This is a genomic window from Methanomassiliicoccales archaeon LGM-DZ1 (assembly GCA_030168595.1).
Classification (GTDB): Archaea; Thermoplasmatota; Thermoplasmata; order Methanomassiliicoccales; family Methanomethylophilaceae; genus Methanomethylophilus.
In genome coordinates, this window is record CP115556.1 from 57,672 (window position 1) to 115,342 (window position 57,671).

The following is a 57,671-nucleotide window of genomic DNA, read 5'->3' on the forward strand; positions in this document are numbered from 1 at the left end:
ATTGCGCATACAGATTGGCCCTGCTGCCTGCATCTATGCGGTCTCCCGCGTTGAAGAGCTGCCCGGAGCCGTCAGCAGCGGTATTCCAGGAAGCGAACAGCCTGACCCCGTCAGTGAACATGTTGGCTGATACCGTATCGCCGCGGAGCACATAGGTATCCGAACCGTCGGCGGTCAGCCCGCCGTTTCCATGATAGACCACGGTTCTTTCGGCCGCATCATCGGAGCTGTCATCGCTGAATGAGGAGTATGCCCCTGCCGCGAGAACGATGGCGGCTATCGCTATGATCAATGACGATGCCTTTTCGGGGTTCATGCATATTAATTGACACAATGTGTTTTATTATTTCCGTTCCTCTGGACACGGTCCCATTGAAACCCTCTTCGCTTTTTCCTCGATCCTGCGGGGCAGATCCTTTCGCAATCATGGGCTGCGGGCATGCCGGGCACGCGTATTCCGTCTGCCGGACCTCTGTTCCGCTTGGAATTCTATTATTTCTTTTTTTCGATAGACATAAATATATAATATTTGAACGGCATGTTGTGCAAGGCGAAGAGCCAGACATCGGAAAAGAGAGGAACGCCCCCCTGTGCGTAGGAAACATGCGGGGGCGGCCACCCGGAAGCGATTCGGATGACATGCCAAGATAGCGCTGACAGCATAGTTAAGGGTATTGCGGGGCCCCGCGGGAACCGCGGGGCGAACAGAGGCAAATCGTACTCGAGGATGCCGGCGGACGGCGGCGCCTCGGGGCGGTTCGCCGAGGCGCTGACGGCGGCCATGGACGCCGCCGGGGTGCCGCAGTGTTTCTCGAAGTTCAGCAACTGCATCTACACGGACCGCCAGAAGCTGGCGGTGCTGGTCCTCATGGCCCGGCACGGCATCAGCTACGGGGCCGTCCGCAGGGACCTGGGCATGTACAGGGGCTTCACCGACGCGATCGGCCTGAAGCGCATCCCGGACGGCTCGACCCTGTGCAAGTTCCTGAAGCGGATCGGGACGGACGTCCTGGAGAGGGTGGTGATGGCCTTCGCGGCCGCCGCGGACGGCGGCGCGACGGTGGCCGTCGACAGCACCGGCCTGTCCGACTTCGACAGGTCCGCCCATTACGAGAAGCGCCTGGACGACTTCGGTGCCGGGCGCAGCAGGTCGTTCACCAAGCTGTCGCTGGCGGTCGATACCGGCACCAGGATCGTCCTGAGCGCGTCGGCCTCCGCCGACGGGCACAGGAACGACACGACGTTCATGCCGGGGCACATCTCGGACCTCGCAGGGTCCGGGCTGAAGATTGACTGGCTCATCGCGGACAGGGCCTACGACTCGTCGCTCAACCACCGGCTCGCCAGGGACGTCCTGGGGGCCAGGGCGGCGATCCCGGTCCGCCGCGGCCGGGGGAACCGCGGGACCGTCATCCACGGGCCGTACAGGCGCATGATGGACGAGGCCCTGTCCGACCCGGACAGCGCCGAGAGCAGGGCGTACAGGCGCAGAGCTGTCATCGAATCGACGAACTTCATGATCAAGAAGGCGGCCGGCCCGTCGGTATCGGCCAGGATACCGGCCTGCAGGGAAAGGCAGGCCCTCCTCAAGGCGATCGCCTTCAACGCGCTGAGGGTCATCAGGCTGGGACGTATCGATAGGCTGCGGGGAGGGTTTCAATGAGACCTCTGGACACATCCTGTTTATATGGACCTGCACCGATTGCCGGGCATGCGCATCGCCGTTTCGACCGAGAACGGGCTCGTCTTCAGGCATTTCGGGACATCCCCCGAGTTCACCATCTTCGATTTCGACGGCAGCGGTAGTTCTGAGGTCAGCACAGTGGAGAGGACATGCAGGCCGGGGCATAATCCTGCCATAGATCTGCTTTCTCCGCTGTCGATCGATGCCCTCATCGGCGGGGAGGTCTGCCTCGCCGGGATATCCCGTCTCGAGAAGATGGGTGTGACCGTCTATTCCGGTCACGGCGGGGAAGATGCGGCGGAGATCGCCGGGAAGGTCTTCCGCGGAGAGGTCGAATCCGACGCCGACAAGAAGTCGCGCAGCGATATCTCGATGGTCGCAGTCCCCCGGAAAGGGAACCGCGGCGGCCCCCGGCAGTGACCTTCCGCCCCGCGCAGAAAAACCTGCAGATTGAAGAACTGCGCAGCAGAAAACAGAGAATCATCAAATGATCGGCAAGGAGATAGATTCTCTGCAGTGCGAAAGGTGAGCCTGGAAAGCTATTTCCTGTTCGCTTTTCTGATGATCGTCATCTACTTCTGCATCTCAGCGGGTTATAGGCGTTATCCCGCTGCCTGCCCTGGAAGACTGCCATGGTCTGCACATGGGCAGCATCTTTCGCCGTTATGGCGGTTCTGGCCGTCATTTACACGGCCATAAGCCAAGATTCTCAGAGCAGGCCGGTCTGATAATCGCGCTGTCTGCATTGATCGCGCATATGATATTGCTGCTGTATATTCTCGCGAAGGTGCCTCGGAACTCGCGTCGGAACAGCGCGGAATGAACAAGGCACCGGGAGGATCGCTCTCTCCCGGCACCTTTCCGCCGTCGGCCCGGATGACGATGCAGCGTTTCAGTCGGATCTGCCGGAGGCCTTCTCCGCTCCGGGGCCGTCTTCCTCAGGCACCGTTGCCTTCACGAACGGGGCCCTGTCGGCGCCCATCGGGAGGGTCGCGTCGAACCCGACCTTCCAGGTGGTCTTCCCGGCCGAGGGGTCGAGGGACGAGCCTGCCGCGCCGGGGATCTTTATGATCTTATCGGCCTGCATCCTGGTGGCCACCGCCCACTCGACCTCCCTGTCATCGAAGATGTCGATGTCGTCGTCGACAACGATGACGTTCTTCATCGAAGTGTGGCCGGTGAAGGCGGCCATGATGGCATTGACCCCGTCGCCCTCCTTGTTCTTGGCGATGGAGACCACGCCGTCCAGCCAGCAGCAGCCCCCTTCTGTGAGCCTCACGTTCTTCACCCTCGGCACCGCCTGGCGGACGGTGCGGAAGATGACAGGCTCCCTGGGGACTCCCATGAGCAGGAAGTGCTCCCAGCCTCCGGGCAGGAGGAGCTGGAACACCGGGTCCTTCTTGGCCCAGATCCTCTCGATCTTCACGATCGGCTGCTCCCTGACGGAGTCGTAGGTGCCGGCGATGTCTACGAAGGGCCCCTCGGGCGCCGTCTGCGAGGTGATCCTTCCTTCAAGGACATACTCGCAGTCGGCCGGTACCTCGATGCCGTTGGAGCATAGCGCGGTCCTGAGCCTCGTTCTGTGGCCCTTCAGGTGCATGGCGGAGGCGATGGTGAGCTCATCGACTCCGTAGTCCACAGAAAGCGCGGCGGCGACCATCGCCTCGGCGGGCGCCCCGATGCATATGGATATCTTCAGGTCCTGCCCTGCGGCCTTGGCCTCATTGTAAAGCGTGAAGGTGTGCCTGGGGACCAGCCTGATCCCGATCTCGTCCTTCCCGCGGATGAGCATCCTGTGGTAGGATACGTTCCTCTTCCCGCCGAACTGCGATACGACGATGCCGGCGGAGATGTACCTGCCGGCGTCCTTCGGGAAGTATTTCACGATCGGGAGCTTGGTGAGGTCCAGCGGAAGCTCTTGGTATTTGAAGGCGGGAGAATCGGTATTCTCGGTCGCCTCGGGCTTGGCCATGGCGCCCATGATATGGAACACGAGCCTGTCCTTGGGGATCCCCATGGCCTTGGCGATCTTCTCCCTGGTGGAGTAGACGTTCCCGGCGGCCATTCCCCCGTTGAGGTTCTCGAACAGGAAGGTGGCGCTCTGGTCTGCCTGCATGTGCCTCGTGGCGCCGTACCCGTCCGGGTCGATCTTCTCGGAGACCTTCACCGCGCCCTCTAGGTCGATTGTCATGCTCAGGCTATCGGGGGCGGCGTTTAATCGGTTTTCGGTAGGCCGCTTATGATCTCGGAGATCTTGCGCCCGCCCAGGTACACATCCCCGGATTCGACGATGTCCGCGATCCTGTCGACCAGCTCGGTGATGTTGAACACCGGGATCTCCACGGTGGAACTGGCGACCCTTACCATGGTGTTGAGGACATCGCGGTACTCCCCGTCGTACCCGTGCGCGTACTGGGCGCATACGTTCCCGACGGCGCCTATAATCGCGGATATCCTCACTCTGAATATCTGCGGGTTCCTGGTCCCGCTCATCATGTCCTTGAAGACGTCGCTGAACCATTTCTCATAAACATCGACGTATTCGCATACGGCCGCCCAGGAGCGGTGGGCGTTGTAGATGATATCGGCCAATCTCGGGGAGGAGCTCGCGAGATAAAGTTCTATGGCGGCCGGGAGAATTATGGCGCTCATCGGGTCGTCAAGCCTGCTGAAGACGCTCTTCGAGTCCTCAAGGAAGTCATGGAGGGCGTCGGTGACCGCGCTGAGCAATATGTCCTCCTTGCTTTTGAAGCGGTTGTAGAGGCTGCCGTTGAGTATACCGGTCTTCAGGACGATGTCGCGGGTGGTGGTGTTCTCATATCCTTTAAGATAGAACAGCTCCACCGCTGCCATCTTGATCTTATCGCGCGCCTCCTCGCGTTTTTCTTCTGCGGATTTCTTGGCAGTCTTGCCTTCCGCCGTCTCCTGCATATCGGAATTCCCCATGCTCAGACCCTATTTAAATTTGAGCAGGCTCAAAACATTTTTATCAAAATTTCCGTTCTAATCCAGTCTCGATATTTCTAGTATATAAATTTACTAACGAAAACGAACCGCAGGCAGGGCAGCGGTGAATTATTATCAATCGTTTATCCAATTTGTTTTTTGACTATGTTCAAAATATATTTATAGCGTTAAAAAATAACCTCGCCCCATTGGTGAAACCATGTTCTCCAAACTTGCGGACACAGTCATGAAACACTCCAAGGCGATAATCGCGCTTTGGGTCGTGGTTCTCTGCTGTGCCCTGCCCTTCGGGCTCAAGAGCAACGACGTTCTCGTTTACGACATGAACGAGCTGCCGGGCTCAAGCAATGAGGCGTCCGAAGGCCAGGACATTATCAATGAATACTTCACGAACACAATCGATCTCTCAGAGATCCTTGTCATCTCATACGATAACGCCGAGGAGGCAGCGCTTACCAGCGCCGTCTATTCTGAGTTTGCCTCCCGCATGAGCGCCGAGCTCGGGGACAAGGGCTTCACTGTCTCCGATTACGGATCTTATTCCAAAGGCTCGTCCGGATATCCGGGAATCGAGTTGATAGCCATCGGCTGCACCGACAAGGATTATGATGTGGTCGATGAGACAGAAAACATCAGGGACATCGTCAAAGATTCTGTCGATGCTGTTTCGGGAGCCGGCGCTCTCAAGACCTATGTCACCGGGAACGATGCGCTCACTCATGACACCATGACCTCATCCACCGAAGATGTCTCCAAGATCGACCCCATGTCCATCGTGCTCATCTTCGTGCTGCTGGGTCTCTTCTTCTATGCCATCGTCACGGCCATCATCCCGCCGGCGGTCGTCGGTATGTCCTACGGGATCGTCCTGCTCCTCCTGTACGTTATCGGGAACATGGTCGGTATCTTCTACATCACCCAGATCCTCATCCTAGTCGTCATGCTCGGAGCGGGCTGCGACTATGCGATTTTCATCATGACCCGCTACCGCGACGAGAGGAAGATCGGAAAGGACCATCAGACCGCCCTCAGGGAGGCAGTCATGTGGGGCGGGGAGTCCGTCTTCACGTCCGGTGTCTCAGTTGTCATCGGTTTCGCCTGCCTGGCTATCTGCGACTACTCTCTCGTCAGGACCATGGGAATCATACTGGCGCTCTCCATCGTCGTGGCACTGTTCGCCGCTCTGACCTTCATCCCCTCGCTCGTCAACCTGCTCGGGGAGAAGATCTTCTGGCCCAACGCCATCAAGAAGTACCAGGACAACGAGGCCAACGTCAAGAAGGGCAAAATTAGGGGGCTCCACGCCCACCTCTCCTCCATGTCCAAGAGGTACTTCACCTGGCTGTCCAGGAACACCCACAAGTACGCGGCGCCCATCGTCGCCGTGCTCCTCGTCGTCGCCGTTCCCAGTGTCTGGTACTTCTTCGAATCCGAGGACTCAGCCGACCTCATCAGCGTTGAGCCTGACTCTGAATCCATGGACGGACTGAATGCCATCATGGACGTTGCCGACGGCGGCATGATCATGCCTACCTATGTGGTCCTCGATCTCAATCAGAGCGCTGTCCAGAGCATAAGCACGTCCTCGGACGATTATGCGTACGCGGTGCTCGATACAGCCGGACATCTTGCGACAGATGCATATGGAAATCCGATCAGGCTTCCGTATCTGGTCTGGTCCTCCGCCGGGCTCACAGTCGATTCGGCGACCATGTCCGCATCCGGGACCGTCGTTGACATAATGACGATGACCAACCAGATCCAGAGCAAGTACAGCAGCATAATCGGATCCGCGTCCGGGCTCAACTCCTGGACCGTTCTGTATGCGACTGCCGCATCCCAGATCGCGGCTGCAGGCGAGACTCCTACCCCCGCTCTTGTTAATGCCACGCTCGTCGGAATGATGCCGTCCGCAGTTCATGATCCCATTGCCAGATTGGTCGGGGCCGGATCGTCCTACAATACGATGGATTCCACGCAGACTGTCGCGGTCACCATGTCTGGTACGACCGTTACCGGAACGATCACCGTCTCCAATATCATCGACTACATACTGAACTATGCCACCGGCATACTGTCCGCCGACGGGTCGCACGTCAGCATCATGATCGTCACCAACGAGAAGCCCATGTCAGCCAACACCATGGACTTCGTCAACGATCTGCTGGGCGACATGCACAGCGGCGACAGCAGCTACGATTCCGTATACGCCTCCGACTGGAGCGCATCTTATGTATCCGGCACCTCTGCCTCGATGCAGTTCATCATGGATGATGTCGAGGAGCAGTTTGACTTCATCAGGGTCGTCGTCGCGGTCCTGCTGATCTGCCTGCTGTTCTTCATCCTGGGCAGCTACCTGACCCCTATCAGGGCCATACTGACCATCTTGCTGAGCGTCATCATCACCGTCGTCCTGACAAGGATAGTCTTCAGCGACATCCTCGATACGCCGGTCATTTGGTTAGTCCCGATCGTCCTGTTCGTCGTCCTGCTCGGACTCGGCATGGACTATGAGATCTTCATGACCACCAAGATCAGGGAGAACAAGATCCGCGGAATGTCCAACGATGCGGCCATCGACAGTGCAATCAGGACCACCGGGCCCGTCATCAGCCTGTGCGCCCTCATCATGGGAGGCACCTTCCTGACCCTGCTGATCGCCAACTCGTCCATGCTCAGGGAGTTCGGGTTCGCGCTCGGGTTCGGCATCATCATCGACGGCCTGCTCATGGTCGGCTATGTCAGCCCTGCCCTCATGCACCTCATGGGCCGCTGGAGCTGGAAGGGCCCTGGGTTCCTCACCAGGAAGCACGGCATCAACCCTGACGGGACCAACCTCAACCCCGTCCCCTCCGGGACCGTGGACCCCCAGACCGGCGACGTCATCACTTCCGATGAGGATGTGAAGAACTTCAAGGAGGAGACCGTCCGCGGAGTCGCCGAGAGGGAGCAGAAGCTCGATGCGCTCAAGGCCGAGATCAAGCCCCTCAGGGACGATGCTAGGATCGGAAGACTTGACGAAGAGGGACAGGCCCTCCTCTCCCAGAAGGAGAAGGAGCTCAGCGAGGCGAAGAGGGAGTTCAAGGCCTACTGGAAGGGACGCCGCGAAGAGCGTTACAAGATGCTCGGCATCCAGTGAGGCTGTTCCGATCTCGGAAACCGTTTCCCAAACACTTTCGGCCCCTCCTCCGGGAGGGGCCGGCCCTTTCTTTCTCTGTTCTTCTCGGAAAACGGCATGAATCCCATCGGCGATATGAGTGCCATGGATTCCGAGACATACAAGGCGATGCTTCCGAAGCTCTCGGAGGCGTCGCAGGCATTCTATTCGGGCAAGATGTCCGTCAAGGAGTACAAGGGCATCTCCGGCGGGTTCGGCACCTATGCGCAGCGCGGAGCGAAAGAGGGCATGGTCCGCCTCAGACTGGCCGGCGGGCGCATAACGAAGGACAAGATGGCGTTCATCGCCGGCTGCATCAGGGAGTACAGCCCGTCGCTCGTGCACTTAACGACCTGCCAGTCTGTCCAGCTTCACGGCCTGTCGGGGCCGGCGGCGGTGGAGATCATCGGCAGCGCGGCCGACCACGGGATACTCACCTACGGCGGCGGAGGCGATTATCCCAGGAATGTGACCGCGACCCCGCTCTCCGGCGTCATAGAGGCACCGTTCGATGTGCAGCCGTACGCGGAATGCGCTTCGAGATACCTTCTCAACTACGTCGAGGGGAAGAAGCTCCCCAGGAAGCTGAAGGTGGGATTCTCCAACACCCTCGAGAACATCACCGACGCCACCGCCAGGGACCTCGGATTCGTGGCCAGGGCCGACGGGATGTTCGACGTCTACAGCGGAGGCGGCCTGGGGGCGAACCCGAAGCTGGGTCTCCTCGTATCCGAGGGAGCGGACCCGGAGGACCTCTGCGACTACCTGGCCGCCATGGTCCGCATGTTCATGAAATACGGCAACTACCAGGACCGCTCCAAGGCCAGGGTGCGCTACATGCGCGATACGCTCGGCGATGACGGTTACATCGAGAAATTCAAAGAGTGCCTCGCCGAGGCGGAGAAGGACGAGACCGTTCCCAAGGTCTTCCCCGACCACATCCTCTGGTTCAAGAGGGGAGACGGCACCGTCCCCAAGGACCCGAGGGCCCGCCCGCAGGCGAGGAACGGGCTCTATTATGTGGTGTACCACCCGATAGGCGGAAGGATCGCGCCTTCGAAGTTCGTCGAGATCAGCGAAGCTGTCTCTCCCATCGACGAGGCGGAGGTCCGCGTCGGCCCGAACGAGACGCTGTACGTCATCAACCTCACCGGCGCCGAGGCCGACAGGATCGCCGCTGTCACCTCAGACGGGTCCCGCACCCTCTTCGAGTCGTCCATGTCCTGCATCGGGAACACGGTGTGCCAGATCGGCCTCCGCGATTCCTACGGGCTCCTGACCAGGCTCATAGAGATGGAGAGGGCCGAGGGCTTCGCCGACGGCGTTCTCCCGATGGTGAGAATCTCCGGATGCATTTCGTCATGCACAGCGCAGCAGCTCGGCGCGATAGGCCTGAAGGGCTGCGCGCCGGTGGACGGGGAGCCTGCGTTCGAGGTCTCCGTGAACGGCTCCCATGTCCGCGGGAAGGAGCGCCTCGGGGACGTTCTCGGTGCCGTGAAGGAGTCCCAGATCCCCGATTTCTTCAGGGACCTCGGCAGGGCGGTGCAGGCATCCGGGAAGTCCTTCCGCGAATGGTACGGCGGGGACGCCTCCAAGCTGAAGGCCGTCGGCGCGCCCTATCTGCACTGAAGTCCGCGCCTTCCGGCCCCGGCCTCCAGCCGGGGCCCGCGGACGGTTCCGCGGAACTGTATTAATAGGCGCGCGCGATTCGAAGGCCATCATGTCAGAGCCCATAGAGGACACCATCAGGAAGCTCGCGCTGCAGAACGCGGTCAATTTCAAGGGCAAGGCCAACCCCAAGGCCATCGCAGGGAAGATCCTCGGCTCGCACCCCGAGCTGCGCGGGGACGTCGCCGGGCTCAACGAGACCATCGGCGGCATCGTCGCCGATGTCAACGCCATGGCTCCGGAGGCCCAGAGGAAGGAGCTGGAGGAGACCGCTCCCGAGATGCTCGTGAAGGAGAAGAAGGTCAGGACCTACGAGCTTCCCGACCTGGAGAACGCCGAGAAGGGCAAGACGGTCATGAGGATCGCCCCCGGGCCCTCCGGCCCGCTGCACATCGGGCACACTAGGGTCTCCGTCCTCAACGACGAGTACACCAAGAGGTACGGCGGCAAGCTCATCCTCAGGTTCGAGGACACCAACCCCGAGAAGATCGACCCCGAGGCGTACGACACCATCCCGGAGGACCTCGATTGGCTGGGGGTCAGGATAGACCGCAGCTACATCCAGTCCGACAGGTTCGAGCTCTACTACAAGGTCACTAAGCAACTGATCGAGCAGGGCCACGCCTATGTGTGCACCTGCGATGCGGAGAAATGGAGGTCGCTCAAGGAGCAGAAGACGGCCTGCCCCTGCAGGGACCTGCCGGTGAACGAGCAGCTTGAGAGGTACGACAAGCTGATGGAGGGCGCTCCCGGCTTCGAGGATGCCATCGCCGTCGTGAAGACGGACATCGCCCACCCCAACCCTGCCATCAGGGACTTCGTCGCCCTCAGGGCGGTGGACGCTCCCCACCCCAGGACCGGGGACAAGTACCGCCTGTACCCCATGATGAACCTCTCCGTGGCCGTGGACGACCACGAGATGGGCATGACCCATGTGATCAGGGGGAAGGACCACCTCAACAACACCCTGAGGCAGAAGTACATCTTCGATTACTTCGGCTGGAAGCAGCCCGAGTACATCCACTACGGCCTCGTGCACATACCGGACACGGTGCTCAAGACCTCTCTCATCAAGGAGAGCATCAGGAAAGGGGAGTACACCGGCTGGGACGATGTCAGGACCGGCACCGTCCGCGCCCTGGCCCGCAGGGGGATCAGGCCGGAGGCCATCAGGCGCTACTGGGTCGAGAGCGGCATAAAGTCCGTGGACATCAACTTCTCCTGGGACGGCCTGTACAGCATGAACAGGGACATCATCGACCCGATCAGCAGCAGGTACTTCTTCGTCCGCGACCCGGTCCGCTACGACATCGAGGGAGCGCAGGAGATCAAAGGGAAGGCGCCCCTGCTGCCCGACGACCCCTCCAAGGGCTTCCGCGAGTACGACCTCCAGCCGCCGTTCACCGTCTTCATCACCGAGAAGGACTCGGCGGAGTTCGCGAAGGACAAGAAGATCAGGCTGAAGGATCTCTGCAACCTCGATTACTCCACCCCCGCGAGGTTCGCCGGGAACGATGTTTCCGGGGTCCGCGGCGGGAAGATGAAGGCTGTGCAGTGGGTCTCCAGGAGCTCCGTGCCCTGCGAGGTCCTCATGACCGACGGATCCGTCGCCAAGGGGCTGGTCGAGAACGCCCTCCTCTCCGAGAAGTCCGATACCGTCCAGTTCGAGAGGTTCGGCTTCGTCAAGGTGGAGGAGAAGTCCCCCGAGAAGATCGTCTGCGTCTACACCCACGACTGATCCATATTCAGGGCCGGAAGGCCCCTCTGCGCCGCCGAGGATGACCGTCCGAAGGCCGGCGGCGCGTTTTTCACAATAATTGATTTCCGGGAAGCGGGATGTGCCCGCGTTCCGGAGTTTCAGGCCGTGCAGACGTCGATGTAAACCGAAGACGCCGAATCGCTGTCGATGGCCAGGGTCTGGTCCCCGACGGTGATGACCCAGGTCCCGTCGTTGGACTCTACCGACAGCTTCCTCCCAGGGACGAGCCCCATGGAGAGGAGCTTCTTGAGCACGGACGCGTCGTTGGACCTGAGGTGCGATATCGTCCCCATGTCCCCCGGGTGCATGTCCGAGAGGAGCGAAGTGATGTTGACCTGCTGCGCCGAGACGCCTTTGCAGGGGTCCACGCAGCACTGGCAGTCGCAGTCCGGAGGGTTGCCGAGCATGTTGCACATCCTGACGGCGGACGCGTCCGAGATGGAATGCTCGATGCGGGATGCCTCCTCATGGGCCTGCTGGTGGTCCATCTCGAGTATATCGGTGAAGAAGCGCTCCACTACATGGTGCCTCTTCCTGGTGAGCCTCGCCTGGGTCAGTCCCTCCTCGGTCAGCTTCACCCCGCGGTACTTCGCGTATTCCACGAGGCCGTCCTTCGACAGGATCTTCAGCATCTCGCTGACGCTGGCGGGCGAAACGCCCATGAAAGTAGCGAGCTCCGTGGTCTTTGCCACGTTTCCATCCTCAGTCAGTTTGAGGATCGCCAGGAGGTAATCCTCGCGGTTTCCGGTGGTCATCTTCTTCCCCAACGCTCTATCTGTAATTAAAGGTTAGGGGCACCTAACAGGAATCCAGTGCCCGGATGGCGCAGATCGGATGCCGATCCGCTCTGAATATCGATTCATCCAAGCCGCCGCCGGCTCTGGCACTGGACGGTATAATGAAAATACTTAGTATGTTATTAATACCAATATCATCTAAGGACACTTATGACCAAGGGAGTTCTGGGTGTCATTGCCTGCCCGATGCTCGAGGACGAGCTGCTGTGGGCTCTGAGGAACGATAAGGAAACGAAGACCGTATGCCTCGCCGAGAACGATCACTGCGCATCCGTGCGGGAGAAAATGGATTACTGGCACATCCCGTACACTATGGTGAAGGAAAGCGACGTATGGAACGGGACCTTCCCGAAGGAAGGATACACGGTCGTCATCGTGATGAACGACCTCGCCCTCCATGCCCAGCCCAAGGACCTGCAGGCTAAGACCGAGGACCAGGTCAGGCTCATGAGCGAGCACGTGGATTCGATCGCATGCTATTACGCGCTGTGCGGCAACTACGGCTGGGACATCTCCGAGTTCTCCAGGAAGAACGGCCTGAAGCCGACGGCGGTCTTCCGCGACAGCACCGGGAGGGTGTGCGACGACTGCGTCGGCGTCGCGGTCAACGGAGGCGCCAAGTACCTGGAGCTGGAGAAGACGTACAAGGGCATGTTCTACGTCATACCCGCCATAGCCCACAACTGGAAGGCGTTCATGGGGGCGAGCGACGAGGCGCAGAAGGTGCTGAGCATCGACAAGGAGATCCTGAAGGAGCTGGGGATCACCGATGAGGAAAGCTACATGCGCTGGCTCTTCGAGATCGGGCATTATCAGAACTATCTCATCATGGACACCGGCCTCGAACCCAACGAGGAGCAGTTCCATGCGGACCTCGCCGCCATGGAGAAGTCGATCAGGCTGAAGCCGATCACCATCGCCGACGGGTGGCTCTCCCTGAAGCCGTCCGAGACCATCTACCGCACCGCCAAGGCCGCCATAGGGGGCGACTGAAACGCCGAGGACGCTCAGCGATCTGCCGCCGTGCCCCGTCGAGACCGCCATAGACCTCATCGGGAGCAAATGGAAGGTCCTGATCCTGAGGGACCTCATGACGGGTACGAAGCGCTTCAGCGAGCTGAAGAGGTCCGTCACCGGAGTGTCCCAGAAGGTCCTGACCCAGAGCCTCAGGTCCCTCGAGGACGATGGCCTCATCACCAGGAAGGTCTACGCGGAGGTCCCGCCGAGGGTCGAGTACTCCATGACCGACCTCGGCGCCCTCCTGCACCCGGTGCTCGACGCCCTGGCCGTCTGGGGCAACGAGTACAAGGCCTCCCTCGGGGCCGCCGGCGGGACCGCCTGACAACCTCCGGCAGGTTCCCCGGGGGCTCTGTCCCCATAAGCAGTAGGTCGATTCCCGCTCCGCTCTTTTTATCAGCAGCCGTAAATCTACCCAGGCATCCTTTCCGGAGACTGCATCGACCTACTGATTTATTGGTTGTTACCCATCTGTTATTTCAAGTGCCGTCTTCGGCAACTCCGATAGGCTATGGTTAGCGAGAATATCGAGAAGGCCCTGGAGGCCGTCCGTCAGGGGAAGATAATCCTGATCTACGATTTCGATGACCGCGAGAAGGAGAGCGACATGACCTGCGCCTCGCAGTTCATCACCCACGACATCATCAGGCAGATGAGGCAGGACGCCGGCGGCCTGCTCTGCTGCATCACCCCGTGGCGCCTGGCCAAGGAGATCGGGCTCCCGTTCCTGTCCGACGTCTTCTGGGACGCCAGGGAGAAGTACCCGGTGCTCGGCTACATGGCGCCCACCGACATTCCCTACGACAACACGAAATCGTCGTTCGGGGTCACCATCAACCACAGGGACACCTACACCGGCATACCCGACTGCGACAGGGCCCTCACCATCAGGGAGTTCGCCAAGACCATCTTCCAGAAGGGGAAGACCGGCGAGGAGCTCGCCCGCGACCTCGGGAAGAACTTCCGCGCCCCCGGCCATGTGCACCTCCTGAACTCCAGCGAGCACATCCTGACCAACAGGCACGGGCACACCGAGCTCGCCAGCGCCATGATGTACATGGCCGGCGTCGAGCCCTCGGCGACCATCTGCGAGATGATGGGCGATGACGGCCATTCGGAGAAGAAGGAGGACTGCATCGCCTACGCCAAGGAGCACGGCATCCCGTTCGTCACCGGCAACGAGATCATCGAGGCCTGGAACGACTTCAAGAAGCAGCATCCCGAACTGGACGTGTGAAATTGACGAGGGTCATGGCTTCGGGCGTGTTCGACATCATACATCCGGGCCACATATCCTACCTCAGGCAGGCGAAATCGTACGGCGACGAGCTCGTCGTCGTGGTGGCGAGCGATGAGACCGTCCGCCGCGAGAAGCACGAGCCCATCACCCCTGAGGACATGCGCGCCAAGATCGTGGGTGAGCTCAAGCCGGTGGACAGAGCCGTCGTCGGCCACAGCGGCGGGAGCATATTCGACATCGTCCGCGAGATAAAGCCGGACGTCATCGTCCTCGGCTACGACCAGCATTTCGACGAGGCGAAGCTCTCCAGGGACCTGGAGTCCAACGGCCTCCGCGGGATAAAGGTCGTTCGTGCGACCGAGACGGCGGACGACCTCAACGCCACCCGGCGCATCGTCGCCAAGATAAGGAACATGGGGGGAGCGAACTGAAGACCATCGGCATCGCGGACACGACGTTCGCAAGGTACGATATGGGCAAGGCCGCCATCGACGAGCTCGAGCGCACCGGCACAGGGTTCAGGATCATCAGGGTCACCGTGCCCGGGATGAAGGACCTGCCGGTCGCCTGCAAGAAGCTCATCGAGGAGCAGCACTGCGACATCTGCATGGCCCTGGGCATGCCCGGGCCCATGCCGAAGGACAAGATGTGCGCCGACGAGGCATCCAACGGCCTCATACAGGCGCAGCTGATGACGAACACCCACATCATCGAGGTGTTCGTCCACGAGGACGAGGCCAAGGACGATGCGGAGCTGGCCTGGCTGGCCGACCGCCGCGCCCGCGAGCACGCCGTCAACGTCTACGATCTCCTGTTCAGGCCGGAGAGGCTCACCGAGAGGGCGGGCACCGGCCTGAGGCAGGGGTTCGAGGACAAAGGGCCGGTGTACCGGCAGTAAACGCTTTGAGGACCACTAACCACTTACCGTGCATTTGCAAAAGGAGGACAAGAAATGAAAGAATACAGGATCGGAGCGGTCGTTGCGGAGTTCAACTACGAGGTCACCATGCTGATGATGGAGAGGGCCAAGGCCGAGGCGGAGTTCCTCGGAGTGAAGATCACCAGGATCATCAAGGTCCCCGGGGTCTTCGACATGCCCCTGGCCATCAAGACCATGCTCGAGCGCGACGACATCGACGCCGTCATCACCATCGGCGCGGTCATCAAAGGCGAGACCAAGCACGACGAAGTCATCATGGCGCAGGCCGCCCGTAAGATCACCGACCTGTCGCTCGACTACGACAAGCCGGTCGCCCTCGGCGTCACCGGCCCCGACATGACCGAGCTGCAGGCCGTCGACAGGATCGAGAAGGGCCGCGACGTCGTCGATGTGGTCGTCAAGATGCTGCAGCGCGTCGAGAAGCTCAAGACCGAGCAGTGAAAAATCTCTTCCCGGGGGTATTACCCTCCGGGCTAACATCTTCCGGGCGCATGCCGCCGCAGGAGCCTCTCCGGCGGCGGATTCCGGAGGTCCGCGGGCCCGTGCGCAATGTCAGCACGCGGTTTACCCCGAACCTAAATCGGTTACATTTATTAGCGCTCCATTGATGACATTCCAACGTAAACCGAAAGGCGCCGGCTGTCCCGTTCATGCATAATAGGAGAAACCGAACGGCGCTTTGCGGGGTGCGTGAGAAATGAACTGCAAGCATTACGGCAAGTGTTTTCTCAGGTCCGTATTGGCGGGCCTGTCAATCGGAATGGGCGGATGCGTCTTCATGGCGATGTCCACCGGCGAATACAAATGGGTCGGGGCGATCCTCTTCTCCATCGGCCTTTTCACGGTCTATACCTTCGGGTTCGACCTCTACACCGGGAAAGTGGGCTACGCGGTGGAGAACAAGCCGCCTTTCATCATCGACCTCCTGATCATGATCGTCGGGAACTTCGTGGGGGCGCTCATCATCGGATGGATGATCCCCATGTCCGACGCCGCGGCGGCGGTCATCGTCGATGCCCGCCTGGACGGCGACATCGATTGGTGGAGGGTGTTCTGCAAGGGCGTCTTCTGCGGTGTCCTGATGTTCATCGCCGCCGACGTCTACAAGACGCAGAAGAGCTACCTCGGGGCGTTCGTATGCGTCCCCGTCTTCATCCTCTCGGGCTTCGAGCACTCGATCGCCGACATGTTCTACTTCTGCTCCGCGGGAGAGTTCACCATGGACGCCTTCCTCTTCGTCCTCGTCGTCATCCTCGGCAACGGGGTCGGGGGGATCGTCATCCCCGAGTGCAGGAAATACTTCAAGGAGACCCCCGGCGGCGCCGTCGAGGCCGTGAAGAAGGCCCTGGCGGACGACGACAGCTGAATCCTGCCGTCATCTGGATAGGCCTGCGGCCTGCAGGGGCCGCCGAATCCCGGCCTCCTCCGCGGGGCCGGACAATTCTTTCATCTGGCACATCGGCGCCCGCTGACGACCGTATTTATACGCGGAACGAGAATCCATGTCCGTGTCCGAACTGGATATCCTCATATGGATACGCGACAACATGTCCTCTGCGGCCATGGACGCCGCCTCCGAGGCGGCGGACCTGCTGGCCGGCGGGGCGTTCACCTATGCGCTGTCCCTCCTGCTGCTGATACCCAGGAGGACCCGTCCTCTGGGCGTTCTTATGCTGCTCTCCGAGGCCCTCTGCGACCTGATAGGCGGGCCGCTCAAGGCCGTCACGGCCAGGGACCGCCCTTTCGAGGATTATCCTGTGGACCTCATAATCTCCCGGTCGAGCGATTATTCATTCCCTTCAGGGCATACAGCCAACGCTTTCGCCCTGGCGTTCTCGGTCCTCTGCTTCGACAGGAGGTACGGCGTCGCCGCGATGGCTTTTGCAACATTCGTCGCCTTCTCCAGGTTGTATCTGTTCGTCCATTGGCCGACTGATGTGATCGCCGGCGCGATCATGGCCGCTGCGTGCGTCTTTGCCGTCAGGTCCCTCATGAAGTCGCGCCTTGAAGGGAACAGGCGGTGGCAGAAGTTCTTGGATTCCGATGTACGCAGCGCGATCCGTGCGAAGAGAGGATGAAGCTCGCAGCCAATACCGCTTTTTCGCAATATCTGGGTCATCTTGATGCTGTTGTCGGCCCCGTAACGGCCGGAACCTTGGATCATTCCATGAAGAAATCGACCGCATTGATCGCTTCGATCCCCTCGGGAACATCGGGAAGGTCCCTGTCCATTGTTATCAAAACTCTTCTGCCATCCAGTTTGGCAATGGAACCGACTTCCCTTTTCAGGACATTGGAATCCTGTACGCTCCATGCGATCTGATAGTACTCCGGTTCTCCGTCCAGCCATGCCGTGAAGTCGATTTCCCTGTCCCTGTACGAGCCGACGGATACTCTGTACCCTCTGCGCAGGAGTTCGATGAAAACTGCATTCTCCAGCATCGCAGCTTCATTATATTCGGAACTGAGCAATATGGCATCCCTGAAGCCCGTGTCCGCCAGATAATATTTAGCGTTGATTTTCAGATGTTTTCTGCCTATCACATCGTATCTGTCCGCTTTGTAGAAGATGTAGCACCCGCAAAGTTTCCCAAGGTACTTCTCGATCGTGCGCTGGTCGCCGACATAAGATCTCCCGGCTATGTTTCCGTAGGATGTGAGATTCCCGACATTGGATATCATGAACGAAGTCATGTTGTCCAAGATGGTCTGATCTATCTCCATGTTGGGCCTGATATCGTTGTTGATTATGGAATCGTACACCCCTCTAAGAATCGTCCTGTTCTTCCTCTGGCTGTCCTTGAGGTCTATGATTGGCATGCCGCCGAAGCGCAGGTATTGGGTGAATCTCTGGGTATATCCGTTCTCAGAATCGATCGGATAACGGGCTAGGAATTCCTTGAAGGAGAAAGGGAAGATGTTGATCTCGACGTACCTTCCGGTAAGGTGTGTTCCCAGCGATTCCGACACTGTTTCAGAGTCGGAGCCGGTGATATAGATGTTGGCGTTGTATTTCAGGCGGATGGTGTCCACTGCCTTTTCCCATCCTTTTACCAACTGAATATCGTCGATGAGAACAATCGGTTCATCGGAATGAATATTGGACGATACGAAGTCATAGAGCATTCTTTCCGAATCGATGACATACCTCATCTTCTCCAGATCGATTAGCATGATGTCCTTTTCAGATGTCCCGCTGTTCAGAAGATGCTGTCTGAATTGTTCCAGGATGACAGATTTTCCGCATCTGCGGATTCCGGTAAGGACCTTGATGATGTTGCGGTTATCGAAGTATTCCATCATCAGTTTGATGTACGAAGGACGTTCCACATACTCTTCGGCCATGAATGATGAATATGATAACTGTATTTTAATGTGTTAAATTCCTGGATTAAAATACAGTTATTCCTGTTTTTGAAAAATATTCATTCTATGCAAAGCGAAATTTCTTCGATGGGCAAGCTTCGCAGGCCGCAGGCCGTATCGGAAGGCCATGAACGATTGTGTGCTCCGACGGAACAGGCTTGTCAGAGATCCCCGAATATGGGCTCCGCAGCGGAGGCTTATACTCTTCCTCTGCGTGCAGGCTCGCATAGGCTGGATTTAATTTATGTAAAGAATCTTCAGGGGAATTGCAAACCGCCAAATACGCAGTAATGCATGAGGATTCGCTTTCGGTAGGGTTGTCATGGTAGTCAAGTCTTGCCGAAAGCAACTTCCGTTATTCCCGGGCCCCGCCGATCCGCTCAGACGGGGCCCGGTTTCATGTTTGCTTCGGTCTCAGGCGTTCTTCACGAATCCTGCGATCGATGAGCCGTCCGAGAACGTGACCGTCATGTACGTGTACGTTCCGGCGCTCACGGTCTTGTCAGGCTTGGCGCTCGAAGATGCCGGCATCTCCGAGTAGAATCCCGGGCTGCGGACTTTCACCGAGAACCCTTCGCCGATAACCGCGACGTTCCCGTCGCTGAATGAGGCGGTGCCGAACGAGGTTATCGATGAGACGGTGAACGTGTACTCAGTACCGTTCACTGTGAGCACCACATCGGACACGGAGAGGCTGATGCTGCCGGAGTTGGTTATCCCGCTCAGGACGGCCGTGTACTCGCTCGCCGAGTGGCCCTCCGCAGGGGATATGTCGGTCCCCGCCGCGAACGCCTTGGGGTCGCTGACGATGTTCTCCGGTGCGGAAACGGTGTAGACGGCGTTCCCGCTCGCGATTGATGCGTTCAGTGTGTTCCATTGGGCGACGTAGTAGCCTGAGGTCTCGTCATAGTCGAAGGTCGTCCCGACGAAGTTCTTCACGGACACCTTGATCTCCTCGTCGGAGGTCACCGTACCGTCGTCGAGGGCCCCTTTGGCCGCGAACTTCGCATCTCCGAACGCACCGGAGGATATCGACGTCACCGATGCCTTCACCGAGAGCGTGTTGATGCTGTACGAATCGGTCCTCAGTTCCAGGGACCGTATCGCCGTGGGTACAGTGGACGACCCTCTGCCCCTGGAGGCCGTGTCCTGGCCGATCGTGAGCGAGATGTCCGAGGCGTTCAGCTTGGGGTTGGAGGCCAGAGCGTTTTCCAGGTCGTACCCGGTCACTGTGACCGTGCGCCCTTCGATCTCCAGCTCCAATCCGTTGGAAACAGTATAGGTCTTCTCGACCGGGGTGTATTTCTCGTCGGCCGCGTATGCTATGCACGCGACGATCGCGACCGTGAACACGAGGCAGAGGACCAAGGTGGCCCTCTTGCCGGGCCTGAATTCGAAGCCCATGCTCAGGTCCCTCCTGCATCGCAGTATGCCGGACCCTTATCGGTGTCCTCATCCTCGATCATCATGTCGCGCTCGACCTTCTTCGCCGGATGCAGCCACTGGATCAGGTATTTCGCTATGCGGAACACGAAGTAGGAGACCCAGATCCACAGGTAGCACCTGAGGGCGTCGGCGTGCCTCCCGGTGAGGAAGTCCGAGATCCCTCCGTCGAAGTTGCCGTAGAGGCCGACGATGTGCAGCAGGAGCCCGAAGTAGAACAGGTAGGAGAAGTACTGCAGCCTCTGCCAGTTCTTCGGCTTCATGTGCCTCCTGACGAAGTACAGCGAGGTCAGCATCAGGGGGACCATCAGCACGAACAGGAGGATGGTCGCTATGGTGGCGATGTTCCTTCCGGTGGAGAGCTCCCCGTTGAAGAACATGATGAAGTAGTTGGCGTAGTAGAAGATCTCCCCGAAGGAGATTATGCATCCGAGGACCGAGAGCTCGGCCCTGACGGATTTCAGGCGCTTGGTGAGGTCCTATTTGGACGGCATGACGCCGACGTAGGCGACGACGGCGAAGAGGGCCTCCGCCATGATGCCCATGCAGAAGAAGGATCTCAGGGCATTGCGGCCTTCGCTCAGCCCGAAGGCGAGCGAATAATCGAAGTATGTGGGGCCTACGAAGTACGCCTCGACGATGATCATCGCCGAATAGAGGATGATGCGGTACTTCTTCACCGTGTTCGGGAAGGCGATCAGCACCATCGCGAAGAATATGGCGCATAAGAGCGCTAATTCGATCGTCTGCATGGTATCACGCCCTCACGCCGTGGAAATTCTTCGAGTCGCGCCGGCCGATAAGGTAGATGGCGGCGGACGCCAGGAGAATCTCGAGGATCAGTTCGTTGTCGATGCCTGTGCTGAGCACCCAGGCACGGACGATGTAGAGGACGGCGAAGACCAGCACGAGCATGGAACCGTACCAGTTCCATGCGCCGCTGAACTGCAGCGCGTATCCTGCGGCCATGACGAGGATCCCCACCGGTATCAGCCAGAGGTCCCCGTCCAGTATCAGAAACGCTCCCAGCAGGAGAGCCAAAGCTCCCGCTGTCCCGAGAGCATCGGGTTTTTGGGTTGTCATGGTAATGTGTGCAAATGTTTAGGCTTATTTAATCGTACTTGTAATAATTAGGATTAACTAAATAAGTACGGACAGGAACCCGACGCAAGCCAAATCGTGATGCTGGGATATGCCGTTCCGCCTTTACGGTGCGGAACCAAGGTGCAGAAACGTACCGCGTCCGAACTGCTGTCCGCCTGTCCGTGGCCTCCCGGATTTTTGATATCGGCAACCAGGAGGCCGTGATGAATTTAAGCGGCCGGCTCAGTCGATCTTCCCGGTCATGAACTTCTCGAGCAGGTCGTAGGCCTCCTCGAGCTTGTTCATAGGCGGGAGCAGGATGGACCTGAAATGGGATTGGCCGAACTCCTTGCAGAACCCGGACCCGTGGACCAGGACGACGCCGGTCTTGTCGATGAGGTCGTACACGAAGTCCCTGTCCGTCTTCCACCTGTCCCCGAGGTCCACGTGCGGGAAGATGTACAGCGCCCCGTGGGGCTTGTTGGTGGATATTCCGGGTATCTCGTTGAGGCGCTTGTAGCTGTACTCTGCCCTCTCCCTCAGCTTCCTGTTCATCTCGACGATGTAGTCCTGGGGCCCCTGCAGCGATGCCCTCGCCGCCTCCTGGCAGGGGACGTTGGCGCAAATCCTCGCGCGGAATTGCTTCATCATGCCCTCGCGGATCTCGTCCATTAGCCCGTTGCGGTCCATGAAGTAGCAGTACCCTTCCCTCCAGCCCGGCATGAGGTTGACCTTCGAGAAGCCGTTCAGGATGACCCTGGGTATGTCGTCAGGCAGGCGGGACATGGAGAAGAACGGGACGCTCTCGTCGAAGACGATCTTGTCGTAGATCTCATCGGAGATGACCGGGATATCGTATTCCGCGGCGATGTCGCCGATCTCCCTCAGGTCCTTCTCCGAGTACACAGCGCCGGTCGGGTTGTTGGGGTTGATGACCACTATGGCCTTGGTGCGGTTGGTGATCCTGTCGCGGAGCATGTCCACGTCAGGCCTCCAGTCCTCCGACTCGATCATCCTGTAGGGGACGGTCTTGCCCTCGTAGAAGTTGATGTACTGGTCGTAGTTGGGGTACCCCGGCCCCGGGACGAGGATCTCGTCCCCCGGCTCCACGAGCGCGCCGAACATGACGTTGATGCACTCGCTCACTCCTGCGGTGACATAGACGTCCTTCGCCTGGATGCGGATGCCGTTCTTTTGGTACTCCCTGTCGACGATGGCCTCCCTCAGGTCGAGGTTGCCCTGGGAATCCCCGTAGCCGTTGTCGGTGTTGTCCACCGCCTGCCTGAGGGTCTCCTTGAAGTACTCCGGGGTCTCGAAGTCCCACTTGTTGGGGTCGCCGATGTTGAAGTTGTACATCTTCATCCCGCGTGCGGCGGCAGCGGCGGCGGGAACGGTGATCTCTCTGATCGCATAGTTCATACCCATCGAGCGCCTGGATGCCTTGATCTTCTTCTGCACGGCGATACCTTCTTTGTTCCCGGCTATGCCGACCCATCTTTAATACATTTACACGTGCGCAGGGGCGGAGGCCAGGATGCGGGCCGCGGGCCCGTTCCGGGCGTTTTCCTCTACAGGGGTCCTCGGCCCTTCTCTCTTAATTTATTTATCATGCCCTGGCATAGCGTCAGGCATGGCCATGACTAAGCTCGGGAAGAACTGCCTCCGGTGGTGCCCCGCCTGCAATCTGCCGATCATGGATGTTAAGACCTGCCCCGTTTGCGGCGGAGCGACCCTCGAGACCGAGCTCACGCCCCCCGCCGACTCCCGGCCGGCCTTCGATTACGACATAGAGAAGACGCGCTCGATGTGCGATGCCTGCTTCGGAGAGGGCACCGGGAAACTGCTGCTCCCGGAAGGGCATCTGGCTATCATGAACAAGGCCCCGTCCATCGACAGGATGGAGGAGGTCTTCTCTGACGGGACCGTCGTCGCCACCCTCAGGTACGACCTCGGCCGGGGATGGAGGTTCATAGTCCGCATGCAGGGCGCCATGCGCATCGCGGCCGCCGCCACGAAAGGCTGGGTCATACTCAATCCGGACGCCGAGGAGTTCATCAGGCAGAACAGGAACCTGATGGTCCCCGGGGTGAAGGACGCCGATCAGGGCATAAAGGAGGACGACGAGGTCCTCATGCTGTCCGAGGACCGCACAGTGGTGGGCACCGGGGTCGCCAAGATGTCCGGAGCGGACATGAGGTCGCAGGACCATGGCATCGCCGTGAAGACGCGCTGGCACAAGGCGGAGGAGCTCATCTCGTCAGATAAAGCGCACACCTGGGACGATGCAGTGCAGGCGAACGCCGCTCCCATGGGGAAGCGCGTCGATGAGGCTGTCGCCTTCATAAAGAAGACCGTCTCCGAGCACCAGGACCTGCCGGCGGCGGTGTCGTTCTCCGGAGGCAAGGACTCCCTGGCCTGCATGCTCCTGACCATGGACGCCGGCATCGATGCCGTGCCCATGTTCGTCAACACCGGCCTCGAGCTCGATGAGACCGTGGACTACGTCCGCGATTTCGCCGCCAGGCATAAACTGAAGATCATAGAGCAGAACCCTCCCGAGAACGCTTTCTTCGGGAACCTGGTCTACTTCGGCCCGCCTGCCAAGGATTACCGCTGGTGCTGCAAGACCAACAAGCTCGGCCCCACCGTGGCCCTCATCTCCGAGCATTTCCCCAAAGGGGTGCTCTCGTTCATCGGCCAGCGCAGGTACGAGTCGGAGGCCAGGAACTCCAAGCCGAGGGTGTGGCAGAACCCCTGGACCCCCGGGCAGATCGGGGCCTCGCCCATCCAGAATTGGATGGCGATGCACGTCTGGCTCTATATCTTCTCGAAGAAGGAGCCATATAACTACTGGTACGCCCACGGGCTCGACCGCATCGGATGCTTCATGTGCCCCGCGTCGGACATGGCCGACCTGGACACCGTCTCCAAAGCGTCGAGGTACCCGCAGTGGAACGATTATCTCGAGAAGTACACCGCAGAGAACGGCCTCCCGAGGGAATACAAGGACTACGGCCTCTGGAGGTGGAAGTCAGTCCCCCAGTCGGTGAAGGACGAGATCAAGAGGCTTACCGGGAAGGACCTCCCGCCGATGGCGAAGGCCGCGAAGAAGGAAGGCGCCGCGGACGGGCCGGTGGCCGTCAGGGTGCAGGACGGCTTCTCTCCGTGCACCATGGGCTACAGCATCGAGGCGGCGCTCTCCCGCCCGATAGACCTGATGAAGCTCGAGCCCTTCACGCATTCGCTCGGCTGGGTCATCGAGGTGGACGAGGAGAACAACACCCTGCAGGCCAATTACGTCACCTTCTACGGCGATGGGTCGATCGTCAGCAAGGCGTTCGTCAAGAACGATGCCCAGACCAACATGGACCGTGCCATCCAGCTGATCGCCCGCGCTTTCAACTGCGTCGGCTGCGGGCTGTGCGCGGCGAGGTGCGAGTCCAAGGCCCTGTACATGGAGAACGGAAAGGTCCGCATCCACGAGGACGACTGCATCTTCTGCTGCAAGTGCTACGGGCCCTGCCCCGCGGTCAACTTCGCCCCCGAGGGCGAGAAAGGGGACAAGGGGTTCGAGGACTGATCAGCCCAGGAATATCTGGGACGGCGCCGGCAGGCCTGTCCCGCCGTCGCCGGGCGGCCCTCTATAGAAACAATAAATTAGCGCGCGCGGATTGGGTACCTGATTCAGATGGACTACTATCCGGGAGACCTCAAGGCGGTCATGGACCGCGACCCCGCCATCGTCGACGAGAACGATGCCAAGAAGTACCACACCGGCTTCCGCGCGGTCTGCATGTACCGCGAGAGCCACAAGCTCTGGCTCGAGGGAAAGAAAGAGGAAGCGAGGGCCATAAACTTCAGGGCCCACCAGGAGACCGGCTGTGACATCCATCCCGGTGCTACCATCGGGCAGAGGTTCTTCATCGACCATGCCACCGGCGTCGTCATCGGGGAGACCGCCGTCGTCGGGGACGACGTGTCCCTGTACCAGGGCGTCACCCTCGGCGGCGTCTCGTTCAAGAAGGGCAAGAGGCACCCTACCCTCGGCAGCAGGATAGTCGTCGGGGCAGGCGCCATCGTCCTGGGGAACATCACCATAGGGGACGACGTCCGCATCGGCGCCGGTTCGGTGGTCGTCAAGGACGTCCCCCCGAACAGCACCGTCGTGGGGGTTCCGGGGCACGTCGTCAGGCACGACGGGGTCCGCGTCGACCTCGCTGACGCCCTCGACCACAACAAGATCCCCGATGTTATGGAGGACAGGATGGACCGCATGGAGGTCGAGATGGAGCAGCTGCGCTGCGAGCTCGAGGCATGCAGGAAGGAGGCATCGCAATGACGCTAAGGATAATGAACACCCTGACCAACAGGAAGGAGGAGTTCGTCCCTCTGGAGCCCGGCAAAGTGAAGATGTACGTCTGCGGGGTCACCGTGTACGACGATATCCACATGGGCCATGCCCGCAGCATCATCGTGTTCGACACGGTGAACAGGTACCTGAGGTACCTGGGCTACGACGTCACCTACGTCACCAACTTCACCGATGTCGATGACAAGATCATCAACCGCGCCGCCGAGAGGGGCGTGAAGGCGCTGGACCTCAGCGCCGAGTACATCGCGAAGTATTTCCGCGACATCGCCTCGCTCGGGGTCAGGAAGGCGGACATCTACCCGAAGGCCTCCGAGTCCATGCCGTACATAATCGAGATGGTGAAGGACATCGTCGATAAAGGCTACGGGTACCCGACCAAGGACGGCAGCGTCTACTTCAGGGTGAGGAAGGTCCCCGATTACGGGCTGCTGTCCAACCGCACCATCGAGGAGATGCGCTCGTCCGGCAGGATCGACCCCAACGCGGACAAGGAGGACCCCCTTGATTTCGCAGTATGGAAAGGGGCCAAGCCCGGGGAGGTCTCCTGGGACTCCCCCTGGGGCAAGGGAAGGCCCGGCTGGCACATCGAGTGCTCGGCCATGATCCGCCACTATCTCGGCGACGAGATCGACATCCACGGCGGAGGCAACGACCTCGTGTTCCCTCACCACGAGAACGAGATCCTGCAGACCGAGGCCTGCACCGGGACCCATCTCGCTCGCTATTGGATGCACAACGGCATGCTGGAGACCAAAGGCGCCGACGGCCAGACGGTCAAGATGTCCAAGTCCCTGAAGAACTTCTTCAAGGTCGAGGACGTCGCCAAGAAGTTCGATCCCCAGACCATCCGCTTCTACTATCTGAGCACGCATTACCGCAGCCCCCTCACCTACGGGGAGGAGAACATGGCCGAGGCCAAGGCCGCCCTGGGGAGGCTGTGGAACAACTACCGCGCCCTGCAGTCGGTATCGAAGGAAGGGCCCTCCGGGGACCTGGGAAGCGCCGGCAAGCTGGTCTCGGACGCCCGCGAGGCGTTCACCGCCGCCATGGACGACGATTTCAACACCCGCGCGGCCATCGAGGGGCTGTTCGACCTCGCCAAGAGCACCAACAGGATGATCGCCGACCGCACCCTCACCAAAGAGGGAGCGGACCTCGTCCTCGGGCTGCTGTCGGAGATCGACGGCGTCCTGGGCATCTTCCCGTCCGCCGAGGCGTCGGCGGGAGGGGACTTCGATGCCGTGATGCGCATCCTGGTCGACCTCAGGAAGGAGCTCAGGGCGAAGAAGCAGTACGACCTCGCCGACATGATCCGCGACCGCCTGAAGGATGCCGGGTACTCTCTCGAAGACTCTGCCGAAGGTGCGGTATGGAAGAAGATCTGATCTTCAGGAAAGCGACGCTGGCACTCGGCGGGAAGGTCAGGCTCCCCGAGGGGTTCGAGGTCCCGGTCAGGGTGTCGCATTCCACTTCCGGCCCCGGCGCCGGCTCCGATTCGGTGGCGTTCCGCTTCGGGAACATGAGGGTGAAGAAGGCGATCTCCTACACCGAAGGGGAGTTTGAGCTCCATGCCCGGGAGGACGGGTCGCTTTACCTCACGCACCGCGGCGAGCCGTTCATAGATAATATCGAGTTCGACCCGGTGGCCTTCCATTGCCCAGGGCAGGCGTTCTTCACCCTGGACCCCAGGTGCTCGTACCGCTGCGCCTTCTGCGCCTCGCCCAGGCTGCCGGCCTCCGATAACAAGGGCCTCACCGATGAGGAGATCGCGGAGAAGGCCCTCGAAGCATACCGCGAGGGGCGCATCACCGCAGTCTCTCTCACAAGCGGCGTCATCGGCGGGGATGTCGGCCTCACGGCAGACAGGTTCATCTCCTGCATCAGGGCCGTCAGGAAAGTGCTGCCGGACATGCCGATTGGCATCGAGCCCTACGCCGATTCCCAGGAGCAGGTCCGTGCCTTCAGGGAGGCAGGCGCCGACGAGATCAAGCTCAACATCCAGGCGGCCACGCCGGAGATCTTCGCCAGGGTCTGCCCGGACCTGGACCGCGAGACCATACTCAGATGCCTGAAGGAGGCGGCAGGGGTCTTCGGGAAGGGGAAGGTCTCGTCGAACATCATCATCGGCCTCGGGGAGACTCGGGAGGAGCTCGAGGAATGCATGTGCCAGCTGTGCGGAATGGGTGTCGTCCCCACGGTGCGCCCTCTTCTCAGGAACGCTTTCAATGCAGAATCGCTGAAAGCGGCCGGAGTCACCCAGCCGCTTCTTTCCCCTGAAGAGATGGTGTCCGCCGCGGAACTGCATAAGGATGTACTCCGGCGCTACGGGATGGATACCCGCACCTTCAGGACCATGTGCCTCGAATGCACCTGCTGCGACCTGGTGCCTTTCAGGGACTTCTGAGGACGGCTCAGGATAATAAGGCCGAGTCGTGGAGGGATCCCGATCGAGGGTGTTGCCTGCCGCCTCGGCCTTTCTTTTACCTTATCGTACGCCGACCTTCGATCGTTGCAGACTTATTGCTTTCATCTATGCAGCGAAATACGACAGGAATACGGCATAATGCGCTGGAAATAAATTGCTGAGGTTCCGTCCCGTCCGGTGCTCTCTGATTTTCCTGCTGGGCCATCATTATTTTCGGTTTATGTAAAAAAATATGTTGCAACAAATATTTTTATAAATTTATAAAAAAAATCTGTCGCAGTAGATTTATAATCAAAATCTATCTGCATTTTCATGGAAAAAACAGTGAGAAGAGCAGGCTATCTGGAAAGGCTGCATGAATCCCAAGGGGCCACAGGGGTGGTTAAAGTCATCACAGGGATGCGCAGGTGCGGGAAATCTACCCTTATGGAGCAGTTCATCGAGGACCTGAGATCGGAAGGGGTGGATGACAGCCACATATTCCATGTGAACTTCGAGACGTTTGAAGGTTATGACCTCATATCATCCGATGTATTGCGCAGAAAACTGAGGGAACTGCCTAAGGACGGCATCGTCTACATCTTATTGGATGAGATTCAGGATGTGAAAGGCTGGGAGCTGATAGTATCATCGCTGGAAGAAGTGAAGAACTACGACGTGTACATAACCGGCTCGAATTCCGATATGCTTTCGACCGATCTCTCCACGCACCTGTCGGGGAGGTACCTGGAGATCGGGATGCTGCCCCTTTCCTTCAAAGAGTATCTGGAACTTCATCCCGGGAACATCGAGGAGAGATTCGGCCAGTACCTCAGATACGGCGGTCTTCCCGATGCCGATCCGGATAGGGGCGAGAGGCATTGCATGGGGTACCTGGAAGGCGTGTTCAGCACCGTTCTGATCAAGGATGTTCTTTCCAGGCTCAAAACCGATGATGTGAACAAGATAAGGTCGATAGCGAGATTCCTGTACTCCAACATCGGGAACATCACTAATATCGCCGGCATAGCCAAGGGAACGGGGCTGAACGCCGCGACAGTGAGCAGATACATTGCCGGAATGGAATCCGCAATGCTGTTCTATCACGCGGAGAAGTACGACATCGCCGGGAAGAAACTGCTGTCGACCAACGGCAAGTTCTACGCTTCAGACCTAGGCATGAGATACATGGCCCTGAAAGGTTCCGGTACCGATGATATGAGCAGAGCGCTGGAGAATGCCGTGTTTCTGGAACTGTTACGCAGAGACTATACTGTCAGGGTCGGTTCTTATCGCGACAGGGAGATAGATTTCACTGCGATCAAAGGCAGCGAGGTGGAATATTATCAGGTGGCATTGACTATGCTGTCCGACGGTACAAGGGAAAGGGAGTTCCGTTCGCTGGAATCAGTAAGGGACAACTTCCCCAAGACGGTCCTGACAGCGGATAGATTCAACCTCGGAACATACAACGGGATAAAGGTCGTGAACGTCACAGACTGGATGCTGGAAGAGTCCAAGCGAAGGAGTCGGAGCAGAGGACCGTCGGTTCTTCCCGAGCCTTTTCCTCAGCAGCTCCTCGAACTCGCATGCTTTGCAGCGGGATCCGTTGCAGGGTTCCCCGCAGGCGCAGGTCCCCATCCCGGAACGGGGGTACTTCTCCGTGAGCATCGGGCGCAGCTTGTCATATGACGAGAGGATGCTGAACTTCGCCCCCGGAGTGCGGTCTTCGAGGCCGTCGACGATGTCCCGGTACTCGTTCCGGAGCGCCGCCTGCCAATAGGGGCATTCGCCGTCCCAGTGCGGGACCCCCTTCACTACCGAGTATAGCAATGATTCTTTCTCGGTGACCATCCTGAGAGGATATATGCGCGGGACCATGCCCTCCGGCGGGTCCTTATGCGGCCCCAGGCGCGCCAGGCGTTCGATGTCCCCGCGGGCGAAGTTCATCATGATCGACTGCGCCATGTCATCTAGGTTGTGGCCGGTGGCCAGGCAGGTGCATCCGCATTTCCGCGCCTCGTCGTTCATGAGCTTCCTCCTGAACACCCCGCAGTAGGTGCAGGGGCTGGCGTTCTCCGAGATCGGGGCCACCTCGTCCATGCTCAGGCCCATCTCGGAGAAGGACCTCTGACGGTATTCTATGCCTTTCTGCGCGCAGAAGTCCTTCACGATCCCCAGGCTGGGCGGGCGGTATCCCTCGATGCCCTCGTCCAGGGAGATGCACACGAGGCGGATCCCGTTCCTCTCTCCGAACAGCTCCGAGAGGATGCTGAGCGTGACCATGCTGTCCTTCCCGCCGGACACGGCGACGCCCACGGTGTCCCCGCGCTCCAGCGAGGCCTCCCGGCGCACTTCCCGCCGGACCCTCCGCTCCACGTACGTGCAGAAATGCTCGGCGCACAGATGGGCGCCGTTGTAGCGCACGAACGTGACCGCCGGCTTCCCGCAGAGGTCGCATCTCATTCGGAGCGGCCCCTCTCATCGTTCAGCTGGTCGGTCTCGATGAGGTACTCTATCTTCTTGGCGAGCTCCTTCGGGGGGATGCTGTCGATCGAGATGTACATCGCGCGGCCTCCCTCCTCCTCGCGCCTGATCTCGGTGCGGACGAGCCCTTCCTTGGCCAGGTCGGAGATGTAGGATGCGAACTGGGTATGTTTGCGGGCCGGCACCTCGTACTCCTCGCAGACGATTTTGTATGTCTTCTCGGCGGCCGTGGCGCTGACGCTCGGCAGGCCCTTCATGCACCGCGATATGGCCAGCAGGGTGATCTTATGATTCATGTCGAGGGTCTCGAGCTTGTTCTCGGAGACCTCGCTGTGCACGCCCGCTCCCGCCGTCCTCACGCAGTCCGGGGTGACCGTGCCCTCCCCTTCCTCCTCGGCGATCACCGAGGACCTCTCGAGCAGCTCTATCGCGAACCTGGCATCCCCATACTCGGACGCCAGCGAGGCTATCATCGCGGCGCACTCGTCCGGCAGCGCCCCCGGCACGAGGGCCTCCTCCGCCCTCGCGCGGACGATCTCCAGCAGCTCGTCCTCCGAGTAGCGGTTGAAGGAGATCACGTTGGCCCTGCCGAACGCGGACATGGTGGCCCTGTCCAGGCTCTCGGAAATCGACGACTGGGATATCAGCATGAGAGAGATCGGGACGCGCCCGCGCATCTCCTCGGAGTACCGGGAGAGCTGGTAGATCAGGTTCGACCCGCCGTTCTTCAGCAGGACGTCCGCCTCGTCCAGGACGAAGAGGGTGGGGCAGCCGTCCTTCTCGATGTGCTTCCTCACCGAGGTGAGCATCTGGTCGACCGAGAACCCCCTGTCCGGGAAGTTGCGGTCGTATGATTTCACGATCTCCAGCACCGCCGAGTACTCGCTGTTCCTGATCCGGCAGTTCACATAGACCCAGTTCAGCCTGCCGCCCTTGGACGCCATGTAGGCGGCCGTGTCCATGCAGAACCTCTTCGCGGTCGCCGTCTTGCCGGCGCCGACCGCCCCGTGCAGGAAGGCCGTCGCCGGGATGCGGCTGTTGACCATCTTGGCGAAGCAGGTTTCGAGGCCCTTCATCTGGGCCTCCCTGCGGACCAATGCCCCGGGGACGTAGTCGAAAGCGAGTTTCGACCCGTCCTTTATGACGGACGAGCGGCGCTCGAACATCTCACAGCCTGCTGGTGCGGAAGAACCCGGAGATCCCCTGCACCTCGATGCCGTGCTTCTGCCACACGTCGCAGATCAGGTTGATCCCCAGGGAATCCGAGGCCATGTGCCCTGATATGATCATGTTCATGTGGCACTTCCTGCATGCCTCGACGGCCGCCGTCGGGAAGTGCATCCCCACGATGGTGCCGACGCCTGCCTTGGCCAGTTCCTCGTAGATGCCGTTGGGCCCGGAGGTGCCGCCGGTCATCTTCGCGATTATGCCGCCGCAGCGGGAGTTCCTGTCGCCTAGGACGATCTTCGGCGGGTCGTTGAGCTTGGCGAAATGCCTGAACTCCGGCTCGGTCAGCAGGAGGTCGATGATGTCGCCCAGCCTCTCGGGGCCGGCGTCATGGATCTTCTTCTCCAGGTACTCCTGCACCATGTTGTCCGCCGCCGAATGGACGTTGAACAGCGGGAAGTCCAGAAGTTCCGCCGTGTCGGCGGAGCGGTTGAAGTTGTCCCCTCCGACGTTGTAGAGGACCTCGTCCATGCGGGGCTTCATCAGGCCCTCGGCGACGTTGATGGGGACGCCGCAGTCGTGGTAGATGTCGGTCTGCATCCACATGACCTTCGGGAAGGGGTTCCTGGACCTGCCCAGGGGGTGGTGGGCGACGACGGCGTCGATCCTCTGCCCCTTCTCCCTAAGCCTGTCAGCCAGGAGGATCTCCGAGGGCGTGATGTCGATCCCCCAGAGGAAGCGCTCGGCGTCCTTCTCCTTGGCCTCGTCCTCCAGGCAGCCGAAGCGGCAGTCGTAGTAGGGGTTCCAGAGGCTCTCGGTGTCGAAGAGCTCCTTCTTATCGCCTTCGAGGGAGTCGAACTCCTTCTTCGCATCAGACAGGACCCTGTCCACCTCCGATCTGGGGCGGGGGTCGTGCTGCATGCCGGTCTCGATGGCAAGGCGGTATGCGTCGTAGATCTTCATATGAAGGGGGCGAGAGCGGGCGCGCTTATAACTGATTCGAACGCACGTTCAGTGCGTCCCGTTCGCAGGGTACTTCTTCCGGATGTAGTCGGCGAGGGGGTCCTTGGGCTTCTCGGGATGCGTCTTGGAGAGGTTCAGCTCCAGCTCCCCGAAGTCGTAGTTCCGGCAGAGCTCCATGAACATCGGCGTGTGCTTCGGGTCCGATGATATCAGGGCATCCTTCATCAGGAAGGCCGAGAGGCGGTGATCGGAGGCCCCCCAGTAGGTGGCCATGACGCAGAACTCGGTGATCATCCCGCACAGGAGGACGGTATCGCAGCCCATCGAACGGACGGCGTCCTCCAGGCAGGTGTTGAGGAAGGAGTTCATGTGGTATTTGTGGACGTATACGTCGTCCGGGCGGGCATCGATGCCGCTGACTATCGCATCGCCCTCGGCGGTGTTTCCGTCCATGTAGTGGGTGACCCCGTCGTAGAGGACGAAGATGACCTGCCTGCCGGCGGCATGGAACATATCGACCGCCTTCGCGATGCCCTGAAGGTGCCTTCTACGTTCCTCCGTGAGGGCGGCGTCCGCTCCGGCGAAGAATTTGTTCTGCATGTCAACGACCACCAGGGCGAGGTCCCGCTCATCTTTCTCTGGCACAGCCCAATCAGACATGCGGATGGATGTTTCTGCCAATTGATAAGGATTGATGCGCACAACGCCGCATCAACGCATCGCAATCGGGTCATCCTTTAATCTGAGAATCCCATAGGCCCCGGCATGAACGAGATGTGGACAGAGAAGTACCGTCCGAAGACCCTGGACGAGGTCGTCGGCCAGAAGGACGTCACGACCAGGCTGAAAGGGTACGTGCAGTCGGGGAACATGTCGCATCTCATGTTCGCGGGCACTCCGGGCACCGGGAAGACCACCTGCGCCCTGGCCCTCGCCAGGGAGCTCTTCGGCGACAACTGGAAAGGCAACTTCCTCGAGCTGAACGCCTCCGACGACCGCGGCATCGAGGTCGTCCGCGGCAAGATAAAGGATTTCGCGAGGGTGGCCCCCCTCGAGGGCGCCTCGTTCAAGATCATCTTCCTCGACGAATCCGATTCTCTCACCACCGATGCCCAGGGGGCCCTCAGGCGCACCATGGAGAAGTACTCCCGCACCTGCCGCTTCATCCTCTCCTGCAACTACGCTTCCAAGATCATCGCCCCCATACAGTCGAGGTGCGCGCTCTTCGTGTTCCGCCCCCTGCAGGACGCCGACGTCAGGGAGTTCCTGGAGAAGATCGTGAAGGAGGAGGGGCTGGAGGTCGACAGCGACGCCATGGACACCCTCGTCTACATCTCGCGCGGCGATATGCGCCGGGCGGTCAACACCCTGCAGACCGCCGCCTCCATGGGTAGCAGGATCGATGCCGAGATCATCTCGAAGGTGTCCGGCTCCGCTAATGAGGCCGATATCACCGAGATCGTCACCTCCGCGCTCGACGGGAAGTTCGTCGATGCGAGGAACAAGATGGACACGGTGATGATCGAGTACGGCCTCTCCGGGCAGGAGATCATCAAGCAGATCCACGGCTCCGTCCTCAAGCTGCCGCTCGAGATGAGGGACAAGGTCCGCTTGATCGACAGGATCGGGGAGATAGAGTTCAGGCTCATCGAGGGGTCCAACGAGCGCATACAGCTCGAGGCCCTCCTGGCCTACCTAGTCATGGCCGGCGGGAAGGCATGAGGCGTCCCTGCGAGCATCCATCTACAGCATTCCTCTTGCCTGGCACATATGTCTGAGTTCAATCTTGACGGATTCGGCCCTGACGGCCCCGACAGGATCCTGGTGCTTGATACCGAGACCACCGGCCTGGACGGAGGCCCCGACGGCCCCGGCGATTCCGCCCACCGCGACCTGGTGGTAGATATCGGGATCTGCGAGGCATGCCTGTCGACGGGAGAGGTCAGGGAGGTCTACTCATCGATCGTCGGTTACGACACCGACGAATGGCCTGACTCCCTGAGGAACTCATGGATCTTCCAGAACACCGACCTCACCGTGGAGGCCGTCCGCGATGCGGAGCCGTTCGGAGCGGTCAGGAAGCAGGTGGCCGCCAAAATCCGCGGGAGGTGGCTGACTACCTACAATGTCCGCTTCGACCTCGACAAGTTCCTCTACAGGGACCCATGGGACTTCAGGGGGATGTTCAACGAGTGCAGGGACATCATGTTCTCGGCGGCGGACGCTTTCAAGATCCCCTTGCCCGATGCCCGGCTCGAGACGGAGTTCCAGAAGTACGCATATCCGAAACTGGACTATTCGTATGCGAAGCTGTTCCCGGATTCCGACCCTGCCGGCATCATGGGGGTCCAGGACCACCGCGCCCTGTCGGATGCCAAGGTGGCGTCGTACGTGATGCTCAAGCTGCATTCCGAGGGGCTCTACAGCCCTATGGACATGCGCGGACGCTACTGCTGATCCGAGCCTCACTCGTCCTCGACATCCTCGGAGGAGAGCTTCTCGGCCTCCTTCCTGAAGTTCCGGTCAAGGATGACCCTTATCCACCCGTCGAACGCATCGGTTATCCTGTCCAGTTTCTTCCCCCTGAGGATCAGGAACGTCACGATGAACCATGCTATCGCGGCGGCGATGATTATCAGCCACTGCTCGAGCGGGAACATGAAGAGCGAGGTCACCCTGATGCAGATCATCGGCACGAAGCAGAGCGCGGCGAGCAGGAAGAGCATGAGGACGGCCAGGACCTGGGGCTTCCTGTCGGTCGTGGGCTCCCCGTCGACGGAGAGCTTCCTGCACACGGGGAAGAGGAGGAACGTCTGCATTATGCCGGCGACTATGAGGAAATAGACCATGGCGCTGGAGGACACCGCGTGCTCCCAGCTGCTGTCGTCCTGCTTTATCTCCAGCTTGTCCAGCAGGGCGTCCCTGGTGAGGTCCACCGAGTCCATCATGTCCGCGACGGCGCTCTCGAACCCGGAGCTGCCGACGAACCCGCACCATCCGAAGTAGCAGTAGATGAACAGCGCGAAGACCGTCGTCGTCACGGCCGTCGGCAGGACATAGCGTATGACCTTTGGCAGGACCAGGTCCCGGTTGTCGGACGGCTTGGCCCAGATGGTCATGAAGAAGGCCATGATTGAGACGGTCAGCAGGGCGTAGAGGGTGTTCTGTATCGGCAGCATCGGCGTCCTGTTGAGGCAGATCAGCAGCACCAGGACGATGAAGGCCAGCGTGAAGTTCCTCATCAGGTAGAGCCTGAGGATGTCCCTCATGCCGGTGACCACCCTCTTCCCCTCGACGATTGCCTGGGGAAGGGCCCTGAAGTTGTCGTTCATCAGCACCATGTCGGCGACGCTGCGGGCCGCCCCGCTCCCGCTCTGGACGGCGACCCCGACCTGGGCCTTCTTGATGGAGCGGACGTCGTTGATCCCGTCCCCGACCATGGCCACGTACCTGCCCTGGCGCCTCAGGGAGTCCACCACCTGCTCCTTCTGTTCGGGGCGCATGCGCCCGAAGATGTTGGTCTCGAGAGCAGTTTTATCGAAATCCTCGGGGGACATGGCGGCGAGCTTCTCGCCGGAGATTATCTTCCTCTCGCCGGGGATCTCCGCGATCTTGAAGATGGCGTCCACGGTCTCCGGGTCGTCGCCCGAGATGACCTTGATGTCGATGCCGGCCTCGGTGAACGATTGTATGATCTCCTTGCAGTCCGGGCGGACCTCGTCGGAGATGGAGACCACGGCGATGACCTCGAGGGAATCCGGCAGCGATATGTCGTCGCCCTCATGCAGCTTCCCGCCGTGCCCGGAGAAGAACACCACGGACCTGAGCCCCCTGCCGGCGAGCGCGGACAGCCTCTCCTCGATGCCCTCGGGGTTGGAGGCGCGGTCCCTGAGGAACGGCCAGGCACCGACGACGACGGTGTCGTAAGAATCCCCGTTCCTCACCCTCACGGCGCTGAACTTCCTGTCCGAGGAGAACTGGACCTCATCGTCGAGCTGGCATTCCGTCTTCCCGAACTTCTCCTCCACGGCGATGACCGTTTTGTTCCTGCTCCCGGTGGAGGATACGAACTCCCGGATGAGGCGGTCGGTGCCCTCGCGGTCGGGCGATATGTACTCTATGCCGTCGAAAACGAGGCGGTTGGTGGTTATGGTCCCGGTCTTGTCCATGCAGACGGTGTCCACATGGCTCATGCTCTCGACGGAACTGGAGTTCTGAAGCAGGACGCCGGTGTCCGCCATCCGCACGGACGCGATCATGTAGTTCAGCGTGATGAGCAGGAAAAGGGCTATGGGCACGATGTCCAGGATGATGACGGCCGACCTGAGGGAGTCGACCACGTCGTTGTCCCTGAAGAAGGACAGGATGAGCTCCACGAAGAGCAGGATGAACGCCAGCGCCATGAGGAACTCGGTGACGGTGTTGGTCTCGATCTGCAGCGGGGTCTTCTTCTTCTCGAACTTCTTGGCCGCGCGGGTCATCTTGGACGAGAAGGTCCCGGCGCCTACCTTGGTGACCTCGTACCAGCATTCGCCGGTGACGCAGTATGAACCAGAGAGCACCTCGTCGCCGACATGCTTCCTGCGGGTGCTGGACTCCCCGGTGAGCAGGGACTCGTCCATCTCCATCATGCGCTCTTCTGCGACGGTCCCGTCGACCTGCGCCTGGTCCCCGGGCCCCATGTGGACGATGTCGCCGATGACGATCTCGGAACGGTCGACGGTCTTCTCGGCGCCGTCCCTGAGGACGGTGACCGTCGGGCGCATCAGGACCGCGATCTTGTCCAGGCGGTGCTTGGCGCGCATCTCCTGGACGGTGGAGACCAGGACGTTGAAGGCGATGATGCCGACGGCCGCCACGGAATTGATGTAGTCGGGCTTCTCCGGCAGGACGATCAGGAGGGCGCCCAGGACGAACAGGATGATGTTGAAGGGGGTGATGAGGTTCTGGAGGAAGATGGAGAGGTAGCTCCTGCTCCCTTTCTCCTTCTCGTTGTTGCCCTGTCCCGCCTTCCTTCTTCTGGCTGCCTCCTCAGAGGTCAGACCGTTCGGCCGCATGCGTCGATGAAGTCACGAAAGGTTCTTAATATGTTCGCATGCGGGCGCATATAATAGAGGGAGGAGGCGGGGCCCCCCTCAGCGGAGCATCTCGCGCGCCCGCTCCGCGATCGCCTCCATCGGGAGCGGGTCGAACTCCTCGGTCCTCCCCTGTGCCAGCCACTGTATGAAGCACTTCACGCGGTGGCCGGGGTACACGCTCTCGGCGACATGCGCGTAGACGCTCACCTGCATCCTGTACTCCCCGGCGCTGCCTGCGCCTGCGTCGCTCTTCCAGTCGTGGACCTCCACCGTTTGCCCGTCGAAGGCTATGAGGTCCATGGTGCCCATGAGGGTCGCCCGCATCCCCTGGGAGTCCAGGGGGAGGGAGCAGTCGATCTCCGCCTGGATCTCCATGCCCCTGCTCTTTATGCCGTCGATTATCTTCCTGGCGGCCGCCGTCTCCGGGTACTTCTCGAAGACGTCCTGCCCGACCTCCAGCCCATCGGCCATCATCTCGATGTACTTGTGGACGGCCGTCCCGTAGGCCATCCCGCCTCCGGACCTCTTCGCGCCGTCCGCTCCGTCGGATACCGGGACGTCCGTCCCGGCGACGGTCCTGAGTATGTCGTGCACGGGGACGATGAGGCGCCTCTGCCTCATCTCCGGGACGGCCGGCATCTCCGCCGGGACGGGAGGCCCGCGCACGGGGGCCGGGGCGGAGCCTTCCTCCAGGGACCTGGCCGCCGTGGCGGTCCCGGACCCGATCATGCCTTCCAGGAACTTCGAGTTGGAGCCTATGACCGTGACGTACTGCATCGCGCGGGAGACCGCGACGAAGAACAGCCTGCGCTCCTCGCCGTAATCTTTGGTCTGGCACTTCTTCATCAGGAAGGTCTTCCATGAGTCCTCGATGAGCATCGAGCCGTTGGATTCCTCGATGCATCTGCCGCACCTGATGCCGAGCAGCGGGCTGTACGTGAACATCGAATCGTCCCCGCGGGTGCTGGGGAAGGTGCCCCTGTTCACGTACGGGATGATCACGATGGGATATTCCAGGCCCTTGGACTTGTGCATGGTCTGGATCGTCACCGCGTCCTCGCCCTGGACCCCGTCGACAGGATACGTGGTCCCGTTCTTGATGCCGTCCTCGATGAGCCCGATGACGTCGGAGATGGTCATGAGCGAGCCCTCGTGGCTTCTGGATATGACGGTGGTCAGCGCCTGGGTCATATCGTTGTTCAGGCCGTAGAAGGAGAAGACCGCTGAGATGAGGTCGGTTATGCGCCTCCTCTTCCCGAGGAGCATCCTCCTCTTGTCGCGGTATCCCGCCATGGCCTCCGCGGCCTCGGGGCTCCTCGTCTCGCCTTCCCCGAGGCGCCCGATCATGGAGGTTATGTCGCGGGCGGAGTAGCCGTCGAAGGCGAGCACCGCCCCGATGCCCCATCTGTCCTCCGGATCGTTGATGTACCTGAGCCAGGCGAGGAGGATCTTCCCCTCTTCCGTGGACATGATCTCCATCTCCCCCTGCAGGAACGCCGGGATCCCGCGCTCCCTGCACATCCTGTAGACTTCGCGGCATCCGGAGGATGTCCTGCAGAGGACGGCGATGTCCCGGTAGCTCGCGGGGCGCAGGATGCGAGTCTTCCCCTGCCTGACGCGGACCATGGTGCTCCCGTTCGTGTACCCGATGATGCGTTCGACGGTCTCCTTCCCGCTGTCGCCGCTCACGGCGTATTCAACGCGGGAATATTTCCTGGATTCATCATCATCCCAATCCGGCCTTATCTTCGTGATCCCCTCCGTATCGGGCCGGTCTTCTTTGCTGGCGGCCAGGCTCAGGGTCGCGAACGCCGCGTCTATGACCGCGGCCGAGCTGCGGTAGCTGACCAGCAGAGGGCGGGTCCTGACCTCCCCTATATCGAAGGCCACCCTCCCGTGCTTCCCGTCGTCGAGGAACTCCCTGTATTTCCTCAGGCGCTCCCCGAACTTCCTTATGTTCTCGATGCTGACGTACCTGAACCCGTAGATCCCCTGCTTCCAGTCGCCGACGGCGCAGAGGTTAGGCTCTTTCAGGGACATCATGGAGATCATAAGCTGGTTCCCGTTGGTGTCCTGGAACTCGTCCACGATGAGGTACCTGCAGCGCATCCTCTCCCGGGTCTCGGAGTCGCTGTACAGGACGGCGAAGGCGAAGACGGAGGCGAGCCCGAAGGTCAGGCGGTCCTCCGCGCACGACCTGCGGATGAACTCGTAGTAAACGTCGTGCACGGCGCGGATGAGCTCGGACCTGTCGTCGGCGGCCGCCAGCGGGATGAGCGTTGCGATATCGAAGCCGCTCCCTCCGGGGGCGGCGGACGGCATGCGCCCGAAGCGCTCCCTGTCCTTGGATTCTATGCTGCCGGGGTCCAGTTTCGATGCCTTCTCCACGTCGCCGATCAGGTCCCTGTCCCCGTCCGCGCTGAACCACCTGCCGATGCCGTCCGGTTCGGCCCGGGCGGGGGAGAGCGGCATCGTGCCGCGCGCCATCAGCTTGCAGATGAGCCTGTACACCCCTTCGGGATCGGCGGCCATCAGCGGCGCGGTGCGCGGATAGGAGGCGCCGTTCTCGTCCAGGAACCTGTCCAGGATGCGGCCGAAGAACCTGGCGTTCAGGGCATCGTTCTCGGTTATCGAAGCGTTGGACGTCAGGCGCTCCCCGCAGCGGAAGAACTTTCCGACGGCGGAAGGGGCGGCCTTGACCACGGCCAGGCAGTAGGAGTCGAAGGTCTGTATGCGCATGCCGTTGGCCAGCGTCTTCAGCCGGGTGTGTTCCGCGGCGCCGATCTCCTTCCCGGCGAACATGGAATCTATCTCCGAGGAGAGCCTCTCGCGCATCTCGGCGGCGGCGTTGCGGGTGAAGGTGAGCATCATCACGTCCGACGGGCCGATGTCCTTCCTCCTGAGTATGTTCAGGCATCTCGCGATGACGGTGTGGGTCTTGCCCGTTCCCGGTCCCGCGTCGACGACCGTCAGGCCGTCGGTCTCGTTCGCGATCTTCTCCTGGGACTCATCGAGCTTCATGCCTGTTCCTCCGTATCGGCCTCTCCGCTCTGGTCGGCCGGGCAGACGCTGCGGTAATCGCACTTGCCGCAGTCCCTCTTCCCGGGCCCGGCGGCGACGATGGGGATGTCCATGATCTCCCCGGCGTTCCTGCTGTCGGCCTCCAGCTTGGTGCAGAATTCCTCCATGGCGTCGGCGGGGATGACGACAGTGCCGTTCCTGTCGGAATACAGGGCCGGGCCCTGGCAGAATTTGAAGAACTTCTCTATCGTGCTGGGCGCTTTCTTCGTTACTATAGCCATCTCCTTCATGGCCTGTTCCTCGTCCATGCCGGCGAAGTACCTCTTCAGGATGTCGGACACCTCCGGCCAGCTGTTGACGACCCACTTCTGGTATTCCTTGGCCGGAGAATCGTCCGCGGTCAGGATCTCGGCGCGGATGCGGCGGGAGAGCTTCACCGTCCTCACGTTCTGCTCCACATCGAACCCCGGCGAGGTGGATTCGATGTCGTTGTCGGCCATGAAGAAGAGCTTGAACGAAGCGTCTTCGAACCCCCTGCTCCTGCTCAGCACCGACAGGTAGATCTCGGGCTGGAACTCGGCATGGCCCTCTAAACCGCCGGGCGTCATGCCTTTGACGATCTCGGACGGCTTATGCGATTGCCCCGTCTTGTAATCGATTATCAGGTTGTCCATCTGGTAATCGTACTTGGCGAAGGCCGGCAGGTCTTTGCAGTCCATCTCGGTCTCGGTGCATGAGGAATACTCCTCCAGGTCCTCGGCCTCCATGAGGCTGTTGGGGTATTTCCTGTCCGGGTTCCCGTCCCTGGGGACCGAAGCGGGGCGGAAGGAGTCGATGAACTTCATCAGGTTGCCCATGCAGAACTTCATCTTGTCGCGGTCCGTGCGCTTCAGGCACTCGCTTGATATCCCCGCGTACCTCTCGGACATCCTGTCCAGAAAGTATTCCGTGCCCTTTTCTCTGACCGTCTCCGGATAGAGGAGGTAGAGCTCGGCGAACTCATGCATGCTGGTGCCGAAGAACAGCTTGTCGTTCTCCTCGGTGTCGAGGAACTGCCCCAGCAGATAGGCGGCCCGGCATTCTGCGAACCTGTTGTATGCAGTCTTCGAGAACTTCACGCGGTCTGCGGGGGCATCCTGGGACCCCAGGCTCTTCCTGCGGTCCCTGTCGGCGGGAGCATCGATGTGCCAGCTGCCCGTTTTCAGTTCCGAGCAGATGTCCCCGAAGGTGTCGGCGCTCTTCCCCTCGGCGGCCATGAGGTCGGCGATATGGCGGCAGGGGCAGGTCTCCTCCCCGCCCGTGGCCGGCCTCACGGCGATGATGCGCGCATCGCCCTGCTGGAGCAGCACGGCCATCCTCTCGGCCTGCAGGTCCGCCGCCGTCTCCTGGTCGATGTACTCCTTCCCGGATTCGTCGACGTCCCAGTTGCGGTCGGCCCCGGCGAATATGACCAGCGGGCGGTCGACGTAGAGGGCGTTCCGGCAGTCGGCCAGGAGGACGCCCTGCTTCTCCGAGTCGGGGATCTGCTCGTTATGCTTCAGGTCCTCCACGTTGTCGACGGCGTAGGAGAGGTCCTCGGCGAGCGCGCCGGTGATCTTCTCATCGTACAGCCCCAGATCGTGCAGGAGGATCTCCACGGAAGCTCCTCTCCTCCTGAGCTCGGGAGTATCGAACGCTTTCGACAGGGCCTCTCCGAACGTCAGGCCGCGGATCCCCCTCATGGTCTCGATCAGGGCCTTCGTGCGGGGGTCGGAGACATCGGCCCCGGGCTGTCCCGGATCGCTAAGCGTGAGGCGCGAGAGGAGGAAGTTGTCCATGTACGGGGTCAGGTGCCTGCCGCCTGTGCCGCTTATGCCGTGGAGGGAGGTGAAGAGGTCGCGCACGTCCTTCACGCGGACCGTGCGGAAGTCGAGCGCCAGGGTGACGAACTGTATATAGTCCCTCACCTGGGCCAGGTCCTTGACGCTGAGGTCGTTCTTGAAGGGGATCCTGTTGCGGTAGAGCGCGGCGCGGACGGCATCTGCCAGCGTTCCGGAGGGGTTGAGGACGACGGCGGCGTCCGTGGGCCTGCAGCCCTTTATGATGTCGGCGATGCAGTCGGCGATCTGCCGGTCGTTGCCGATGCTGTAGATCTTATCGATCTCGTAATCCCCGTCCTTGAACAGGTCGATCTCCTCGAAATCCCCGGACAGCATGTGCTTGTCCAGGTCGTTGAAGAAGTCGAGGCCGATGACGGCGACCTTCTTCCCCTTGAAGAAGTAATTGTCGTCGCAGCTGTAGGCCTCCATGCTCTTCTCTTTGGTGGGCAGCAGCCTGTACGACTCCCACACCCTCCTCGCGCGGTCGCTGTGCAGGTACTTGGCCACGTCCGCCGTGTGACGCCTTATCTCGCGTATGGCGGTCATCTCGCTGTAGACCGTGCGGAAATCGAGATCGTCGTTGTCCTTCCTGATCTGGGCGATGATCTCGAGGTCGGACATGGCCGGCCGCCCGATGGTCTGGTGCTCGGTCATGGCAGCCACCTGCTTGGGCGTGTAGGCCAGTCTGCCTATGCGCGGCTCGGCTATCCTCCCGTTGAGGGCGGTGGCCAGGGCGGCGTCCGTCGTCAGGACGCAGTCGAACCCTTTGGCCTCCTCCCACAGTTCATCGATGCTCTTGGCGATCCTCATACCGTTCACGCCATGGCAATGCCCTCGGGGGTATTTATATTTATCAATAATTCCGTAATTTAAGAAATTCTAGGCATTTCCGGCCTGTTCTCCGGCTTTCGGACGTCCGGGGCCGCAGGCGAGAATTACGGATATACTTCAAAACCGTAATTTATTATAATCGATTAAACGTTTTACGACCCATGGATAAGATGAGGAGGGTGATGATCGCTTGCGTCACCTTCGATACCGTGAGGATCAGCCAGCCTGTGGAATTCTACGGTTCCAACGTGGTGTACCTGATCCATTATGTCCGCGATCCGGAGAAACCCGGCAATGTCTACCGCGAGTTCTATATCGAGACCGTCCGCCAGATAATGGCCTCCAACAAGAATGCCGAGATAATGGAGATCAACGCCCCCGTCACCGACTTCAAGGCCATGCTCAAGGCGGTATCCGGAGCGATCTACAAAGAGAAGCAGATCAACCCCAGGTCGGAGATCCGCGTCAACCTGTCGGCAGGGTCCCCCGAGTACATCACCGCCGCGGGGATCGCCGCGATGATGAACAAAGGCGCCGAGCCCTTCTTCGTCAGGGCCGATGCTTATACGGTCCCGGATAAAGAGGTCGAAAAGGTCTATTTCAGGGACGGGAAGCCGGTCGGGCTCATCAGCTCGGTGAAGGATGTCGTCGACATGCCGCCGTTCACCGTGGAGATGCCGGACGAGAAGCTCGTCAAGGCCCTCCGCGTGTTCGCCGAGATGATAAGCGAATCCCCGACGGTCAGCTCCTCCGAGGTCATCTCCACCCTTCAGAGCAAGGGCCTGTGGACCAAGAGGAACCACATCGACGGGAACTCCGACACGGTCTATTACCAGCGGAAGTACATCGACGTATGGATCGCCCGCGGGTGGATCGAGAGGCTCGGGGGCAAGAGATCGGGGTACAAGCTGACCGAGAACGGCGCCATCATCATCGATTCCCTCTGGAACGAGGTCGAGACGGAAGACGCCGCGGTGAACTGAGGGGCTCAGGCCCCTTTTCGGGGCCGTCCCGTCGTAGGCGCTCAGAGGCCGTGCCTGCGGGAATCGATGATGGTGTCCCTCAGGCCCTTGTTCTCGCGTTCCAGGGCCTCGATGCGCCTCTCGGCCTCCTGGAGCTCATCGGCCAGCGCCATGGCCCTCGCCTCGGTTTCGCGGGCATGGGCCTCTGCGTCCTTCACATGGACGGTGAGGTCCCCGATGGCCCGGTGCAGGCCGTCCTTCTCGTTCTTCAGCTCCCCCATCTGCTTCTTGAGCTCGTAGTTCTCCGCTCCCAGCCGGCGGGCCTCGCCGTTGATGGCCCTGAGCCTCCCGGCGGTGACGGTGATGCGGGTGCTGTCCGAGGAGCTCTCCCTCAGAGGGTCCCAGACCTGGGCCTTGGCGGCCGACAGCTGCTTCTTGAGGTCCTCGATCTGGGCGTTCTGCGCCTGGATTATGCGGATCTTCGCCTCGACCTCCTTCCTGACGGTCTCGATGTCCTCGTCGGTGACGGCGGGCGCCGTCTCGTGCGTCAGGCGGATGAGCAGCTGGTTGCGCTCCATCTGCAGGAACCTCTTGGACACCGTGAGGTTGTTGATCTCCACCGGGTCGGAGGCCAGCGAGAGCTTCGCCTCGATGTCGTCAAGCTCATCCTTGTTCCTGTCGAGCTCCGCCTTCGTCTTGGAATCCTCGGGGCTGTCGGCGGGCGCCTCGTCCTCGGCCCGCTCCAGCATCGCCTTGAGGTTCGACAGCTCCCCGCGCAGGTTCCTCAGGGTGATCTGCAGGGACCTCGAGCGGTTGGAGTCGGGACGTTCCGCGATGGCGCTCTCGGCGCTCTTTATCTTGCGCTCCGTGTCCTCGATCTGCCGTTCGATCTCCGCTCTCCCGGGATTCTGCCCTTCCATGCCGCACCCAACCGGATGGCCCGATATAGAATGTTCGACATACACGTCCGGCATGCGCATCGGTTAATAACCGCGAGCGGATGCTGTCCCGATGATGCCCGAAGATATCGCCGGCAGATGGAGGCCGGAGGGCAGGCGCCCCGCCGACGGTTCTGATTGGGATGCGCGCGCGGGGCTGTTCGACACGCCGGTCCCCGGCCCGGAGGACCCGTTCGTCGCCCTCGTTCTCGGGAAGTCTCGGCCCGATCCCTCGTTTTCCACCCTGCTGGACATCGGATGCGGCACCGGGACCTACTCCCTGGCGATGGCCTCCCGCTTCCGCAGCGTGCTCGGGCTGGACATATCGCCGGCCATGATAGGCAGGGCGCGCAGGAAGGCGGAGGAGCGCGGAGCGTCCAACGCCGAGTTCAGGGTGTCCGACTGGTCCGCCGCGGATGCCGGGAGGATCGGCAGGCACAGCGTCGTCATCGCCCACATGACGCCCGCCATCTCCTCCCCGGAGACGTTCGCCAAGATGGAGGCCGTCTCCGGAGGCTGGTGCTTCTATTCCGGGTACATCAGCCGCGGGAACCCCGTCTGGGACGAGGTCTACCGCATCACGGGCATCCCGGGCGCTCTGACCGAGTCCGACCGCCTGCTGTACGCGGTCGACATCCTCTGGAAAGCTGGGATGAGGCCCCGCATCGAGTACATCAGGGAGCACAGGTCGAGGATGCTCTCCGAGGAGGAGGCCCTCTCCGTCTACCTGGACGGCGCGAGGGCGTTCGCCGACATCTCCCCCATCCAGGAGAGGGAGATAGCCGATGCGGTGCGCTCGCGCCTGGAGGACGGGCGCCTCAGGGACGAGTCGGATCCGGTGATAGGGACTGTATACTGGAACACGGAGGAGAACGCCGATGAATGAGATCAACACGAAACTGATGGACCAGCTGATGACCGCCTGCCTCGGCTGCCGGAGATGCACGAAGGTATGCCCGTCCCATGCCCACGGGGGCTGCGACCCTTATTACGTGATGAAAGGGTGGGACGGGAACGTCACCAAGTGCATAGGCTGCGGGAAATGCAGCGAGGTCTGCCCCCAGACCGACCCGAAGACCGTCATGATGCACATGAAGGCCGAGGCGCTGGAGCTTAAGGTCCCCGATTCCTTCGTGAAGGACGGGTACGTCATCGAGCCGGCCGACCCCTCATGGCGGGAAGGCCTGCCGGAGATCCCGGAGGGGAACGACATGTACCTCGTGCCGGGATGCATCGTCAAGGGGAAGCTGCCGTACCTCATCTACGCGGCGGAGAGGGCCTTCTCTGCCATTGGCATCGGGATAAAGGAGCTTCCGGAGAACAAATGCTGCACCTACCCTCTCCCCCTGCGCTCGATGACCGACGTCGAGAGGCTGGCGGTGAAGGCGAGGATGCAGAGCCACTCCCGCAGGAAGGAGATGATCACGCTCTGCGCCGGGTGCTGCAACGAGTTCGGGAGGAGCGGGATATACGCCCCGCACGTCTCGACGGTGCTTGCCAGGTACATGGACAGGATCCGGGCGCTACCGGGGGTGAAGCTGAAGGTGGCCCTCGAGCCCGGCTGCTCGTCGGAGAGGTTCATGGGGGACTTCGAAGCGGTTGTCAGGTCGACGGGCGCGGAGCCCATCGGCAACACCTACGGGTGCTGCGGCAAGAACATCGAAGGCGTGAACTCTGAGCTGATGGCCGAGCGCGAGGCCGAGTGCGCGGGGGCAGACGCCATCGTGGTCGGGTGCCCCAACTGCATGAGGTTCTACGATGCGCAGCCGGGCGGGAAACCAGTGATCCACCTGATCGAGCTCGTCGCCATGGCCGCCGGGGACTCGGAGACCCAGAGGTTCCACAAGATTAAAATCTGAAAAACTCGGATGGTGCGGGCATGTCAGACAGGATCTACGTCGTCGAGGCCATAGCGGACGGAGCGGAGGGCTTCCCGTACGATGAGATCCTGTCCCTGGGCGTCTGCTCGGTAGATCTCGACGCGGGGCAGTTCGATTCCGTCTTCGATGCCTACATCTGCGAGGAGCCCAAGAACATCGGCAAGAGGAAGCTGGACTATGCCGAGTCCAAGGGCCTCGACACCATCCAGCTCTTCGACGGCCTTTCCCTGGAAGAGGCCGCCTCTCGTTTCAAGGAGACCGTCCGCGGGCAGTACGTCACGTCATATGACATCCGCCAGGAGTTCTCCAAGTACCTGACCAACGACCCCTGGGACATCACCCTGGAGGCCCACATCATGCCGTCGATCATGATGAGGCAGCCGGTCAGCCTCAAATGCAAGCGCCCCGAGGACGAGCCCGATTACATCAGGAAGGCGTACTCCCGGATGTTCGGCAGGTCGGACCCCGCCTGCGTCGGCAGGGACCCGCGCGGAGCGCTGGCACTTGCGCAGATGGCCTCGCAGATCATGATCGAGCTCAGGAACCGCGGGAAGTACCGACCCGAGCTCTTCACGGCCTGAGACCGAAGATCCTCAGGTTCCCCATCCACGTCTCCGCCGCCGCTGCCAGGGCGCATCCGAGGTAGATCAGGAGCAGCAGGGCCGTCGGGATTATGAAAAGGATCAGTCCCAGTATGCCGGAGGCATGCACCGTGAGGATGAGGCCGCGACCAATATGTAGAGGACGAGCCCCGCCCCGAGGTACCTGTACCCGCGCGGGTCGCGCCTGTCCTCGTAGATGAGGCCGAGGCCCAGCAGGCCGAAGAACGCCGGGATCACGGACAGGATGAGCGCCAGCGTCGCGCTCTTCTTCCGCCTCCCGATCTGCTCCCGGAACTCGTCCCCGCTCCTGTCGAAGGCCCTCCGGGAATAGCCGGGCTCCGGCTCGTCGGGGACGCTTCTCGGGACCTCCGTGTAGCATTGGGGGCAGGTGAGGGAGTTCTGCGGGACGACCGCGCCGCATCTGGGACAGTACCTGGTCATCCGTGCACTTCCTGCAGGCGGAATGCGGTGAAGGTCCCCTCGGCGACGGTCTTCCCGCCGTCGAACGCCTTGACGTTCACGGTGATTATGGACCTGGTCCTGTTCATGACCGTCGATTCCGCCTCTATCACATCGCCCCTTCCGGGACGGTAGTACTGAACGTAGGTCGACTGGCCCACGGCATGGCCGTCGATGTTGGTTATGATCGCGAAGCAATGGTCCATGACCCCGCAGATCGCCCCCCCGTGCCAGAATCCGTTGCTGTTGCGGTCGCGGCCCTTCACGGGCATGCGCACCCTGACGCGCTCCTGCGAGATGAGCACAGGCTCCATGCCGTTGTCCCTGAAGTAAGGGGCGTTCAGCATCGCGGTGATGTTGGCCGCGTACGCCATCGAGGCGGGCGAGATGTATTTCGCCGCGGTCTCTTCGTCCATAGAGTGCGATGCGCTAACGGCGATAAAACTTGTTGCGCTCAGAATCGGTCAGAACCGTCCACCCCTCCTGCTTCCCTTTTAATACGACCCGCGCGATTAACGGCCGATATGGCCGAGAGACTGACCGTTACGCAGCTCAACGAACGTGTGCACAGCATGCTGAGCTCCTCCAAGGACCTCAACGGAGTGTGGCTGCTCGGCGAGATCTCCGGTCTGAAGAGGTCCCCGCAGGGGCATTATTATTTCACGGTCAAGGACCAGGGCAGCAACATCCCGGCCGCCCTCTTCAGGGGATCGAGGAGCAGGATAGATTTCGAGCCTGCCGACTCCATGAAGGTGGAGGCGTTCGGCCATGTGGACCTCTACGTCCCCTACGGTAGGTACCAGTTCATCGTCGAGATGATGAAGCGCTCGGGGATCGGGGAACTGTACCAGAAGTACGAGGAGCTGAGGAAGAAGCTGGATTCCGAGGGGCTCTTTTCCAGGCCTAAGCGCCCGCTCCCCAGATACCCCAAGGTCATAGGCGTCGTCACCTCGCCGACCGGGGCGGTCATACACGATATCATCGTCACCACTGGGAGGAGGTATCCGGCGGACATCCTGCTCGCCCCCGTCCAGGTCCAGGGCGAGGGCGCGGCCGAGGACATCGTCCGGGGGATCGAGCTGATCAACAGGGTGGGCGCCGATGTCCTGATAGTCGGGAGGGGAGGAGGGTCCATCGAGGACCTCTGGGCGTTCAATGAGGAGCCCGTCGTCAGGGCGATAGCCGCCTCCCGCATCCCCGTCATCTCGTCCGTCGGCCATGAGACCGACACCACGCTCGCGGATTTCGCGGCCGATGTCCGCGCCGCCACCCCGACAGCGGCAGCCGAGCTCGCTGTCCGCGACAAATCGGAGATCCTGCGCGAGCTGGAGGACGACGCCGCCCGCCTCAGCAAGGCCATCCAGATGAAGCTGGGGCACATGGAGTCGGACCTGGGCCTGCTGAACGCGAAACTGGACCCCGGGCGCATGGAGGAGCGCACGGCCATGCTGGGCCTGAAGATCGACGAGCTGGCATCGAGATGCGCCCGCGCACTGTCCCAGAAGGTCGCGGACATGCGCAGGAGGCTCTCCGATGCGGATGCCGCCCTCCGCCCCGCCCTGGCGGCCGAGACGGCGGCCAAGAGGAAGATGCTGACCGACCTCTGCGGAGGCATCGACAGGGACATGTCGTCCGCGCTGGCGGGCGCCAGGCTCAGGCTGGAGTCGCTGTCCGCCCGGGCGGCCCCCGCCGGGAGGAAGGCCCTGGACGCCGCTTCCGCCCTCCTGTCGGGAACATCGGCGAAACTGGACGCGCTGAACCCGTACTCGGTGCTCGACAGGGGCTACAGCATAGTGACGTCCGCTAACGGCAGGGCGGTGTCCTCCGTAAGGGACATAGAAACCGGGTCTTCCGTCACCATCCGCATGAGGGACGGCAGGGCGGAGGCCGAGATCACAAGGAAAGAGGAATCGATATGAGCGGAGAAGAGAAAGTTCAGGAGCAGGGCGCGGAGATCGGTCAGATGTCCTTCGAGGACAGCATGAAGGAGCTGGAGGACCTCGTCAAGCAGCTGGAGAGCGGGCAGCTCGATCTCGACAAGAGTCTCGAGGTCTACGAAAGGGCCACCGCGCTCAGGGACCACTGCAGGAAGATCCTCGATGAGTCGGAGCGCAAGGTCCAGAAGATCATGCAGAACGGCAGGAAAGAGGACTTCGAGGACGAGCAGCGACGGCTCGATCAATAAGGGTTCCGGGATCAGATGTGCCAGAGATCGATCTTGTGATCCTCGCACCATTTTCCGGACTCGCGGTAGAGCCTGCTCTCCTTGAAGTACGATGGCCCGTACGCCAGGCGGATGGCCCCGCCGAGCTCCCCCTCCCTGATGTGCGACGCATTGTAGGAGCCGAAGCTCTCCCTGAGGGCCATGGCGAGGACGGCGACGGCGTCATGCCCGCGGACGGCCTGCCAGAGGTCGTTCTCCATGGACTTCTGCATCGCCCTGACCTGATCGGCTATGGCGTTCTTGGGATACATCTGCCCCATGGACTGCGAGTAGACCTCCGATACCATCCTGGGTATGTCGTTCTCAAGCGTCTTGGGGTTGATGAACCTCGAATGGTCGAGGTCCTTGAAGTTCAGGTTCATGCCCTTCTTGTAGGAGATGTACATGAGGATGCAGACGGGGCCGGCGGCCTTGGCGAGGGCGTCGGATATCTTCCCGTGCCTGTTCTCGAACGCCTTGATCTTCTCCTGGTCCCCGTATTCCGCCAGCACGTCCTGGAGCGCCCCGGAGCACAGGGCGGTGGATTCCATGTCGTTGCGGTCGGTCAGGAAGACCTGGGGGACGCAGCGCCTGTTGAGCAGGCGGTCCAGGTCGGCATCGGCAATCCCGATGACGCGGCCGTCGCGCCTCTTCGTCTGGCACTCCACCACCGAATGGCGCACGTTGTCCTTCGAATGGGCGATGATTATCCTCACATGCACAGGGTCGGCGAACTTGGAGTACAGGCGGCTGTCGGTGACGCCCTCCACCACGAGGAACGTGCCCCCGAACACCGAGCGCATCATCGAGATCTCATTGGCGATGTCGCTCGCTGTGACATCGTCGCGCAAATCCCTCATTCCTTAGCCCTCAGCTCGACGGCCAGGTCCCAGTCGTCGTGTATGACCGAAGGGGCATGCGTGGCGACTATCATCTGCAGGTTCCTGACGCGGGTGATGTCGGCGAAGATCTTCCCCAGCTGCTGCTGCCAGGACACGTGCAGGGAGACCTCGGGCTCGTCGATGATCGCGAGGTAGCCCGGCCCTGCCCTGAAGAGCAGCAGGTAGAACATGATCAGTATCTGCTTCTCGCCCGAGGAGAACTTCGACAGGGGGACGATGGTGCCGGTGCGGTCCATCCTGGCCTCGAAGAAGCCCTTCTCGTTGATGGTCACGGTCTTGTTGACGTAGATGTTGTTGACTATGTCGCGGTAGACGATGAGGCTCTCGGCGAAGCCGTAGTACTTGTCGACGTACTGCTTCAGGGAGAGGGCGAGCTTCCTGTAGTCCGCGCGGTACTGCGATATCTCGTACCTGCTCGGAGGGAACCTGTACCCTGCGGGGATCTGGGGCCCGAACCCGGCGCCCTTGATGAAATCGATTTTCGCTTCCAGGTCGCGGAAGAGGCTGTCGAGCTCGGCATCGGAGATCTCCGCGCCGCTGTCCTGCGCCGGCGAGAGCGCGGAATCGGCGATCGCCTTCTGGATGTTCTCGGAGAGCTCTCTCATGTAGACCATCAGGCTGGGGATCACATGCCCCTCGCCGTCCTCGGAGTACGCGCGGTCGGGCCCGATGTAGAGGCATTTCATGATTCCGCGCAGGTCCGCGAGCCCGATCTCCTCCTCGACCTCGCTCCTCTGGGCCAGGATGTTGAGCTCCTGGTTGTTGTTCTCGACGATGATGTTGGTCCCGCCGTCGAACATGAGGTCCATCCTCTCGAAGGGGACGGTCCTCACCTCCTCGAGGTTCCCGTTCAGGACGTTACTGACCATCCTCATGACGGTGGATTTCCCTATCCCGTTCTGGGAGTGGATGTACGTCAGCCTGCCCTTGAGCTCGATCTCGTAATCGAACTCGTTGAACAACTTGTAGATGATTATCTTCGAGAGCAACTCCGTCCCTCCTCCTTCGTCTTCCCAATCGTTTCTTCCGTATTATAACTTGAGTGATTACTTCCGGGTCTGGTCAGGACCGGCATCCCCGTTCCCGTCCGCAGGTCCGCTCCCCGTATCCTTCGGGCCGTACCCCTCCTCGCTGAGGCTCCGGAAGAGGCCCATCGAGCGCATCTCATCCCTCACGGCATCGGCGCGGGCGCGGTCCCTGTCCTGGAGGTAGACGAGGTATGTGGTGCCGACCATCATGAAAATGTCCCTGGCGGCCCTCTCGCAGAAGGCATTGTCCCTGAGGATGGTGTAGGCGTGCTCGAGGTCATCCGGGTCGAGCTCCCCGTCGCCTTTGCGGAGGGAATGGTAGAAGTAGGCCAGGGCTACGCGTTCGTCGGGGAGGTCGCTCTCCTCCTTCTTCGGAAGGAAATCGATGAGCTCTTCCATGCGCTTCCTGCTCTCGGGGATGAGGTCGGGGTCGGAATCGGCGGCTATCCTCGCGAACATGAGGATCCCGTCGCCGTATTGCTTCGGGTCCGTGCCCCTGAGCGATTCCGAGGTGCGCAGCAGCTTCTTGGCGTATTCCCTCCCCTTGCCCGGGTTGCCGGCGGAGTAGGCGGTCTGGGAGCAGACATGCAGGCAGTGCAGGAGATCGGCGGTGCGCTCTTCGGAAGGGGAGGCGGCCATGGCCGCTTCCGCGCATCCGGCCGCCTTCCTGGCCGCCGCGAAGGCCTGCTTCATCTTCCCTTTCATGGCATAGAACGATGTCATGGCATCGTAGACGTTCACGGCCGCCGGGATCGATCCGCGGTAGGCCCTGCCGCCGCTCTTCTCGATCTCGTCGGCCATCGCGCGGATCGCGGCGTCCCCGTCAGGTTTCCCGACCGACGTGTCGAACGCGTACTCCACCCTCAGCGCCGCCGCGTCCTCGGAGTCGGACTGCTCGGCATGCTCGAGGGCCCCGCCGTAGATCTTCGCGGCGGCGTCGCTGTCCCCGTTCCAATCCATGATCCTGCCTGCAGTGAACGCGGCCGATATCCCGATGTCGCGGACCTCCGGCGTCAGCGGATCCGTATTGAAGGCCTCCTCCTCGATCGTCAGGCATTCCGACACCGCTTCCCTTTCGCGCTCGTCGTCCCTGAGGGCCTCGGCGACCTTCAGGCGGGCCCGCAGTCCCTCGCTTCCGGTCAGGCCGCGCGCCGCTTCCCTGAGCGAGTAGACCTTCATCGAGGGCTCGTACACGGACCCGTCGGATAGGGTCAGCCGGCGGTCGCCGGTCGGGAGGATCCTGTACACGACCGGGGTCGTGCCGCACTCGGGGCAGTGCGCGGCGGCGGAGACGGCCTCCCCCGTCAGGGAGTGCACCACCCTGAGCTTGCAGGCCTTCCCGCACACGGGGCATCTGGCTTCGACGGTGGTCTCGACGGAGCGTTCGGCTTCGGTCATGCCCGATGATATGAGGGGTGCGTTTAACCTCTTTTCGGGCGGATTAATATAATCCCGGCTGTGTCGGGGGAGACGATGGACAACTCAGAGGCCCTGAAGGCGATAGGACAGAACATAAAGGACGAGAAGAACGATGAAGCGGCCCTGCAGATCATGGACCTGGCCTCGAGGAACCAGGACGATCCCATGCTGCTGCTCACCTGCTGCTCCATGCTCAGGACCGTCGGCGACGAGAAGGATTACCCGTCCGTCCTCTCGGTCCTCATGTCCCATCTCCCCGACGACCCCGAGAAGCGCTACCAGGTGGCCGCCGGCCTGATCTCCCTGGGCAGCCTGAGGGACGCAGAGGAGGCCCTCGCCCCGCTCGAGCCGTCCGACAAGGTCCTCAGGGCCCGCGCCGCCGTCCAGCACGGCCTCGGAAGGCACGAGGAGGCGCTCTCCACCCTGGCCGGCATGGGCAGGCTCGGGGAGGTCGACCGCGTCCTCAAGGTCCAGGCCCTGGGGTCCCTCGGCAGGCATGACGAGGCGATCGCCGAGGCGGAGGACCTCCTGAAGATGAACGACTACATGTCCGGGAGGGCGTACATCTCGGCCCTCGTCCTCGCAGACCGGAGCAAGGATGCCGCCAAATACGCCCGCAGCAGGATGAAGCAGAAGGACGCCGACGGCTACGCGCTCATGGCGTTCTACTCCTGGCTCAACGGCAACTCCACCGCATGCGGGGCGTTCTCGTCCAAGGCCCTCCAGCTGAGCGAGCGCCACATCGGCGCGCTCGAGACGTTCGGTTACGGCGCAGTGGACAAGGGTGCCATCTGGGAGGCCAAGGTGGCCGCCGGCGCCATCAACGAGGCCGAGCCCGGGAACCCCGCCGTCTTCCGCATCCTCGCGATGTGCAGGGAGAAGGAGAAGGAGTGACCGGCTCCTCGGGCCTCATTTCCTGTCGTACCTGTCCGACAGCCCCTGTATCTTGCGGATGTACTTGCGCCCGCTGACCTGGAAGTCGGCGGACAGCCTGACATCCGACCAGAAGGACCTGGTCAGCATTATGATGGCCATGACCATCTCCATCCTTCCGAGCCACATGAGGGCGCACATCAGCGCTTTGGCGGCGGCCCCCAGCTCCTCGTAGCTGGTGAACGGGTTGAAGTGGCCGCTGCCGACGCCGGTGTTGGTGATGGCCGCCAGCACGGTCCCGAACGCGGTGTGGACGTCGTAACCCGGCTCGATGAGCATGAACACCGCCAGCCCGATCAGCATGACGATCAAGAAGAGGAAGATGGTGGATATGGCCGAGGTGATGGCCGAATTGTCCACATCGTTCCCGTCGACGCGGAGGGTGGAGACCATGCCGGGGTGTATGATCCTGCCCATGCCGGCCAGGACGTAGGACTTCATCGCCATCAGCCTGTGGATCTTGATACCTCCCGAGGTGGACCCGGACATGCCGCCGATGAACTCGATGATGAGGAGCAGCATCATGGCCATCGCGGGCCACTGGGTATAATCGGTGATGGCGAACCCGGAGGTGGTCCCGGCGGCGACGACCGTGTAGGCCGCATGCCAGAGGGACTCCCCGATCTTCCCTAGGGTGTCGAAGGAGTACTCGGTCTCGCTCGATACGACGATGACGGACGTGATGATCACGGCGCAGGATACGAACCAGTAGACCATCGTCCTGAACTCGTTGCTGCTCCAGATGGAGCGGCGGTTCTTCTTGACCAGCGAGCGGAACAGGAGGTAGTAGTTGGTGGCCCCGAGGAACATGAACACCATGGTCGTGAACTGCACGGGGAAATCGTAGCTGGCCATGCTGTCCGCCCTCGGGAGGAGGCCTCCGGTCGGGATGTCGGAGAGGGAGATGCAGACCGATTCGAACGGGGAGACGCCCATGATCACCAGGAGGAAGATCTCGATCACCGTCAGCCAGGAGTACACGCGGATGAAGTTCCTGGCGCTCTTCCCGATCTTGGTGGTGTATCCTCCGGTGTCGGAGCCGGCGAACTCATTGGTGGAGAACCCCGCGCCCCCGACGCCCAGCATGGGCAGCAGGATGACGTAGATGATGACGACCGTGATGCCTCCGGCCCATTCGACGACCGCCCTCCAGAGCAGGATGGAGCCGTCGACCGACTCCGGGTCGTCCAGGATCGTAGCGCCGGTGGTGGTGAACGCCGACACGGACTCGAACACTGAGTCCGCGATGCTCATGTCCGACAGCAGGAACGGCACGGAGATGATGGCGAACGACATGACCCAGATCTCCGTGATCAGCAGGATCCCCAGGGACGGGGACATCGACTTCTCGTTGGAGAAGAAGAGGTACATGAACAGCCCTCCTGCCAGGACGAACGGGCAGGGCATCAGGAACACGGTGGAGTCGTCCCCGATGAGCCAGGCGTACAGTCCGACGGTCAGGAGCGCGAACGCGAGGGCGGATGCGATCATCCCGAGGACCTTGACGGTCCCGGACTCCCATCTCTGCAGGGATTTGATCCTGCGCCTCGCATTGTTCATGCTGATGTACATTTCACGGCTCCGTGATCTTGTTGCCGAACAGGTGCGACAGCCTGAGGGCGTTGGGCTTGTTGACGAATAACACGGCAGTGTCGCCCTCCTTGAAGACGTCCGACAGCCTCGGGAGGATCATCTTCCCCTCGCGGATGATGGCGGCGAGCCTGACCCCCTCGGGATAGGTCACGTCGCCCACGTACTTGCCGCGGACGGGCATGTCGCGGGCGATCTCAGTCCTGAGGAGGTAGTCGCCGGGGATCTCCATCTTGGTGTAGCCGGTGTCCTTCCCCTCGATCTCCATCAGGATGGTGCGGTAGATCTCGTTGGCGATCACGCTCCTGTACCCGACGACGGACTCGATGCCGGCGTACCTGAAGATGCCGTCGTAGTCCTCGAGGGTGTAGATGGAGATGATCTTCCTGATGCCGAACCTCAGGGCGGTCATGCTGGCCAGCAGGTTCCTCTCGTCCATGTCCGACACGGTGATGATGACATCGGCGCGGTCGACGTTCTCGGACTTCAGGAACACCGGGTCGACGGGGTTGCCGTTGACCACGATGGCCTCCCTGAGCCTCTTGGCGGCGTTCCTGCACGCCTCGAGGTCGGAATCGATGATCTTGACGAAGAACCTCTCTTGCATGGCCAGGAGCGCTTTCGCGACGCGTATCGCCAGGTTCCCGGCGCTGAGGATGACGACCTCGCGGGCCTCCTTCCTGACGCCGATCTTCTCGTTGACCTCGTCCATCGCCCCCTGCATGCCCAGGACGCATACCCTGTCGCCCGCGCGGAGGTCGGCGGTGTCGACGTCGGTGATGACCGTGCTCCCCCGGTGGATGGCCATGACGGTGCATCCTTCGGGCAGGTCGGCGGACATCACGGTCTTCCCCACGGCGTTCTGCCCGTCGGAGATGCGGAACGTCGCCAGGCAGAGCCCGCCCGAGAGATGGTCGTAGGCGATCGCGTTCTCCATGTAGGTCAGGCGGATGATCTTGTCCGCTATTATGTCGGAAGGGGAGAGGATGAGGTCCGCGACATCGTTCCCGATCACATAGTCGGAATCGCGGACGCAGGCGATGGTCCGTATCGAGGGCTTGATCCTCTTCGCCTCCATGCAGATGAAAAGGCAGACGGCGTCGTCGGAGACGGCGGCGATGATGAGGTCGGCGGACACTCTCTCGATGGCCCCCTTCAGGACGTTGGGGTTGCTGCCGTCCTCTCTGAGGACGGATACCTGCAGGGAGTTCTTGGCGTTCTCAGTCCTGGCCGGGTCCTTGTCGATGATGAGGACATCGTTGTCCTTCTTGGCGGCCTGCGCCGATGCGAGCCCGACTTCGCCCGCACCGACTATGATGACTTTCACATGCATTCGATGCGGTAATCCGATATTATCTTTGCCAGGGACGGAAAGCGCCCGCGGAGCCCGCCCGAGGCCCCTTCCGATGCGCTCGCCTATATAGCCGACGGAGCCCGATATAATGTACGTAT

52 protein-coding genes and 1 pseudogene (1 of these 53 only partly in view) are annotated in these 57,671 nt (G+C 61.1%); 27 read left to right on the plus strand and 26 right to left on the minus strand.

Translation table 11 applies throughout. The annotated features are described in order from the left end of the window. Nucleotides 1–316, minus strand: partial view of a hypothetical protein gene (locus tag O8W32_00240; GenBank protein WII09277.1) — the beginning only. 365 nt of this gene lie to the left of the window's left edge; only the first 316 of its 681 coding nucleotides appear in the window; it begins with the start codon at nt 314–316; its stop codon lies off the left edge, out of view. A 318-nt stretch (nt 317–634) separates the two neighbouring features. Between O8W32_00240 and O8W32_00245 the strand changes: the two genes are divergently transcribed. Beyond that, on the plus strand, nt 635–1,663 hold the full coding sequence (locus O8W32_00245) for a transposase (GenBank protein WII09278.1): 1,029 nt from the start codon (nt 635–637) through the stop codon (nt 1,661–1,663). A gap of 48 nt (nt 1,664–1,711) precedes the next feature. Continuing rightward, nucleotides 1,712–2,104 (plus strand): hypothetical protein, encoded by a 393-nt coding sequence (locus O8W32_00250; protein ID WII09279.1) that lies wholly within the window; start codon nt 1,712–1,714, stop codon nt 2,102–2,104. A gap of 472 nt (nt 2,105–2,576) precedes the next feature. Here the strand turns inward: O8W32_00250 and O8W32_00255 are convergent, their stop codons facing one another. Then, nucleotides 2,577–3,875 (minus strand): UbiD family decarboxylase, encoded by a 1,299-nt coding sequence (locus O8W32_00255; protein WII09280.1) that lies wholly within the window; start codon nt 3,873–3,875, stop codon nt 2,577–2,579. A gap of 23 nt (nt 3,876–3,898) precedes the next feature. Next, nucleotides 3,899–4,630 carry a TetR/AcrR family transcriptional regulator gene (locus O8W32_00260; protein ID WII09281.1) on the minus strand — a complete coding sequence of 244 codons (732 nt, stop codon included), beginning with the start codon at nt 4,628–4,630 and terminating at the stop codon, nt 3,899–3,901. 220 nt (nt 4,631–4,850) lie between these two features. On the opposite strand from O8W32_00260, the gene O8W32_00265 reads away from it, so the two are divergent. The 3 genes from O8W32_00265 (at nt 4,851) to O8W32_00275 (ending at nt 11,214) form a co-directional block, all read left to right on the plus strand. Further along, nucleotides 4,851–7,790 carry an MMPL family transporter gene (locus O8W32_00265; protein ID WII09282.1) on the plus strand — a complete coding sequence of 980 codons (2,940 nt, stop codon included), beginning with the start codon at nt 4,851–4,853 and terminating at the stop codon, nt 7,788–7,790. Nucleotides 7,791–7,913: 123 nt separating this feature from the next. After that, a complete protein-coding gene (locus tag O8W32_00270; protein ID WII09283.1) occupies nt 7,914–9,437 on the plus strand; it encodes a nitrite/sulfite reductase in 1,524 nt (507 codons plus the stop codon). Between the two features lie 91 nt (nt 9,438–9,528). After that, nucleotides 9,529–11,214 carry a glutamate--tRNA ligase gene (locus tag O8W32_00275; protein ID WII09284.1) on the plus strand — a complete coding sequence of 562 codons (1,686 nt, stop codon included), beginning with the start codon at nt 9,529–9,531 and terminating at the stop codon, nt 11,212–11,214. A gap of 119 nt (nt 11,215–11,333) precedes the next feature. Here O8W32_00275 and O8W32_00280 read toward each other — a convergent pair whose 3' ends face one another. Next, nucleotides 11,334–11,990, minus strand: coding sequence for a metal-dependent transcriptional regulator (locus tag O8W32_00280; protein WII09285.1), 657 nt, complete (start codon nt 11,988–11,990; stop codon nt 11,334–11,336). Nucleotides 11,991–12,182: 192 nt separating this feature from the next. Here O8W32_00280 and O8W32_00285 point away from each other — a divergent pair, with 192 nt between their 5' ends. From O8W32_00285 to O8W32_00320, 8 genes are all read left to right on the plus strand, one after another. Beyond that, nucleotides 12,183–13,025 (plus strand): DUF1638 domain-containing protein, encoded by an 843-nt coding sequence (locus O8W32_00285; protein ID WII09286.1) that lies wholly within the window; start codon nt 12,183–12,185, stop codon nt 13,023–13,025. Nucleotides 13,026–13,122: 97 nt separating this feature from the next. Next, a complete protein-coding gene (locus O8W32_00290) occupies nt 13,123–13,374 on the plus strand; it encodes a helix-turn-helix domain-containing protein (protein ID WII09287.1) in 252 nt (83 codons plus the stop codon). A gap of 186 nt (nt 13,375–13,560) precedes the next feature. After that, nucleotides 13,561–14,286, plus strand: coding sequence for a 3,4-dihydroxy-2-butanone-4-phosphate synthase (ribB, locus tag O8W32_00295; protein ID WII09288.1), 726 nt, complete (start codon nt 13,561–13,563; stop codon nt 14,284–14,286). After that, nucleotides 14,283–14,720 carry an FAD synthase gene (locus O8W32_00300; GenBank protein WII09289.1) on the plus strand — a complete coding sequence of 146 codons (438 nt, stop codon included), beginning with the start codon at nt 14,283–14,285 and terminating at the stop codon, nt 14,718–14,720. The genes ribB and O8W32_00300 overlap by 4 nt, the downstream gene beginning before the upstream one ends. Nucleotides 14,721–14,761: 41 nt before the next feature. Next, nucleotides 14,762–15,187 (plus strand): riboflavin synthase, encoded by a 426-nt coding sequence (gene ribC, locus O8W32_00305; GenBank protein ID WII09290.1) that lies wholly within the window; start codon nt 14,762–14,764, stop codon nt 15,185–15,187. A gap of 54 nt (nt 15,188–15,241) precedes the next feature. Next, nucleotides 15,242–15,670 carry a 6,7-dimethyl-8-ribityllumazine synthase gene (gene ribH, locus O8W32_00310; protein WII09291.1) on the plus strand — a complete coding sequence of 143 codons (429 nt, stop codon included), beginning with the start codon at nt 15,242–15,244 and terminating at the stop codon, nt 15,668–15,670. Between the two features lie 256 nt (nt 15,671–15,926). Continuing rightward, entirely contained in the window at nt 15,927–16,595 is a 669-nt protein-coding gene (locus tag O8W32_00315; protein WII09292.1) for a formate/nitrite transporter family protein, read from the plus strand. Nucleotides 16,596–16,737: 142 nt separating this feature from the next. Beyond that, on the plus strand, nt 16,738–17,307 hold the full coding sequence (locus O8W32_00320; protein ID WII09293.1) for a phosphatase PAP2 family protein: 570 nt from the start codon (nt 16,738–16,740) through the stop codon (nt 17,305–17,307). Between the two features lie 82 nt (nt 17,308–17,389). Here the strand turns inward: O8W32_00320 and O8W32_00325 are convergent, their stop codons facing one another. From O8W32_00325 to O8W32_00350, 6 genes are all read right to left on the minus strand, one after another. Continuing rightward, nucleotides 17,390–18,574, minus strand: a complete 1,185-nt coding sequence (locus tag O8W32_00325) for an ATP-binding protein (protein ID WII09294.1) — start codon at nt 18,572–18,574, stop codon at nt 17,390–17,392. A gap of 435 nt (nt 18,575–19,009) precedes the next feature. Next, on the minus strand, nt 19,010–19,999 hold the full coding sequence (locus O8W32_00330) for a hypothetical protein (GenBank protein WII09295.1): 990 nt from the start codon (nt 19,997–19,999) through the stop codon (nt 19,010–19,012). 2 nt (nt 20,000–20,001) lie between these two features. Continuing rightward, nucleotides 20,002–20,418, minus strand: coding sequence for a hypothetical protein (locus tag O8W32_00335; GenBank protein ID WII09296.1), 417 nt, complete (start codon nt 20,416–20,418; stop codon nt 20,002–20,004). A gap of 99 nt (nt 20,419–20,517) precedes the next feature. After that, nucleotides 20,518–20,790, minus strand: coding sequence for a hypothetical protein (locus O8W32_00340; GenBank protein ID WII09297.1), 273 nt, complete (start codon nt 20,788–20,790; stop codon nt 20,518–20,520). A 4-nt stretch (nt 20,791–20,794) separates the two neighbouring features. Continuing rightward, a complete protein-coding gene (locus O8W32_00345; protein ID WII09298.1) occupies nt 20,795–21,121 on the minus strand; it encodes a hypothetical protein in 327 nt (108 codons plus the stop codon). A 243-nt stretch (nt 21,122–21,364) separates the two neighbouring features. Next, nucleotides 21,365–22,579: an aminotransferase class I/II-fold pyridoxal phosphate-dependent enzyme gene (locus tag O8W32_00350; protein WII09299.1), complete on the minus strand. Its 1,215-nt coding sequence runs from the start codon at nt 22,577–22,579 to the stop codon at nt 21,365–21,367. 172 nt (nt 22,580–22,751) lie between these two features. Here O8W32_00350 and O8W32_00355 point away from each other — a divergent pair, with 172 nt between their 5' ends. The 5 genes and pseudogenes from O8W32_00355 to O8W32_00375 all read left to right on the plus strand — a co-directional run bounded on the left by O8W32_00355 (nt 22,752) and on the right by O8W32_00375 (nt 28,626). After that, the gene (locus tag O8W32_00355; protein WII09300.1) at nt 22,752–24,701 is read left to right on the plus strand and encodes a phosphoadenosine phosphosulfate reductase family protein; all 1,950 of its coding nucleotides are present in this window, start codon (nt 22,752–22,754) and stop codon (nt 24,699–24,701) included. Nucleotides 24,702–24,809: 108 nt separating this feature from the next. After that, nucleotides 24,810–25,460: a serine O-acetyltransferase gene (gene cysE / locus O8W32_00360; GenBank protein WII09301.1), complete on the plus strand. Its 651-nt coding sequence runs from the start codon at nt 24,810–24,812 to the stop codon at nt 25,458–25,460. Continuing rightward, nucleotides 25,457–26,878 carry a cysteine--tRNA ligase gene (cysS, locus tag O8W32_00365; protein ID WII09302.1) on the plus strand — a complete coding sequence of 474 codons (1,422 nt, stop codon included), beginning with the start codon at nt 25,457–25,459 and terminating at the stop codon, nt 26,876–26,878. The genes cysE and cysS overlap by 4 nt, the downstream gene beginning before the upstream one ends. Then, nucleotides 26,863–27,897 carry a radical SAM protein gene (locus O8W32_00370; GenBank protein WII09303.1) on the plus strand — a complete coding sequence of 345 codons (1,035 nt, stop codon included), beginning with the start codon at nt 26,863–26,865 and terminating at the stop codon, nt 27,895–27,897. Before cysS ends, O8W32_00370 begins: the two co-directional genes overlap by 16 nt. Nucleotides 27,898–28,344: 447 nt before the next feature. Then, nucleotides 28,345–28,626: pseudogene (locus O8W32_00375) on the plus strand (AAA family ATPase). Nucleotides 28,627–29,304: 678 nt separating this feature from the next. On the opposite strand, the gene O8W32_00380 reads toward O8W32_00375, so the two are convergent. From O8W32_00380 to O8W32_00395, 4 genes are read right to left on the minus strand one after another with little or no spacing between them, the layout of a single operon-like run. Next, on the minus strand, nt 29,305–30,363 hold the full coding sequence (locus tag O8W32_00380; GenBank protein WII09304.1) for a TIGR00269 family protein: 1,059 nt from the start codon (nt 30,361–30,363) through the stop codon (nt 29,305–29,307). Next, nucleotides 30,360–31,550 (minus strand): AAA family ATPase, encoded by a 1,191-nt coding sequence (locus O8W32_00385; GenBank protein ID WII09305.1) that lies wholly within the window; start codon nt 31,548–31,550, stop codon nt 30,360–30,362. Before O8W32_00385 ends, O8W32_00380 begins: the two co-directional genes overlap by 4 nt. Before the next feature lies 1 nt (nt 31,551). After that, the gene (locus O8W32_00390; GenBank protein ID WII09306.1) at nt 31,552–32,514 is read right to left on the minus strand and encodes a hypothetical protein; all 963 of its coding nucleotides are present in this window, start codon (nt 32,512–32,514) and stop codon (nt 31,552–31,554) included. Nucleotides 32,515–32,562: 48 nt separating this feature from the next. Next, entirely contained in the window at nt 32,563–33,159 is a 597-nt protein-coding gene (locus O8W32_00395) for a cysteine hydrolase (GenBank protein WII09307.1), read from the minus strand. A 120-nt stretch (nt 33,160–33,279) separates the two neighbouring features. Between O8W32_00395 and O8W32_00400 the strand changes: the two genes are divergently transcribed. Both O8W32_00400 and O8W32_00405 read left to right on the plus strand, forming a co-directional pair. Continuing rightward, the gene (locus O8W32_00400; protein WII09308.1) at nt 33,280–34,236 is read left to right on the plus strand and encodes a replication factor C small subunit; all 957 of its coding nucleotides are present in this window, start codon (nt 33,280–33,282) and stop codon (nt 34,234–34,236) included. A gap of 48 nt (nt 34,237–34,284) precedes the next feature. Further along, entirely contained in the window at nt 34,285–34,971 is a 687-nt protein-coding gene (locus O8W32_00405) for a hypothetical protein (GenBank protein ID WII09309.1), read from the plus strand. A gap of 8 nt (nt 34,972–34,979) precedes the next feature. Here O8W32_00405 and O8W32_00410 read toward each other — a convergent pair whose 3' ends face one another. The 3 genes from O8W32_00410 to O8W32_00420 all read right to left on the minus strand — a co-directional run bounded on the left by O8W32_00410 (nt 34,980) and on the right by O8W32_00420 (nt 43,282). Further along, a complete protein-coding gene (locus O8W32_00410; GenBank protein WII09310.1) occupies nt 34,980–37,571 on the minus strand; it encodes an HAD-IC family P-type ATPase in 2,592 nt (863 codons plus the stop codon). Nucleotides 37,572–37,649: 78 nt separating this feature from the next. Further along, entirely contained in the window at nt 37,650–40,613 is a 2,964-nt protein-coding gene (locus tag O8W32_00415; protein ID WII09311.1) for a UvrD-helicase domain-containing protein, read from the minus strand. Beyond that, nucleotides 40,610–43,282 (minus strand): PD-(D/E)XK nuclease family protein, encoded by a 2,673-nt coding sequence (locus O8W32_00420; GenBank protein WII10056.1) that lies wholly within the window; start codon nt 43,280–43,282, stop codon nt 40,610–40,612. The genes O8W32_00415 and O8W32_00420 overlap by 4 nt, the downstream gene beginning before the upstream one ends. Before the next feature lie 182 nt (nt 43,283–43,464). On the opposite strand from O8W32_00420, the gene O8W32_00425 reads away from it, so the two are divergent. Next, nucleotides 43,465–44,286 (plus strand): DUF6293 family protein, encoded by an 822-nt coding sequence (locus tag O8W32_00425; protein ID WII09312.1) that lies wholly within the window; start codon nt 43,465–43,467, stop codon nt 44,284–44,286. Between the two features lie 41 nt (nt 44,287–44,327). On the opposite strand, the gene O8W32_00430 is transcribed toward O8W32_00425, so the two are convergent. Beyond that, nucleotides 44,328–45,185 (minus strand): hypothetical protein, encoded by an 858-nt coding sequence (locus O8W32_00430; protein ID WII09313.1) that lies wholly within the window; start codon nt 45,183–45,185, stop codon nt 44,328–44,330. Between the two features lie 91 nt (nt 45,186–45,276). On the opposite strand from O8W32_00430, the gene O8W32_00435 reads away from it, so the two are divergent. Genes O8W32_00435 through O8W32_00445 form a run of 3 tightly spaced genes read left to right on the plus strand, consistent with a single transcriptional unit; the run spans nt 45,277 to nt 47,664 of the window. Continuing rightward, nucleotides 45,277–46,089, plus strand: a complete 813-nt coding sequence (locus O8W32_00435) for a class I SAM-dependent methyltransferase (protein ID WII09314.1) — start codon at nt 45,277–45,279, stop codon at nt 46,087–46,089. Further along, the gene (locus tag O8W32_00440; protein ID WII09315.1) at nt 46,082–47,062 is read left to right on the plus strand and encodes a (Fe-S)-binding protein; all 981 of its coding nucleotides are present in this window, start codon (nt 46,082–46,084) and stop codon (nt 47,060–47,062) included. The genes O8W32_00435 and O8W32_00440 overlap by 8 nt, the downstream gene beginning before the upstream one ends. Nucleotides 47,063–47,082: 20 nt before the next feature. Then, complete coding sequence (locus O8W32_00445) at nt 47,083–47,664, plus strand: hypothetical protein (protein WII09316.1); 582 nt, start codon at nt 47,083–47,085, stop codon at nt 47,662–47,664. Here O8W32_00445 and O8W32_00450 read toward each other — a convergent pair. From O8W32_00450 to O8W32_00460, 3 genes are read right to left on the minus strand one after another with little or no spacing between them, the layout of a single operon-like run. After that, nucleotides 47,654–47,794, minus strand: coding sequence for a hypothetical protein (locus O8W32_00450; protein ID WII09317.1), 141 nt, complete (start codon nt 47,792–47,794; stop codon nt 47,654–47,656). The genes O8W32_00445 and O8W32_00450 overlap by 11 nt on opposite strands. Next, nucleotides 47,767–48,126, minus strand: a complete 360-nt coding sequence (locus tag O8W32_00455) for a zinc ribbon domain-containing protein (protein WII09318.1) — start codon at nt 48,124–48,126, stop codon at nt 47,767–47,769. The genes O8W32_00450 and O8W32_00455 overlap by 28 nt, the downstream gene beginning before the upstream one ends. Further along, nucleotides 48,123–48,560 (minus strand): PaaI family thioesterase, encoded by a 438-nt coding sequence (locus tag O8W32_00460; GenBank protein ID WII09319.1) that lies wholly within the window; start codon nt 48,558–48,560, stop codon nt 48,123–48,125. Before O8W32_00460 ends, O8W32_00455 begins: the two co-directional genes overlap by 4 nt. A 108-nt stretch (nt 48,561–48,668) precedes the next feature. Here O8W32_00460 and xseA point away from each other — a divergent pair, with 108 nt between their 5' ends. Continuing rightward, nucleotides 48,669–50,063: an exodeoxyribonuclease VII large subunit gene (gene xseA / locus O8W32_00465; protein ID WII09320.1), complete on the plus strand. Its 1,395-nt coding sequence runs from the start codon at nt 48,669–48,671 to the stop codon at nt 50,061–50,063. Then, nucleotides 50,060–50,329 carry an exodeoxyribonuclease VII small subunit gene (locus O8W32_00470; GenBank protein WII09321.1) on the plus strand — a complete coding sequence of 90 codons (270 nt, stop codon included), beginning with the start codon at nt 50,060–50,062 and terminating at the stop codon, nt 50,327–50,329. Before xseA ends, O8W32_00470 begins: the two co-directional genes overlap by 4 nt. A gap of 11 nt (nt 50,330–50,340) precedes the next feature. Here O8W32_00470 and O8W32_00475 read toward each other — a convergent pair whose 3' ends face one another. Genes O8W32_00475 through O8W32_00485 form a run of 3 tightly spaced genes read right to left on the minus strand, consistent with a single transcriptional unit; the run spans nt 50,341 to nt 53,675 of the window. After that, entirely contained in the window at nt 50,341–51,207 is an 867-nt protein-coding gene (locus tag O8W32_00475) for a DUF4435 domain-containing protein (protein ID WII09322.1), read from the minus strand. After that, nucleotides 51,204–52,238, minus strand: coding sequence for an ATP-binding protein (locus O8W32_00480; protein ID WII09323.1), 1,035 nt, complete (start codon nt 52,236–52,238; stop codon nt 51,204–51,206). Before O8W32_00480 ends, O8W32_00475 begins: the two co-directional genes overlap by 4 nt. A 57-nt stretch (nt 52,239–52,295) precedes the next feature. Continuing rightward, a complete protein-coding gene (locus O8W32_00485) occupies nt 52,296–53,675 on the minus strand; it encodes a hypothetical protein (protein WII09324.1) in 1,380 nt (459 codons plus the stop codon). Between the two features lie 75 nt (nt 53,676–53,750). Between O8W32_00485 and O8W32_00490 the strand changes: the two genes are divergently transcribed. Next, nucleotides 53,751–54,590, plus strand: a complete 840-nt coding sequence (locus O8W32_00490) for a hypothetical protein (protein ID WII09325.1) — start codon at nt 53,751–53,753, stop codon at nt 54,588–54,590. A gap of 15 nt (nt 54,591–54,605) precedes the next feature. Here O8W32_00490 and O8W32_00495 read toward each other — a convergent pair whose 3' ends face one another. Continuing rightward, nucleotides 54,606–56,201, minus strand: a complete 1,596-nt coding sequence (locus O8W32_00495; protein ID WII09326.1) for a TrkH family potassium uptake protein — start codon at nt 56,199–56,201, stop codon at nt 54,606–54,608. A gap of 1 nt (nt 56,202) precedes the next feature. Continuing rightward, nucleotides 56,203–57,546, minus strand: a complete 1,344-nt coding sequence (locus O8W32_00500; GenBank protein ID WII09327.1) for an NAD-binding protein — start codon at nt 57,544–57,546, stop codon at nt 56,203–56,205. Between the last annotated feature and the right edge of the window lie 125 nt (nt 57,547–57,671).

Coding starts and splice junctions, on each gene's coding strand:
- O8W32_00245 (WII09278.1), top strand. CDS start 635: ATGACATGCCAAGATAGCGCTGACAGCATAGTTAAGGGTATTGCGGGG.
- O8W32_00405 (WII09309.1), top strand. CDS start 34,285: ATGTCTGAGTTCAATCTTGACGGATTCGGCCCTGACGGCCCCGACAGG.
- O8W32_00260 (WII09281.1), bottom strand. CDS start 4,630: ATGGGGAATTCCGATATGCAGGAGACGGCGGAAGGCAAGACTGCCAAG.
- O8W32_00290 (WII09287.1), top strand. CDS start 13,123: ATGACGGGTACGAAGCGCTTCAGCGAGCTGAAGAGGTCCGTCACCGGA.
- O8W32_00315 (WII09292.1), top strand. CDS start 15,927: ATGAACTGCAAGCATTACGGCAAGTGTTTTCTCAGGTCCGTATTGGCG.
- O8W32_00250 (WII09279.1), top strand. CDS start 1,712: ATGCGCATCGCCGTTTCGACCGAGAACGGGCTCGTCTTCAGGCATTTC.
- O8W32_00490 (WII09325.1), top strand. CDS start 53,751: ATGGACAACTCAGAGGCCCTGAAGGCGATAGGACAGAACATAAAGGAC.
- O8W32_00330 (WII09295.1), bottom strand. CDS start 19,999: ATGGGCTTCGAATTCAGGCCCGGCAAGAGGGCCACCTTGGTCCTCTGC.
- O8W32_00380 (WII09304.1), bottom strand. CDS start 30,363: ATGAGATGCGACCTCTGCGGGAAGCCGGCGGTCACGTTCGTGCGCTAC.
- O8W32_00485 (WII09324.1), bottom strand. CDS start 53,675: ATGACCGAAGCCGAACGCTCCGTCGAGACCACCGTCGAAGCCAGATGC.
- O8W32_00370 (WII09303.1), top strand. CDS start 26,863: ATGGAAGAAGATCTGATCTTCAGGAAAGCGACGCTGGCACTCGGCGGG.
- O8W32_00435 (WII09314.1), top strand. CDS start 45,277: ATGATGCCCGAAGATATCGCCGGCAGATGGAGGCCGGAGGGCAGGCGC.
- O8W32_00495 (WII09326.1), bottom strand. CDS start 56,201: ATGTACATCAGCATGAACAATGCGAGGCGCAGGATCAAATCCCTGCAG.
- O8W32_00430 (WII09313.1), bottom strand. CDS start 45,185: ATGGAAGGGCAGAATCCCGGGAGAGCGGAGATCGAACGGCAGATCGAG.
- O8W32_00325 (WII09294.1), bottom strand. CDS start 18,574: ATGGCCGAAGAGTATGTGGAACGTCCTTCGTACATCAAACTGATGATG.
- O8W32_00445 (WII09316.1), top strand. CDS start 47,083: ATGTCAGACAGGATCTACGTCGTCGAGGCCATAGCGGACGGAGCGGAG.
- cysE (WII09301.1), top strand. CDS start 24,810: ATGGACTACTATCCGGGAGACCTCAAGGCGGTCATGGACCGCGACCCC.
- O8W32_00265 (WII09282.1), top strand. CDS start 4,851: ATGTTCTCCAAACTTGCGGACACAGTCATGAAACACTCCAAGGCGATA.
- cysS (WII09302.1), top strand. CDS start 25,457: ATGACGCTAAGGATAATGAACACCCTGACCAACAGGAAGGAGGAGTTC.
- O8W32_00470 (WII09321.1), top strand. CDS start 50,060: ATGAGCGGAGAAGAGAAAGTTCAGGAGCAGGGCGCGGAGATCGGTCAG.
- O8W32_00255 (WII09280.1), bottom strand. CDS start 3,875: ATGACAATCGACCTAGAGGGCGCGGTGAAGGTCTCCGAGAAGATCGAC.
- O8W32_00285 (WII09286.1), top strand. CDS start 12,183: ATGACCAAGGGAGTTCTGGGTGTCATTGCCTGCCCGATGCTCGAGGAC.
- O8W32_00345 (WII09298.1), bottom strand. CDS start 21,121: ATGACAACCCAAAAACCCGATGCTCTCGGGACAGCGGGAGCTTTGGCT.
- O8W32_00440 (WII09315.1), top strand. CDS start 46,082: ATGAATGAGATCAACACGAAACTGATGGACCAGCTGATGACCGCCTGC.
- O8W32_00355 (WII09300.1), top strand. CDS start 22,752: ATGGCCATGACTAAGCTCGGGAAGAACTGCCTCCGGTGGTGCCCCGCC.
- O8W32_00340 (WII09297.1), bottom strand. CDS start 20,790: ATGCAGACGATCGAATTAGCGCTCTTATGCGCCATATTCTTCGCGATG.
- O8W32_00275 (WII09284.1), top strand. CDS start 9,529: ATGTCAGAGCCCATAGAGGACACCATCAGGAAGCTCGCGCTGCAGAAC.
- O8W32_00475 (WII09322.1), bottom strand. CDS start 51,207: ATGAGGGATTTGCGCGACGATGTCACAGCGAGCGACATCGCCAATGAG.
- O8W32_00420 (WII10056.1), bottom strand. CDS start 43,282: ATGAGGATCGCCAAGAGCATCGATGAACTGTGGGAGGAGGCCAAAGGG.
- O8W32_00455 (WII09318.1), bottom strand. CDS start 48,126: ATGACCAGGTACTGTCCCAGATGCGGCGCGGTCGTCCCGCAGAACTCC.
- O8W32_00415 (WII09311.1), bottom strand. CDS start 40,613: ATGAAGCTCGATGAGTCCCAGGAGAAGATCGCGAACGAGACCGACGGC.
- ribC (WII09290.1), top strand. CDS start 14,762: ATGGGCAAGGCCGCCATCGACGAGCTCGAGCGCACCGGCACAGGGTTC.
- O8W32_00390 (WII09306.1), bottom strand. CDS start 32,514: ATGAAGATCTACGACGCATACCGCCTTGCCATCGAGACCGGCATGCAG.
- O8W32_00335 (WII09296.1), bottom strand. CDS start 20,418: ATGTTCTTCAACGGGGAGCTCTCCACCGGAAGGAACATCGCCACCATA.
- O8W32_00460 (WII09319.1), bottom strand. CDS start 48,560: ATGGACGAAGAGACCGCGGCGAAATACATCTCGCCCGCCTCGATGGCG.
- O8W32_00280 (WII09285.1), bottom strand. CDS start 11,990: ATGACCACCGGAAACCGCGAGGATTACCTCCTGGCGATCCTCAAACTG.
- O8W32_00385 (WII09305.1), bottom strand. CDS start 31,550: ATGTTCGAGCGCCGCTCGTCCGTCATAAAGGACGGGTCGAAACTCGCT.
- O8W32_00270 (WII09283.1), top strand. CDS start 7,914: ATGGATTCCGAGACATACAAGGCGATGCTTCCGAAGCTCTCGGAGGCG.
- O8W32_00400 (WII09308.1), top strand. CDS start 33,280: ATGAACGAGATGTGGACAGAGAAGTACCGTCCGAAGACCCTGGACGAG.
- xseA (WII09320.1), top strand. CDS start 48,669: ATGGCCGAGAGACTGACCGTTACGCAGCTCAACGAACGTGTGCACAGC.
- ribH (WII09291.1), top strand. CDS start 15,242: ATGAAAGAATACAGGATCGGAGCGGTCGTTGCGGAGTTCAACTACGAG.
- O8W32_00425 (WII09312.1), top strand. CDS start 43,465: ATGGATAAGATGAGGAGGGTGATGATCGCTTGCGTCACCTTCGATACC.
- O8W32_00410 (WII09310.1), bottom strand. CDS start 37,571: ATGCGGCCGAACGGTCTGACCTCTGAGGAGGCAGCCAGAAGAAGGAAG.
- ribB (WII09288.1), top strand. CDS start 13,561: ATGGTTAGCGAGAATATCGAGAAGGCCCTGGAGGCCGTCCGTCAGGGG.